General features: G+C 66.9%; 40 protein-coding genes and 1 pseudogene (1 of these 41 running past the window's edge). 14 read left to right on the forward strand and 27 right to left on the reverse strand.

Features of this window, described 5'->3' with window-relative positions; genetic code table 11:
* The 9 genes from ACFWP0_RS07530 to ACFWP0_RS07570 form a co-directional block, all read right to left on the reverse strand.
* On the reverse strand, window positions 1-99 hold the 5' portion of the coding sequence (locus tag ACFWP0_RS07530; RefSeq protein ID WP_377840888.1) for an ABC transporter ATP-binding protein. 669 nt of this gene lie to the left of the window's left edge; 99 of the gene's 768 nt are visible here — the first part of the coding sequence; it begins with the start codon at window positions 97-99; its stop codon lies off the left edge, out of view.
* Window positions 96-1,079 carry a branched-chain amino acid ABC transporter permease gene (locus ACFWP0_RS07535; protein ID WP_377840890.1) on the reverse strand — a complete coding sequence of 328 codons (984 nt, stop codon included), beginning with the start codon at window positions 1,077-1,079 and terminating at the stop codon, window positions 96-98. The genes ACFWP0_RS07530 and ACFWP0_RS07535 overlap by 4 nt, the downstream gene beginning before the upstream one ends.
* 13 nt (window positions 1,080-1,092) lie before the next feature.
* Window positions 1,093-2,013, reverse strand: a complete 921-nt coding sequence (locus ACFWP0_RS07540) for a branched-chain amino acid ABC transporter permease (protein WP_377840892.1) — start codon at window positions 2,011-2,013, stop codon at window positions 1,093-1,095.
* 39 nt (window positions 2,014-2,052) lie between these two features.
* Window positions 2,053-3,228 (reverse strand): ABC transporter substrate-binding protein, encoded by a 1,176-nt coding sequence (locus ACFWP0_RS07545; RefSeq protein WP_377840893.1) that lies wholly within the window; start codon window positions 3,226-3,228, stop codon window positions 2,053-2,055.
* Between the two features lie 59 nt (window positions 3,229-3,287).
* Window positions 3,288-4,289 carry an amidohydrolase family protein gene (locus tag ACFWP0_RS07550; RefSeq protein ID WP_377840895.1) on the reverse strand — a complete coding sequence of 334 codons (1,002 nt, stop codon included), beginning with the start codon at window positions 4,287-4,289 and terminating at the stop codon, window positions 3,288-3,290.
* A 13-nt stretch (window positions 4,290-4,302) separates the two neighbouring features.
* The gene (locus ACFWP0_RS07555) at window positions 4,303-4,854 is read right to left on the reverse strand and encodes a 3-hydroxyanthranilate 3,4-dioxygenase (RefSeq protein ID WP_377840897.1); all 552 of its coding nucleotides are present in this window, start codon (window positions 4,852-4,854) and stop codon (window positions 4,303-4,305) included.
* Between the two features lie 708 nt (window positions 4,855-5,562).
* Entirely contained in the window at window positions 5,563-6,612 is a 1,050-nt protein-coding gene (locus ACFWP0_RS07560) for a LysR substrate-binding domain-containing protein (RefSeq protein ID WP_377840898.1), read from the reverse strand.
* Between the two features lie 27 nt (window positions 6,613-6,639).
* A complete protein-coding gene (locus tag ACFWP0_RS07565; RefSeq protein ID WP_377840900.1) occupies window positions 6,640-7,071 on the reverse strand; it encodes a RidA family protein in 432 nt (143 codons plus the stop codon).
* A 25-nt stretch (window positions 7,072-7,096) separates the two neighbouring features.
* Entirely contained in the window at window positions 7,097-8,554 is a 1,458-nt protein-coding gene (locus tag ACFWP0_RS07570; protein ID WP_377840902.1) for a 2-hydroxymuconic semialdehyde dehydrogenase, read from the reverse strand.
* Window positions 8,555-8,694: 140 nt separating this feature from the next.
* On the opposite strand from ACFWP0_RS07570, the gene ACFWP0_RS07575 reads away from it, so the two are divergent.
* Window positions 8,695-9,180 (forward strand): MarR family winged helix-turn-helix transcriptional regulator, encoded by a 486-nt coding sequence (locus ACFWP0_RS07575; protein ID WP_377840903.1) that lies wholly within the window; start codon window positions 8,695-8,697, stop codon window positions 9,178-9,180.
* 31 nt (window positions 9,181-9,211) lie between these two features.
* On the opposite strand, the gene ACFWP0_RS07580 is transcribed toward ACFWP0_RS07575, so the two are convergent.
* The 3 genes from ACFWP0_RS07580 to groES all read right to left on the reverse strand — a co-directional run bounded on the left by ACFWP0_RS07580 (window position 9,212) and on the right by groES (window position 12,322).
* Window positions 9,212-10,141, reverse strand: a complete 930-nt coding sequence (locus tag ACFWP0_RS07580; protein ID WP_377840904.1) for a YihY/virulence factor BrkB family protein — start codon at window positions 10,139-10,141, stop codon at window positions 9,212-9,214.
* Between the two features lie 215 nt (window positions 10,142-10,356).
* Entirely contained in the window at window positions 10,357-11,997 is a 1,641-nt protein-coding gene (groL, locus tag ACFWP0_RS07585; RefSeq protein WP_171664914.1) for a chaperonin GroEL, read from the reverse strand.
* 37 nt (window positions 11,998-12,034) lie between these two features.
* Window positions 12,035-12,322 carry a co-chaperone GroES gene (gene groES, locus ACFWP0_RS07590; protein WP_057283173.1) on the reverse strand — a complete coding sequence of 96 codons (288 nt, stop codon included), beginning with the start codon at window positions 12,320-12,322 and terminating at the stop codon, window positions 12,035-12,037.
* Between the two features lie 290 nt (window positions 12,323-12,612).
* Between groES and hisD the strand changes: the two genes are divergently transcribed.
* The 9 genes from hisD to ACFWP0_RS07635 all read left to right on the forward strand — a co-directional run bounded on the left by hisD (window position 12,613) and on the right by ACFWP0_RS07635 (window position 21,954).
* Window positions 12,613-13,932 (forward strand): histidinol dehydrogenase, encoded by a 1,320-nt coding sequence (gene hisD / locus ACFWP0_RS07595; RefSeq protein WP_377840905.1) that lies wholly within the window; start codon window positions 12,613-12,615, stop codon window positions 13,930-13,932.
* Window positions 13,929-14,696 (forward strand): SDR family NAD(P)-dependent oxidoreductase, encoded by a 768-nt coding sequence (locus ACFWP0_RS07600; RefSeq protein WP_377840906.1) that lies wholly within the window; start codon window positions 13,929-13,931, stop codon window positions 14,694-14,696. Before hisD ends, ACFWP0_RS07600 begins: the two co-directional genes overlap by 4 nt.
* A complete protein-coding gene (locus ACFWP0_RS07605) occupies window positions 14,693-15,706 on the forward strand; it encodes a LacI family DNA-binding transcriptional regulator (RefSeq protein WP_377840908.1) in 1,014 nt (337 codons plus the stop codon). The genes ACFWP0_RS07600 and ACFWP0_RS07605 overlap by 4 nt, the downstream gene beginning before the upstream one ends.
* Window positions 15,707-15,780: 74 nt before the next feature.
* Window positions 15,781-16,767 carry a Bug family tripartite tricarboxylate transporter substrate binding protein gene (locus ACFWP0_RS07610; protein WP_377840910.1) on the forward strand — a complete coding sequence of 329 codons (987 nt, stop codon included), beginning with the start codon at window positions 15,781-15,783 and terminating at the stop codon, window positions 16,765-16,767.
* Window positions 16,768-16,796: 29 nt separating this feature from the next.
* Window positions 16,797-17,582 carry an HpcH/HpaI aldolase/citrate lyase family protein gene (locus ACFWP0_RS07615; RefSeq protein WP_377840912.1) on the forward strand — a complete coding sequence of 262 codons (786 nt, stop codon included), beginning with the start codon at window positions 16,797-16,799 and terminating at the stop codon, window positions 17,580-17,582.
* Window positions 17,583-17,823: 241 nt separating this feature from the next.
* The gene (locus tag ACFWP0_RS07620; protein WP_377840913.1) at window positions 17,824-19,158 is read left to right on the forward strand and encodes an ABC transporter substrate-binding protein; all 1,335 of its coding nucleotides are present in this window, start codon (window positions 17,824-17,826) and stop codon (window positions 19,156-19,158) included.
* A gap of 9 nt (window positions 19,159-19,167) precedes the next feature.
* The gene (locus ACFWP0_RS07625; protein WP_377840915.1) at window positions 19,168-20,043 is read left to right on the forward strand and encodes a carbohydrate ABC transporter permease; all 876 of its coding nucleotides are present in this window, start codon (window positions 19,168-19,170) and stop codon (window positions 20,041-20,043) included.
* Window positions 20,040-20,891 carry a carbohydrate ABC transporter permease gene (locus ACFWP0_RS07630; protein WP_377840917.1) on the forward strand — a complete coding sequence of 284 codons (852 nt, stop codon included), beginning with the start codon at window positions 20,040-20,042 and terminating at the stop codon, window positions 20,889-20,891. Before ACFWP0_RS07625 ends, ACFWP0_RS07630 begins: the two co-directional genes overlap by 4 nt.
* A 7-nt stretch (window positions 20,892-20,898) precedes the next feature.
* The gene (locus ACFWP0_RS07635) at window positions 20,899-21,954 is read left to right on the forward strand and encodes an ABC transporter ATP-binding protein (protein ID WP_377840918.1); all 1,056 of its coding nucleotides are present in this window, start codon (window positions 20,899-20,901) and stop codon (window positions 21,952-21,954) included.
* 12 nt (window positions 21,955-21,966) lie between these two features.
* Here the strand turns inward: ACFWP0_RS07635 and ACFWP0_RS07640 are convergent, their stop codons facing one another.
* A complete protein-coding gene (locus ACFWP0_RS07640) occupies window positions 21,967-22,980 on the reverse strand; it encodes a LacI family DNA-binding transcriptional regulator (protein ID WP_377840920.1) in 1,014 nt (337 codons plus the stop codon).
* A gap of 140 nt (window positions 22,981-23,120) precedes the next feature.
* Here ACFWP0_RS07640 and ACFWP0_RS07645 point away from each other — a divergent pair, with 140 nt between their 5' ends.
* From ACFWP0_RS07645 to ACFWP0_RS07655, 3 genes are read left to right on the forward strand one after another with little or no spacing between them, the layout of a single operon-like run.
* Window positions 23,121-24,260, forward strand: coding sequence for a hypothetical protein (locus ACFWP0_RS07645; RefSeq protein WP_377840921.1), 1,140 nt, complete (start codon window positions 23,121-23,123; stop codon window positions 24,258-24,260).
* Between the two features lie 22 nt (window positions 24,261-24,282).
* Window positions 24,283-25,011 (forward strand): alpha/beta fold hydrolase, encoded by a 729-nt coding sequence (locus ACFWP0_RS07650; protein WP_377841185.1) that lies wholly within the window; start codon window positions 24,283-24,285, stop codon window positions 25,009-25,011.
* On the forward strand, window positions 25,008-25,715 hold the full coding sequence (locus ACFWP0_RS07655; RefSeq protein WP_377840923.1) for an RraA family protein: 708 nt from the start codon (window positions 25,008-25,010) through the stop codon (window positions 25,713-25,715). Before ACFWP0_RS07650 ends, ACFWP0_RS07655 begins: the two co-directional genes overlap by 4 nt.
* A 170-nt stretch (window positions 25,716-25,885) precedes the next feature.
* On the opposite strand, the gene ACFWP0_RS07660 is transcribed toward ACFWP0_RS07655, so the two are convergent.
* The 9 genes from ACFWP0_RS07660 to ACFWP0_RS07700 form a co-directional block, all read right to left on the reverse strand.
* Window positions 25,886-28,279, reverse strand: coding sequence for a TonB-dependent siderophore receptor (locus tag ACFWP0_RS07660; protein WP_377840924.1), 2,394 nt, complete (start codon window positions 28,277-28,279; stop codon window positions 25,886-25,888).
* A 103-nt stretch (window positions 28,280-28,382) separates the two neighbouring features.
* Entirely contained in the window at window positions 28,383-29,318 is a 936-nt protein-coding gene (locus ACFWP0_RS07665; RefSeq protein WP_377840926.1) for a FecR domain-containing protein, read from the reverse strand.
* The gene (locus tag ACFWP0_RS07670) at window positions 29,315-29,824 is read right to left on the reverse strand and encodes a sigma-70 family RNA polymerase sigma factor (RefSeq protein ID WP_377840927.1); all 510 of its coding nucleotides are present in this window, start codon (window positions 29,822-29,824) and stop codon (window positions 29,315-29,317) included. Before ACFWP0_RS07670 ends, ACFWP0_RS07665 begins: the two co-directional genes overlap by 4 nt.
* 39 nt (window positions 29,825-29,863) lie before the next feature.
* A complete protein-coding gene (locus tag ACFWP0_RS07675) occupies window positions 29,864-30,415 on the reverse strand; it encodes a hypothetical protein (protein ID WP_377840929.1) in 552 nt (183 codons plus the stop codon).
* A 389-nt stretch (window positions 30,416-30,804) separates the two neighbouring features.
* Window positions 30,805-33,060, reverse strand: coding sequence for a phosphocholine-specific phospholipase C (locus tag ACFWP0_RS07680; protein ID WP_377840930.1), 2,256 nt, complete (start codon window positions 33,058-33,060; stop codon window positions 30,805-30,807).
* A 37-nt stretch (window positions 33,061-33,097) separates the two neighbouring features.
* The gene (locus tag ACFWP0_RS07685; protein ID WP_377840931.1) at window positions 33,098-33,268 is read right to left on the reverse strand and encodes a hypothetical protein; all 171 of its coding nucleotides are present in this window, start codon (window positions 33,266-33,268) and stop codon (window positions 33,098-33,100) included.
* A gap of 89 nt (window positions 33,269-33,357) precedes the next feature.
* Window positions 33,358-34,359, reverse strand: coding sequence for a phosphonate ABC transporter, permease protein PhnE (phnE, locus tag ACFWP0_RS07690; protein ID WP_377840933.1), 1,002 nt, complete (start codon window positions 34,357-34,359; stop codon window positions 33,358-33,360).
* Window positions 34,356-35,207, reverse strand: a complete 852-nt coding sequence (locus ACFWP0_RS07695; protein WP_377840934.1) for a phosphonate ABC transporter ATP-binding protein — start codon at window positions 35,205-35,207, stop codon at window positions 34,356-34,358. The genes phnE and ACFWP0_RS07695 overlap by 4 nt, the downstream gene beginning before the upstream one ends.
* Window positions 35,208-35,230: 23 nt before the next feature.
* Window positions 35,231-36,169: a phosphate/phosphite/phosphonate ABC transporter substrate-binding protein gene (locus ACFWP0_RS07700; RefSeq protein ID WP_377840935.1), complete on the reverse strand. Its 939-nt coding sequence runs from the start codon at window positions 36,167-36,169 to the stop codon at window positions 35,231-35,233.
* A gap of 230 nt (window positions 36,170-36,399) precedes the next feature.
* Between ACFWP0_RS07700 and ACFWP0_RS07705 the strand changes: the two genes are divergently transcribed.
* Window positions 36,400-37,248: an HAD-IIA family hydrolase gene (locus ACFWP0_RS07705; RefSeq protein WP_377840937.1), complete on the forward strand. Its 849-nt coding sequence runs from the start codon at window positions 36,400-36,402 to the stop codon at window positions 37,246-37,248.
* Here ACFWP0_RS07705 and ACFWP0_RS07710 read toward each other — a convergent pair.
* The 5 genes and pseudogenes from ACFWP0_RS07710 to ACFWP0_RS07730 all read right to left on the reverse strand — a co-directional run.
* Window positions 37,242-38,147 (reverse strand): MurR/RpiR family transcriptional regulator, encoded by a 906-nt coding sequence (locus ACFWP0_RS07710; protein WP_377840938.1) that lies wholly within the window; start codon window positions 38,145-38,147, stop codon window positions 37,242-37,244. The genes ACFWP0_RS07705 and ACFWP0_RS07710 overlap by 7 nt on opposite strands.
* A gap of 129 nt (window positions 38,148-38,276) precedes the next feature.
* A pseudogene (locus ACFWP0_RS07715) lies at window positions 38,277-38,388 on the reverse strand (aminotransferase class III-fold pyridoxal phosphate-dependent enzyme); the annotation flags it as partial.
* Between the two features lie 31 nt (window positions 38,389-38,419).
* Window positions 38,420-39,091 (reverse strand): lysozyme inhibitor LprI family protein, encoded by a 672-nt coding sequence (locus tag ACFWP0_RS07720; protein ID WP_377840939.1) that lies wholly within the window; start codon window positions 39,089-39,091, stop codon window positions 38,420-38,422.
* Entirely contained in the window at window positions 39,088-39,264 is a 177-nt protein-coding gene (locus ACFWP0_RS07725) for a hypothetical protein (RefSeq protein ID WP_377840940.1), read from the reverse strand. Before ACFWP0_RS07725 ends, ACFWP0_RS07720 begins: the two co-directional genes overlap by 4 nt.
* Window positions 39,265-39,390: 126 nt before the next feature.
* Window positions 39,391-41,268: autotransporter outer membrane beta-barrel domain-containing protein (locus tag ACFWP0_RS07730; RefSeq protein ID WP_377840942.1), on the reverse strand; the 1,878-nt coding region annotated here is incomplete at its 5' end.

A 41,268-nucleotide genomic window follows, 5' to 3' on the forward strand; every position in this document is an offset into this window, starting at 1 on the left:
GGCATGCAGCTCGCCGTCCCGCACATCCAGCGACAGCTTGTCGGTGACCGTCAGGCCGCCGTAGCGCTTTTCCAGGTTCTCGATGCGTAGCGCGCTCATTGCGGCTCTCCCGAGGGGCGGTGCGCGCGGCGGCCGCCCATGCGCCAGGGCTCGGGCGACAGGCTGCCGTATACGCCGCGCCGCGACGCCAGCACCACGCCGACGATCAGGAGGCCCATGATCAGCATCCAGTGCTCCGTCAGCAGCTTGAGCCCCTCTTCCAGCAGCAGGAACGCCAGGGCGCCCACCACCGGTCCGAACAGCGTGCCGATGCCGCCCAGCGCCACCATCACGATCAGCTCGCCGGAGGTGGTCCAGGCCAGGTACGAGGGCGACACGTACATCGTCAGGTTGGCCAGCAGCACGCCGGCCACGCCGCAGATGACCGCCGAGATCACATAGGCCGCCAGACGGTAGCGCAAGGTCGCAAACCCCAGCGCCCGCATGCGCCGCTCGTTGGCCTGGCAGCCGCGCAGCGCCATGCCGAAGGGGGCGTGGACCAGCCGGTGCATCAGCCACAGCACCAGCAGCAGGACACCGAACGCCGTGTAGTAGAGGGCCAGCGGCGTATCCAGCCTGAACGCCCCGAAATCGCTGCCGGCGAACAGCGACATGCCGTCGTCGCCGCCAAAGCCGTCCAGGCCCGTGGCCAGGAAATAGAACATTTGCGCGAACGCCAGCGTGATCATGATGAATGCGATGCCCGAGGTGCGCATGACCACGTAGCCGCTGACCAGGCCGACCACCGCGCAGGCGCCGATGGCGCCGGCCAGGTGCAGCCAGCCGTTCTCGATGCCGTAGTGCGACAGCACGCCGACCGAGTAGGCGCCCAGGCCCAGGTACAGGGCATGGCCAAAGCTCACCATGCCGCCGTAGCCCAGCAGCAGGTTCAGCGCCAGCGCGGCGATCCCATACACCAGCACGCGCCCGAAGAGCGCCAGCAGGAACGGTTCGCCCTGCCAGTGGGCGTACACGGGAAGCAGCGCCAGGAGCAGCAGCAGGGCGGCGGCGACCAGCGCGCGGGGAGATAGCTTATGCATGAGGTCCGCGTCCTTATCCGTGCCTGACGGGAAACAGGCCCTGCGGCCGCAACGCCAGGACCAGCGCCATGACGATGTAGATCAGCATCGACGCGATCGCCGGGCCCGCCGCGTTGGCCGCGGCGGGCGGCAGGGCGGCGCGCAGCAGCGTGGGCAGCAGGGCGCGGCCCAGCGTGTCGATCAGCCCCACCATCAGCGCGGCCAGGAACGCGCCGCGCACCGACCCGATGCCGCCGATCACGATGACCACCAAAGTTAGGATCAGGATGGGTTCGCCCATGCCGGTCTGGGCCGACAGGATGGGGCCGGCCATCAAGCCGGCCAGGCCGGCCAGCACCGCGCCCAGCACGAACAGCAGCGTGTTCAGCCGGGCGATGTTCACGCCCAGCGCGCCGACCATCATGCGGTCGGTGGAGCCCGCGCGTATCAGCATGCCCAGCCGGGTGCGGTGGATCAGCACATAGCAGCCCGCCGCCACCAGCAGGCCCACCACGATGATGAGAAAGCGGTACAGCGGGTAGGTCACGCCCAGGATGTCGATGGTGCCGGAAAGCCAGGACGGCAGCCCCATGCTGATCGGCGCGGGGCCCCAGATGATGCGCGTGAGCTCGTTGAAGAACAGGATGAAGCCGAACGTGGCCAGCACCTGGTCCAGGTGTTCGCGCGGATACAGCCGGGCCAGCGCGATGCGGTCCAGCAGCAGCCCCAGCGCCGCCATGCCGGCGATGACCGCGGCCGCGGCCAGCAGGAACGAGCCGGTATGCCGGAACACGGTGGCGGCGATGAAGGCGCCCATCATGTAGAGCGATCCGTGCGCCAGATTGATGAAGTTCATGATGCCGAACACCAGCGTCAGGCCGGCGGCCAGCAGGAACAGCAGGATTCCGAGTTGCAGGCCGTTCAGGGCCTGCACCAGCAGCAGCGTCGTGGACATAAAGTTCACCTCTTGCAGGCGGCCGTCAGGCCGCCCGCGTTACTTCATGGCGCACTGGGCGGCGTACTGGTCCGATACCTTGGACAGGTCCGGGAAGATGGGCCCCTTGTTCACGAAGCCCACCTTGCCGTCGGCGCCGTCCGCCACGTCCGCCCGGAAGAAGCCGGCAACGGGGAAGTGGTTGGGCTGATAGCGGAATTCGCCGCGCACGGACTGGAAGTCGGCGGATTCCAGGGCTTTGCGCAAGGCGTCCTTGTCGTCGACCTTGCCGCCCGTCTTCTTCAGCGCGGACCCGATCAGCTGGGCGGCGTCCCACGACTGCGCGGCATAGCTGGACGGCTCGCGCCCGTACTTCTGGCGGTACGCCGCGGCAAACGCCTTGTTGGCGGCATTGTCCAGGTCGGGCGAGTATGGAACGTTGGTGACGGCGCCCAGCGCGTCCTTCTGCAGGGCGGGCAGGGTGGCGCCGTCGATGGTGTCCACCGACAGCAGCGGGATCTTGCCGAACAGGCCGGCCTGGCGGTACTGCTTGATGAAGTTCACGCCCATGCCGCCGGGAAAGAACACATAGGCGGCATCCGGCTTGGCGTCGGCCAGCGCGGCCAGCTCCACCGAGTAGTCGGGCTGGTTCACCTGGGTGAACACCTCGTTCATCACGTCGCCCTTGTAGAAGCGCTTGAACCCGGCCATGGCGTCCTTGCCGGCCTGGTAATTGGGCGCCAGCAGGTAGACCTTCTTGAACCCCATCTGGTTGGCCATCTCGCCGCTGCCTTCGTGGCGCTGGGTGTTGTTCCACGACGTGGAGAAGAAGTAGGGCGAACAGTCCTTGCCCGCCAGATTGGTGGGGCCGGCGTTGGATCCCACCAGGAACACGCCGGCGCTGGTCACGGGGCGGACCACGGCGAGCATGACGTTGGAGTACACCACGCCCGTGATGATCGGCACCTTGTCGCTTTGCACCAGCTTGCGCGCGGCCTGCACGCCCACTTCGGGCTTGAACTGGTCGTCTTCCTTGATGACCTGCACAGGCACGCCGCCGAGCTTGCCGCCGCCCTGTTCCACGGCCAGCATGAAGCCGTCGAGCTGATCCTGGCCCAGCACCGAGCCCGGGCCGGTCAAGGTGGTAAGCAGGCCGATCTTCACGTCGGCCATGGCGGCGGTCGATAGCGCCAGGCCCATGACCGCGGCGGCGGTTAGCGTGGTGGTGCGTTTCATGGTGTTTTCCCTTGAGTTGCCGTGTGTCACGGTCGTGGTGTGGTCGAGCGCGTCGGGTGCTACGAATTCAAGCCAAAGAACGTCGTCGTGTTGCGGAACAGGATCTTGTGCTGCACCTCGGGCAGCAGGCCGGCGTGCGCGACCAGCTTGCCGACCTCCTGCTCGCCCAGCGGATACGGATAGTCGGAGCCCAGCAGCACGCGGTCTTCGCCCATCACGTCGATCAGCAGGCGCAGGGAGCGCGGGTCGAACACGGCGCTGTCGGTGTAGAAGCGGTCGGTGTAGGAAGAGGGCAGCTGCGGGCAGTCTTCCCGCACGATGTCGCGATGGCGCCAGGCGTTGTCCACGCGGCCCAAGAGGAACGCGAAGCTGCCGCCGCCATGCGCGAAGCACAGCTTGAGGCTGCGCGGAATGCGTTCGAAGGCGCCCGACAGGATCAGCGACAGGATGCCCAGCTGCGTTTCGGCGGGCATGGCGACCAGCCACGGCAGCATCCATTTCTTCATGCGGCCGTCGGTCATCATGTCCCACGGATGCACCAGCACGGGGATGCCGTCATGGGCGCAGTGGGTGAGGAACTGCACCACGGTGTCGTCGTCCAGGTCGCGCGGGCCCACGTGGTTGCCGATCTGCACGCCCAGGTGGCCGGCGGCGCGAGCCCGGGACGCTTCCTTGCAGGCCAGATCCAGGTCCTGCAGCGGCACCTGCGCCAGCGCCTTCAGGCGCGAGGGCGCGTAGGCGCAGTGTTCCAGCGCCAGGTCGTTCATGCGGGCGGCCCAGTCCGCCGCGGCGCGGGCGGGATAGGTGTAGCCGAACATGATCGGGGTGGCGCACAGGATCTGCACGTCCACGCCGTGGCGGTCCATCTGCCGCACGCGCAGCGCGGGGTCCCACAGGGTCGCGTCCACGGGCCGAAACGGGCGGTCGCCCGCCATGATCTGCCCGGTGGAACCGTCGCCGTCCGGGCGCAGCCAGGGAGCGTTGACGGGATCAAGCGCGGCCGCTTCCCGCCGCGTGATCGGCGGGAAGAAATGGGCGTGCATATCGATTTTCTGGATCATGTCTGAACTGGGCCTAGGCGGGCGTGGCTTGCGCGGACGGAGCGTGTCCCTTGCCGGGATGGAGCTGTCCGCAACTGGGGCAGGTGCGCTTTTCGGTGCTGGCGTAGAAGGCCTGGAACAGCGGGGGCAGGTCGGTCACGATGCTTTTGAGCTGGACCTCCACGCGGTGCACCAGGTGGCTGCATTGCGGGCAATACCATTCGAAGCCGTCGAGCAGGCCGGGAGGGCGCTGGCGCTCGATGACCAGACAGGCGCTGTCGGCTTCGGGGCGCTGCGGCGAATGCCGCACATGGGGCGGCAGCAGGAAGATGTCTCCTTCCTTGAGGTCGACGCGTTCCGGCTTGCCGTCCACCCAGAGCGACAGCCAGGCGTTGCCGCGGATCTGGTGGAAGAACTCTTCCAGCGGGTCGTCGTGGTAGTCGGTGCGATGGTTCGGGCCGCCCACCACGGTGACGATGAAGTCGCTGTCCTGCCAGATCTGCTGGTTGCCGACGGGGGGCTTGAGCAGGTGGGCGTGGTCTTGTATCCAGCGCTGGAAATTCAACGGCGGGCCGTAGGCGGGCATGGGGGTCTCCGGGGGTGTCGCGGGGCGGGCGGGGAGCGGATGATGATGCAGTCTAGGCGGGGGGCGGGGAGGCTGCACAATAGAAATTGTGGGGTTGGATATGCGGGTTATCTATCGCGGGGTTTCCCGGAGGGCTGCTGCGGTGGTTCTTGAGACGCACGGCCTGGCGGTGGCCCGAGGGGCGCCGCCATGCCGTGCTTGGCCGTATGCAGTTTCACGTCAGCGGGGGCAAGCGGTGTGCTTGGCGTTCTTGCTGCGCAGGTGTCTGACACCCCGGAAACGCCATTACAGTCTGAAGTGCACTTCCACGGGTGTCAGACACCGGGGCATCGGCGCAGGTGTCTGACACCCCGGAAACGCCATTACAGTCTGAAGTGCACTTCCACGGGTGTCAGACACCGGGGCATCGGCGCAGGTGTCTGACACCCCGGAAACGTCATTGCAGCCTGAGGTGCGCTTCCATCGGTGTCAGACACCGGGGCATCGGCGCAGGTGTCTGACACCCTGGAAACGCCATTACAGCCTGAAGTGCACTTCCACGGGTGTCAGACACCGGGGCATCGGCGCAGGTGTCTGACACCCCGGAAACGCCATTACAGTCTGAAGTGCACTTCCATGGGTGTCAGACACCGGGGCAGCATGCACGGTGCTCAACGGCGTCGGGGTGATGGCGCTGGCGTGTGGCGATTGGGGCCGCGCGGGGAACGGCTACGGCATTACTGGCGCGGTCTCGCGCTGCGCCGTGATCTGCTTCAGGTAGTCCACCAGGCGCTGGCACGCAGGCGTCAGCGGGCGGTCGGCGCGGATCGAGTAGCCGACGTCGCCGAAGGCGCCGAAGACGTTGGTGGGCAGGCGGGCCAGGATGCCCATGGACAGGAATTGCGCCGCCGCGTCGTAGGGGATGAGCGCGAGCGCGTCGCTGTGCATCAGCACGCCGATATTGGTCAGCAGCGACAGCGACTCGATGTGGCGGGCGGGCAGGCGCAGGCCGGCGTCGAAGAAGGTGCGTTCGATCGAGGCGCGCAGCGGCGAGGTGGGGGCGGGCAGGATCCAGATGTGGTCCATCAGGTCCGCCAGCGCGATCTGCCCGGCGTCGGCCAGCGGGTGGCGCGCGCCGACGACCAGGCACAGTTCCTCGTGGTACAGCTTGTGGTGGTCCACCGCGACGCCGGAGATGGATGCCATGTCGGCGCCGGGCAGGCGGCCGACGACGATGTCGACGTCGCCCGTGGCAAGCGCGGGCAGCAGCTGGGCGGAGGGGCCTTCGCGCACCGTTACCTGGATGCCGGGATGCTCGGTCATGAGGCGCGCAATGGCTTCGGGCAGCAGCTTGGCGGACGCGGCGATCAGCGTGCCCACCACCACGTGGCCGCTGGCGCCGCCCAGCACCGCGTCGATGTCGTCGGCCATGTAGCGGATCTCGGCCATCATGGCGTGTACGCGCCGGCCCAGCACCATGGCCAGTTCCGTGGGGGTGACGCCGCGGTTGGACCGTTCGAACAGCGTCGCGCCGAAGAAGGCCTCCAGGTCGTGGATGGCCTTGGTGACGGTGGGCTGGGTCAGGTGCAGTTCGCTGGCGGCGCGGGACAGCGAACGGCGCGCCAGCACGCGCTCGAAGATCTGCAGTTGGTGCAGCTTCAGCTTGTGGCTGAGCGCGTTGGGCGTAATGCGGAAGTTCGACATCCGTGCAGCCGCCCTGGCGGCTGGCGCCGGGCGATCGTCCTGTTCCCTAAGTGAACCCGAAATGCCGTCGCCCATGATGCGCCGTCCGGTTCGCTTGGAAGGCTAGCGGGCGGGCGGCTTGTAGGCGACGGCCTTGATCTCAATCAGCAACTGCGGGTGCGGCAACTGATGCACCGCGACCGTGGTGCGTGCCGGACCGTCGGCGTCGAAGTACTCGCCATAGACCTGATTGTATCCACCGAAGTCGTTCATGTTGACCAGGAACGTACTGATTTCCACCACGTCGGCGAGCGTGGCGCCGGCGGTCGCCAGGATGTCGCGGATGTTCTCGATGACGGCGCGCGTCTGGATGCGGATGTCGAGCGTGGCGGTGCCCATCGCGTCGACCTCGGCGCCCGCGATGCGGTTGTCGGGCAGGCGCGAGCTGGTGCCCGAGACGAACAGGAAGTCGCCGGCGCGCTTGATGTGGGGATACTTGCCGCGGGGCGTGGCCTTGCCGGCGACGACGGTGGCGCTGACGGTGGGCTGGTTCATCGTGCTTTCCTTTGCGTGGATGGGGTCAGAGCTTGATGCAGACGTTGGTGGGCTCGGTGTAGAAGTGCAGGGAGTGGCGCCCGCCTTCGCGGCCGATGCCGGACAGGCCGCTGCCGCCGAACGGCGTGCGCAGGTCGCGCAGGAACCAGCAGTTCACCCAGGCCAGCCCGACTTGCATGGCCTGCGCCACGCGGTGCCCGCGCGTGAGGTTCTGGGTCCAGACGGCGGCCGCCAGGCCATAGCGGGTGTCGTTGGCCAGGCGGATCGCTTCTTCCTCGGTGTCGAAAGGCGCCACATGGCACACCGGGCCGAAGACTTCTTCCTTGATGCAGCGGGCGTGTTCGGGCAGGCCGGTCCAGATCGTGGGCTGCACGTAGGCGCCGTCGTCTCGCGCATCGCCGAATACCGGCACGCCGCCGCCTGCGACGACGGTTGCGCCTTCCTCGCGCGCCAGCGCAAAGTAGGACAAGACCTTCTCGCGATGCTCGCGCGACACCAGGGGGCCCATCTCGGTGTCGGGGTCCGTCGGCCAGCCGATGCGCATGTCCCGCGCCCGCGCCGCCAGCGCGGCGACGAAGCGTTCGTAGATCGGGCGCTCGACGTACACGCGTTCGGTGCACAGGCAGACCTGGCCGCAGTTGGCGAAGACCGACCGCGTGACACCGTCCACCGCCGCGTCGAAGTCGGCGTCGGCGAACACCAGCGCGGCGTTCTTGCCGCCCAGTTCGAACGACACCGGCTTCACGCCCGGGGCGACCGCGCGCATGATGGCCGAGCCCGTGGCGGATTCGCCGGTGAAGGTGATGCCGTCGATGTCCGGATGCGTGGTCATGAATTCGCCCGCCGAGTTCGGCCCGAATCCGTGCGTCAGGTTCAGCACGCCGGGCGGCAGGCCCGTCTCATGGGCCACCTCGGCCAGCAGCGTGGCGGTGGAGGGCGTGACCTCGGACGGCTTCATGATCACCGTGTTGCCAAAGGCCAGCGCCGGCGCCACTTTCCATGTCAGCAGCAGCAGCGGCAGGTTCCACGGCGAAATCACGCCCACCACCCCCAGCGGCTTGCGGTAGGCGTAGTTCAGCGCCTGCCGGCCGTCCGGCGTGTCGGTCATGTAGCTTTCCATGTCCAGCGTGCGCGCCAGTTCGGCGAAGGCCCGGAAGTTGGCCCCGCCGCGCGGGATGTCGATCTTGCCGGCCCATCCCACCGGCTTGCCCGTGTCGCCGATCTCGGCCTGCAGGAAGTCGTCAAAGCGCCGGACGATGCCGTCGGCCAGGGCCAGCAGGTGATCCGTACGCGCCGCCACCGACAGCCCCGCCCAGGCGGGCAGCGCCCGGCGGGCCGCCGCGACGGCCCGGTCGACCTGGTCGCGGCTGGCCTCATGGACCTGGGCGATCAGTTGCCCGTCCACCGGACTGTGTTTGTCGAAGGTGGACGCGCCGTCTTCGAAACGGCCGTCCAGGTAGTTGCGCAGTTGGCGGATCGTCATGGCCAGGCCCCGTGGTTGATGCAAATAAATACGTATACGTACTATATTGGCGGATCATAGGCAGCCGGCCGTCCCAAGTCAATGCGCATTTTCGCGAACGCCAGCGCCTACAATCGCCAGGCCCCTTTCTTGGACGTCCGATGACCGCCCCTTCCCGATCCGCCCGCCCGGCCAGCGCCCGGGCCCTGAAGGAATTCGACCTGACCCAGGTGGCCTCCCACCTGCTGCGGCGCGCCCATTTCCGGGCCGAGGCGTTGTTCGCCCAGGCCTTTGCGGACGAAGACCTGACGCCGCGCCAGAAGGCCTTGCTGGTCACCGTCTACCAGAACCCCGGCGCCACGCAGAACCGCATCGCCGACCTGATCGCGCTGGACCGCAATTCCTTTGCCGAGATGATCGCGCGCATGACGAAGAAGGGGTACGTGCGCCGCACGCGCGCCGCGGGCGACGCGCGCGCCTATGCGCTGGAGATCACGGACGAGGGGGTGGCGCTGCTGGCGCGCATCCTGCCGCATGACGCGGACGTGGAAGCCCAGGTGCTGGCGCCCATTCCGCCGGAGCTGCGGCCGGTGTTCCTGAAGTGCCTGCGCCTGATGGCGGGCCTGGAACCGCCGGACCAGCCTTGACGAGAGGCCCGCGCGCCGTTGCGCCGGCCGTTCAGGCGCCGGGCGTGGGCGCGGAATCGTTTGCCGGGGGCGCCGGCGCTCTTTCCACCTTGCCGAAGCGCAGCGCGAACTGCCGCGTGAAGACGGCGCCAAAGAAGAAGATCTGCGCGGAATAGTAGATCCACAGCAGCAGCGCAATCAGCGAGCCGGCCGCGCCATAGGCGGACACGGCCGCGCCGCGGCTCAGGTAGACGCCGATTCCCCACTTGCCCACGAGGAACAGCGCCGCCGTCACGATCGCGCCGGGTATGACGTCGGGCCATGAGATCTTCGCGCTGGGCAGCAGCTTGAAGATGACGGCGAACAGCGCCGCCACCACCGAAAAAGAGAACAGGTTGGACGCCCATTCCGCCACCAGGGCGAACGACGAGGCGGTCCACAGCTCTCCGTAATACCCGCGGGCCGCCGCCAGCGCCGCGTTCACGGTCAGCGATACCAGCAGGAACAGCGCCAGCACCAGCACCAGGCCAAACGACAGCACGCGGCTGCGCACCATGCCGTGCAGGCCGCCCTTCTGGTTGGCCGACACCTCCCACAGCTCATCCAGGCTGGCCTTCAGTTCGGCGAACGCCGTCGTGGCGCTGAAGATCAGCACAAAAATCGAGATCAGGGCCGCGATCCAGCCGCCGCCCGATTCGTGGGCGCTGGCCAGCACGGTCTGGATCACCTCGGCGCCGCGTTCCCCGATCAGGTCGCGCAGCTGCGTGAACAGCTCGGAGCGCACCGCCTCTTCGCCGAAGAATGCCCCCGCCACGGCGATCACCAGCAGCAGCATGGGGGCGAGCGAAAACACCATGTAGAGGGCCAGCGCCGCTCCCTTGCTGGAGGCGCGATGGCTGGACCACTGCTTGGCGGAGTCCATCAGCAGCCCGCCGATCTCGGAAGGTCGCAGGATACGCAGCAGGGTCTTGGGTAGGCGCATGGGGGCGGGCCTCGGTCTGGGAAGCCTTTATTGTAGGGACGCATGCGTAACGGCGAAACCGCCAGATTGTTCGCAAACGTGTGCCCGTCCAAGGGCGATGGCCCGCGCCAGAAACACCAGGCAAAGAAAAACCCCCGGGGCGAAGGTCCGGGGGTTTCTCGGGATACTGCGTTCCCCCGGCCGAAGCCGGGGAGGCCTTGCAAGGGAAGCGGGACTTAGAAGTCCATGCCGCCCATGCCGCCCATGCCGCCGGGCATGGCCGGAGCAGCGGGCTTGTCTTCGGCCAGTTCCACAACGGCGGCTTCAGCCGTCAGCAGCAGGCTGGCGACGGAGGCAGCGTTTTGCAGGGCGGTGCGGGTCACCTTGGTGGGATCCAGCACGCCTTGCTCGACCAGGTCGGTGTACTCGCCGGTCGCGGCGTTGTAGCCGTAGTTGCCCTTGCCTTGCAGCACGTTGCTGACCACGACGCTGGCTTCTTCGCCGGCGTTCGTGACGATGGTGCGCAGGGGCTCTTCCACAGCGCGCAGGATCAGCTTGATGCCGGCGTTCTGGTCAGGCGTGTCGCCCTTCAGGTCAGCGATGGCTTGCTTGGCGCGCAGCAGTGCAACGCCGCCTCCAGCCACAACGCCTTCTTCCACTGCGGCGCGGGTAGCGTGCAGGGCGTCTTCGACGCGGGCCTTCTTTTCCTTCATTTCGACTTCGGTGGCAGCGCCAACGCGAATCACGGCAACGCCGCCGGCCAGCTTGGCCACGCGTTCTTGCAGCTTTTCACGGTCGTAGTCGGACGTGGCTTCTTCGATCTGGACGCGGACTTGCTTGACGCGAGCTTCGATCGACTTGCTGTCGCCAGCGCCGTCGATGATGGTCGTGTTTTCCTTGCCCACTTCGATGCGCTTGGCTTGGCCCAGTTCAGCCAGGCCGGCCTTTTCCAGCGACATGCCGGTTTCTTCGGAGATCACCGTGCCGCCCGTCAGGATGGCGATGTCTTCCAGCATGGCCTTGCGGCGGTCGCCGAAGCCCGGAGCCTTGACGGCGGTGGTCTTCAGGATGCCACGGATGTTGTTCACAACCAGGGTGGCCAGCGCTTCGCCTTCGACGTCTTCCGCGATGATCAGCAGGGGACGGCTCGACTTGGCAACTTGCTCCAGCACGGGCAGCAGGTCGCGGATGTTGCTGATCTTCTTGTCGAAAATCAGGACATACGGATCTTCCAGCACGGCAACTTGCTTTTCCGGGCTGTTGATGAAGTAGGGCGACAGGTAGCCGCGGTCGAATTGCATGCCTTCGACGACGTCCAGCTCGTTTTCCAGCGACTTGCCGTCTTCGACGGTGATGACGCCTTCCTTGCCGACCTTGTCCATCGCGTCAGCGATGATCTGGCCGATGGAAGCATCGCTGTTGGCCGAGATCGAACCGACTTGAGCGATTTCCTTGCTGGTCGTGACCGGCTTGGATTGCTTCTTCAGTTCAGCCACGGCGGCGGCGACAGCCTTGTCGATGCCGCGCTTCAGGTCGATGGGGTTGAAACCGGCGGCAACGTACTTCAGGCCTTCCATGACGATGGCTTGAGCCAGCACGGTGGCGGTCGTGGTGCCGTCGCCGGCGTTGTCGGAGGTCTTGGACGCGACGTCCTTGACGAGTTGAGCGCCGATGTTCTCGAACTTGTCCTTCAGTTCGATTTCCTTGGCGACGGACACGCCGTCCTTGGTCACCGTCGGGGCGCCGAACGAGCGCTCCAGCACGACGTTGCGACCCTTGGGGCCCAGGGTGGTCTTGACAGCGTTGGCGAGAACATTCACGCCACGGACGATGCGCACGCGGGCGTCATCACCGAACAATACTTGCTTGGCAGCCATTTCTTAGCTTCCTTCGAAAATTCGTTTGAGGCGGGGTTTACAGAACCACGGCGAGGATTTCGTCCTCGCGGATGACGAGCAGTTCTTCGCCATCAACCTTCACGGACTGGCCGGCGTACTTGCCGAACAGAACCTTGTCGCCAGCCTTCAGGTCGACCGGCAGGATCTTGCCGTCTTCGGTCTTCTTGCCGGGGCCGACGGCCACGACTTCACCTTGATCGGGCTTTTCAGCAGCGCTGTCGGGGATGACGATACCCGAGGCAGTCTTGCGCTCGTTTTCGAGGCGTTTGACGATCACGCGATCGCCCAGGGGACGCAAGGCCATGAGGAACTCCTGTTACTAAAGAAGAAAGTGAATGATCGGTTTGGCCCGGGAAGGCTGTTAGCACTCACCGGTGTCGAGTGCTAATTATAGGGATGATGTCCGGAGGTTCAAGGGGGTGGGGTGGGCTGTTACATATTTCATTGAAGTTGGGAAACTGAGGGGAATGGTTCACTTGACTTGGGAATTGGAGCCGGCTGTTTCCTAGGGTTTCTCCCTATTTGCATACGTATGCAAGGCTTCGAAAGTGAACTCACTTTGTTGAACCACTAACGTTTGCAGGGCCAGGAAACATGATCCGTTATCTGAAGCGCGGCCGGACCGCCGCTGTCAAGACCGACGACGACGCCAAGGTGCGCGTCACCGTGGAAGACATCATCCGCGACATCGAAACCCGCGGCGACGAAGCCGTGCGGGACTACAGCCGCAAGTTCGACAACTGGGACCCGGCGGACTTCCGCCTGTCGCGCGCCGAAATCGAGGCGGCCCGTGCGCAGTTGTCGGCGCGCGAGATCGAAGACGTCGCGTTCGCCCAGAGCCAGGTCCGCAACTTCGCGCAGATCCAGCGCGATTCGATGCGCGACGTGGAAGTGGAAACCTATCCCGGTGTGGTGCTGGGCCACAAGCACGTGCCGATGAATGCGGTGGGCTGCTACATCCCCGGCGGCAAGTATCCCTTGCTGGCCTCGGCGCACATGAGCGTGCTGACCGCCAAGGTGGCGGGCGTGAAGCGCATCGTGTCGACGGCGCCGCCTTACCAGGGCAAGCCGCATCCGGCCATCGTGACCGCCATGGACATGGCCGGCGCGGACGAGATCCTGGTGCTGGGCGGCGTGCAGGCCGTGGTGGCGATGGCGGTGGGCACGCCCAGCGTGGCGCCCGTGGACATGCTGGTGGGCCCGGGCAACATGTTCGTTGCCGAGGCCAAGCGGCAGTTGTACGGCCGGGTGGGCATCGACCTGTTCGCCGGTCCGACCGAGACGCTGGTGATCGCCGACGACAGTGTGGACGGAGAGCTTTGCGCGGTCGACCTGCTGGGCCAGGCCGAACACGGCCCGACGTCCCCCGCCGTGCTGCTGACCAACAGCGAACAGTTGGCGCGCGACACGCTGGCCGAAGTCGAACGCCAACTGGCCATCCTGCCTACGGCGGGCATCGCCGCCAAGGCCTGGGCAGATTGCGGCGAGGTCATCGTTTGCGACAGCTACGAGGAAATGCTGCAGGTGGCCGACGAGCTGGCGTTCGAGCACGTACAGGTCATGACCCGCGACCCGGACTACTTCCTGGAAAAGATGACCAACTACGGCGCCCTGTTCCTGGGTCCGCGCACCAACGTCAGCTTCGGCGACAAGGTGATCGGCACCAACCACACGCTGCCGACCAACCGGAACGCCCGCTACACGGGCGGCCTGTGGGTGGGCAAGTTCCTCAAGACCTGCACCTACCAGCGCGTGCTGACGGACGCCGCCAGCGCGACGATGGGCGAATACTGCTCGCGCCTGTGCCACATGGAGAATTTCTCCGGCCACGGTGAGCAGGCCAACATCCGCGTGCGCCGCTATGGCAACCGGCCCGACCTGCCTTGGTATCAGCCGGTAGAGGCGCAAGCATGATTGCCTTGCCCAAGGGACCGGACTTCCGTCTGGACGGGCGCCGCGCCCTGGTGACGGGCGGCAGCGGCGGCATCGGGCTGGCGGCGGCGGCCGCGCTGGGCCGCGCCGGCGCGCACGTCACGGTGGCGGCCCGGCGCGAGCCGGAGCTGGCGCAAGTGTGCGAAGCCTTGCGGGCCGAGGGCATCGGCTGCGCGCCGCTGGTGCTGGACGTGACGGATTCCGCCGCGGTCGATCAGGCCGTTGCACGCGGCGAGCCATTCGACATCCTGGTCAACAATGCCGGCATGAACCGTCCCAAGCCGCTGGTGGAGCAGGCAGACGAGGACATCGACGTCGTGCTGGACCTGAATGTGAAGGCGGCCTTCTACACCAGCCGGGCTGTGGCGCGCCGTCTGTTGAAGGAAGGCCTTGCCGGATCGATCATCAACGTATCGTCGCAGATGGGGCACGTGGGCAGCCCGCGGCGCGTGCTGTACTGCGCCAGCAAGCACGCGCTCGAAGGCATGACCCGCGCCCTGGCATGGGAGCTAGGCGCAGCGGGCATCCGCGTGAACACGGTCTGCCCCACGTTCATCGAAACGCCGATGACGGCCGGCATGCTGGAGCAGCCCGGTTTTCGCGATTGGGTCTGCGCGCGCAATGCGCTGGGCCGCGTCGGCCGCCTGGACGAGGTCATGGGTGCCATCGTGTTCCTGGCCAGCGGCGCCTCCAGCCTGATGACCGGCAGCGCGCTGATGCTGGACGCCGGATGGACCGCGGCATGAAGTCTGCGCCGCGCGCCCAGGACGTGGCTGATCTGGCGCAGGTGTCGCAGTCGGCCGTCAGCCGCACCTTCACGCCGGGCGCCAGCGTGTCCGAGGAGACGCGGCGCAAGGTGCTGGCGGCCGCGCAGAAGCTGGGCTATCGGCCCAATGCGCTGGCCCGCAGCCTGATCACACGCCGTAGCCGCATCGTGGCGCTGGTGATGAGCTATCTGGAGAACCAGTTCTACCCGCTGGTCATCGAGCGGCTGTCGCAGAAGCTGCAGAAGGAGGGCTACCACGTGCTGATGTTCATCGCGGAGGTGGACGAGGCGGCGGACGGGGTGTTGGCGGAGATCCTGCAATACCAGGTGGACGGCATCGTCATGGCGTCCGCCATGCTGTCGTCCAACGTGGCGCGCAGTTGCGCCGAGGTCGGCGTGCCGGTGGTGCAGTTCAACCGGGTCTCCATCCTGGGCGGACTGGCCCGCCACGCCAGCAGTTCGGTCACGTCCGACAACTATGCGGGCGGCCAACTGGTGGCGCGGCTGCTGGTGGAGCGCGGTTACCGGCGCTTTGGCTATCTGGCGGGATTGGAGGATTCCTCCACCAGTATCGAGCGCGAGCGCGGCTACCGCGACGCTTTGCGCGAACTCGGCTACGACGTGCAGTGCCGCGACGTGGGGCATTACAACTTCGACCTAGCTCAATCGGCTGTGCGGCGCATGTTCTCCGGTAATCCGCCGGACGCGCTGTTCGCCGGCAACGACCACATGGCGATCGCGGCGCTGGACGTGCTGCGCCAGGAGCTGGGCCTGCAGGTGCCGCAGGACGTGGCCGTGGTGGGCTTTGACGACGTGCCGCAGGCCGCCTGGGGCGCGTATCGCCTGACGACGGTGCGCCAGCAGGTCGAGCCCATGGTGGATGCCACCGTGAGCCTGCTGCGCGAACAGATGCAGGCCGAACTGCGGCCGCGCGACATCGTCGTGCCCTGCAGCCTGATCGAGCGCGCGACCGTCCGGGGGGGGCCTTGATCATTTATTTTCTTATCGGCAATACCGAAAAGCGCGCACAGACCGCGCTCATCATCAAACCAGGAGACCAACGCATGCGCAGCATTTTTGTACGAACCCTGACCGCCGTCGCGGCGATCGGGCTGACCGCCAGCATGGCCCACGCGCAAGGCGGCGCGCCGGCCTGGCCGGCCAAGACCATCCGGTACGTCGTGCCGTTCTCGCCGGGCGGCGTGTCTGACGGCGTGGCGCGCCTGATGGCAGAGCAACTGAGCGCACGGCTGGGGCAATCGGTCATTGTGGAGAACAAGCCGGGCGTCTCCGGCATCGTGGGAACCCAACTGGTGGCCCGCGCCGAGCCGGACGGCTACACCCTCGTCGGCGGCACGATCACCACGCATGCCGTTAACCCGTTCTTCATCAAGTCGCTGGGCTATGACCCGGTCAAGGACTTCACGCCGATCGGGCTGGTGGGCATGGTCAGCAACGCGCTGGTCGTGCGGGCCGACAGTCCCTTTAATACGGTGCAGCAGGTGATCGATGCCGCGCGCGCCCAGCCGGACAGCCTGACCTACGGCACGGCGGGCGCTGGCACGTCGCAGCATTTGTCGGGCCAGCTCTTCCAGTCCATCTCGGGCACGCGCCTGCGCCAGATCGTCTACAAGGGCGGTTCGCAAGCCATGGTGGACCTGATCGGCGGACAGATCGACATGGTGTTCGAAACCGTGGCCGCGGCGCGCCCGATGATCGATTCCAAGCGCGTCAAGGTGCTGGGCGTGACGGCCGCGGCGCCGCTGGCGGACCTGCCCGGCGTCAAGCCGCTGGCCGAGCTGGGCCTGCCGGGATTCGAGATGCAGTCCTGGCAGGGGATCTTTGCGCCGGCCGGCACGCCTGCGCCGGTGGTGGATCGCCTGGGCCAGGAGATCGCGGCCATCGTCAATAGCCCGGACGTGCGCGCCAAGTTGCTGATGCTGGGAGTCGCCCCGGACGGCCGCGGCTCGGCGGAGTTCTCGAAATTCCAACGCAGTGAAACCGAAAGATGGGGCAAAGTGATCAAAGACGCCGGCATCCAGGCCGATTGATCCTGCCCTTCCCCAGCCAGGAGATTTGTATGAGCGATCCCCGTTTTCCACTGGACGGCCGCCTGCCGGAAATGCTGCGCAGCGAAAAACGGCTGCGTGGCGTCTTCAATGGCCTGCCCAGCCCGGCCATCGTCGAGATGTGCGCGTATGCCGGCTTTGATTTCATCATTCTGGACAACGAACACGGCAGCGCCGACCTGAGCACCACCGAGCACATGCTGCGCGCGGCGCGGGCGGCGCGCATCGTGCCGGTGGTGCGCTGCTTTGAGCACGACCTGCCGCGCATCCTGGACATGGGCGCCAGCGCGGTGCAGGTTCCCATGGTCGAAAGCGCCGAGCAGGCGCGGCGGCTGGCCAGCATGATCCACTACCCGCCGCTGGGCCGGCGCGGCAGCGCCTTCAGCACGCGCGCGGCGGGCTACGGCGCGTTCGGCGGAGCGGGGCACACGCAGCGCAGCAACGACGGCATCGGCTTCATCGCCATGATCGAAACCCCCGAGGCCATCGCCGCGGCGGGCCAGATCGCGGCCGTGGACGGCGTGGACGCGGTGTTCATCGGTCCCAATGACCTGGCGCACGCGATGGGCCACGGCAGCGACTGGAACGCCGCGCCCGTGCAGCGCGCCATCGAAGAGGGGCTCCGGGCGATCGCCGGGGCGGGCAAGTGCTCCGGCATCATCGCGCTGACGCCGGAAGACGAAGAGAAGTACGCCGCGCTGGGCGCCCGCTATTTCGCCAACGTGTCGACCAGCATCATTACGCGCGCGCTGGCGCAGGCGGCTTCGGCCGGGCGCGATACCCAGTTGCGGTACTGATCCGGCAGCGTGCGGGACGCATGGGAGGCGCCATCCGGTGCCTCCTTGTTCCCGCACGCCTGGGGGAAACAAAGGCGTTTGAATGACCTAGGGTTATCTCCAATTTGCGTAGGGCTGCAAGCGGCAGACAGTTCAAATGCATGCATCGGCTTCCCTCCGCCCAGTCGGCGGTTTTTTTGGAGAAGCAATGCATTCGAATGCATAAAGCCAGCCCGCGAAGGGCGGCGCGGAGGAGACGAGGATGAAAAGAAGGCAATTCTTGCAGACTGCTGGCCTCTACGCGGGATTGGGTGGTTTGTCCCTGCCGTCGTGGACAAGCGCCCAGGCCGACGGCCTGAAATCCGGCAAGCCCTACGCCGGCACGCGCTTGTCGCTGATGCTGCCGCCCGCCTCGCAGTTCCGGGCGCAGGAAAAATACCTGCCCCAATTCGAGGAGGCCACGGGCATCAAGGTGGCCTACCAGTACGTGCCGTACGGCCAGTTGCTGGAGAAGATCACGACCGAGGCGGTGGGCGGCGGCACCGTCTACGATATGTTCGTCTATCAGGACAGTTGGCTGGCCGCGCTGGCCAACTATCTGCGTCCCCTGGACACCGAGCTGCGCGCCGATGGCGTGGACATGAACCGCTATCCGGGCGTCTACCGCAATGCCTGCAGCTTCGACGGCGCGACCTACGGCCTGCCGGTGCGGGCGCATCCGCAATTGCTGTTCTACCGCAAGGACCTGTACGAGCAGGCCGGCGTGGCGCCTCCGGCGACGTGGGACTCGCTGCTGTCGGCCGGCGCGGCCGTGCAAGAGCGCAGCGGCGTCCCGGGCGTGGTGGTGGACTACGTCAAGGGCAGCGGCTTCCAAAACCTCTGGCTGTGGTTCAACTGCCTGTGGGGGCATGGCTCGGACGTGCTGGACGCGGACCAGCGCCCGCTTTTCAACAACGCGGCCGGCGTCGCGGCCACGCAGGCCTACGTGGACCTGCTGCTCAAGCACCGCATCGCCAATCCGGGTTCCAGCCAGTTCAACGAATACGACATGGTCAACGCCATGGCTCAGGGCAACGGAGCCACCATGATGGTGTGGTGGTGGACGTATTCCGTGTTGACGGGCGATCGCTCCCGCCTGAAGCCCGAGCAGGTCGGATTCGCGCCGATGCTGCGCGTGGGCGGCCCCGCATCGCCCACCGTCGCCACGGTGATGCCTTTCGGCATCGCCCGCCAGTCGAAGAATGCGGAAGCGGCCTGGGAATTCATGAAATGGGTATCGAGCCCCGCGCTGGAAAAGGCCATCGTCTGCGACAAGAGCAACCCCCAGACCGCCGACATCGTCGCCACCCACATCGCCACGTACCAGGACGCTGAGGTCAACCGGATCAACAACGGTCTGCACAGCGTTGCGCTGAAAAGCCTGGAGGGCGCGCGCACGGTGCCGCAGATGGCGATGTGGCCGCAAGTGGCGACCGTGCTGGAGAGCACGGTCTCGGAGATCGTATCCACCGGCAAGCCGGTGAAAACGGCCCTGAACGACGCGGCGGCGCAGGTCGAGCGCAGCGTGCGCCGGTCGGGCGGCCGGCGTCGCGGTTGAGAGGCCCACATGAAAGACCGCCATCTGAAGTACATGTTGCTTGCGCCGGCCGTGCTGGTCTGCGCGGCCACGCTGTTCTATCCCCTGGTCCAATCGCTGATCTATTCGACGCACGACTGGAATCTGGCGCGCGCGCCGGCGCCGGAGGGCTTTGTCGGCCTGGCCAACTACGCGGACCTGCTGTGGCATGACCCGGAGTTCCTGGGCAGCGCCTGGGTGACGCTCGTCTTCACGGTGCCCTCCGTCGTGCTCACCATCGGCATCGCCATGGGCATGGCGCTGCTGCTGGTCGGGGATGGCAAGCTCCAGATCAATGCCCGCACCCTGCTCGTGATTCCCTTCGCCATGTCGCCCGCGCTGGTCGGCATTTCCTGGCGCTTCATGCTGAATCCGGAGTTTGGCGCCGTCGACGCCCTGCTCAAGGCGCTGGTGCCGGGATGGTCGGGCGCGCCCGTCCTGGCGGACCCGACCCTGGCGATGGCTGCGCTGATCGCGGTGGACGTCTGGCATTGGGCGCCTTACTTCATGTTGACCTTCGTCGGCGCGCTGGCGGCATTGCCGCAGGACACGCTGGATGCCGCGCAGGTCGATGGCGCCGGCGGCGCACGCATCTTCTTCGAGATCATGCTGCCGCAGCTCAAGCCGGTCTTGACCATCGCCGTGCTGCTCAAGACGATCTTCTCGCTCAAGATGCTCGACCAGGTCGTCACCATGACGGCGGGCGGTCCGGGCACCGCAACCGACACGCTGCCGCACATGGTCTACAGCACCGCGTTCCGCTTCTACGACATCGGCTATGCGTCCGCCATGGCGTGGCTGCTGGCCGTGGTCATGATGGCGCTGGCGTTTCTCTACTCACGTTTTGTCATGGGGCGAGCAGCATGATGAGCAAAACCCTGGCCGTCGGCGTGCAGGCGCCTAGCCGCAGCGCCCGCATGCCTTGGCGCAAGATAGCCATCTGGGTGGTGACCGCGCTCTGGATCGCGCCCGTGGTGTGGATCGTCGCGACGGCGTTCAAGCCCCGCGCCGACGTGTACACACTGGCAATCCTGTTCAAGCCCACGCTCGACAGCGTGATGTCGGCCTTCGGTTCGCCGTATCTCCTGGGCGAGCGGCTGCTCAATAGCATCCTGGTGACGGCGGGCACGCTGGCCATGGCGATTCCCGTGGCGACATTGGCGGCCTATGCGTTTTCGCGCTTCCGCTTTCCGGGCGGACAGGCCGGCCCGCTGCTGTTGCTGGCCACGCAGTTCCTGCCGCCGGTCATTATCGTGATTCCGCTCTTCGTGGTGTTCCGCCACCTGGACATGCTGGACACGCGATGGGCGCTGATGATTGCGAACCTGTCCTTCGTGGTGCCCTACGCCACCTGGATGATCAAGGGCTTCTTCGACGGCTTGCCGCCGGATATGGAGGAGGCCGCGCAGATAGACGGCGCCTCCAGGCTGCGCGCCATGTGGGACGTGGTGGTGCCCGTGGCGCTGCCCGGCATCGCGACCGCCGCGATCTTCTGCTTCGTCGTCTCGTGGAACGAATTCTTCTACGCCCTCGTGCTGACGCGCGAGCAGGCCGTGACGCTGCCCGTGGCGCTGATGAGCGCGCGCACGGAGCAGGGCGACGCCTGGGACGTCATGGCCAGCATGGGGCTGTTCATCATCGCGCCGATGCTGCTGATCTCGCGCTTCGTGCAACGCTACTTTGTTCGCGGCCTGACGGCAGGCGCGATACGGTGAGGAAAACATGGCATCGGTAAAACTGATAGATGTGGAAAAGCGGTGGGGCGATGTCGTTGGCGTGGCGCGCCAATGCCTGGACATCGCCGACGGCGAGTTCGTCGTCTTCCTGGGGCCGTCGGGCTGCGGCAAGACCACCACCATGCGCATGGTCGCGGGACTGGAGGCGCCCAGCGCCGGCGAGATCTGGATCGGCGGGCGCGACGTGACCGACGCGCTGCCCAAGGACCGGGACGTGGCCATGGTGTTTCAGAACTATGGCCTCTACCCCCACATGACGGTGGCCGAGAACATCGCCTATCCGCTGAAGGTCCGTGGCCTGGCGCGCGCCGAGCGCGCGGCCCGGGCCCGCGAGGTGGCCGACAAGGTCGAGCTGTCCCACCTGCTCGACCGGCGCCCGCGCGACCTTTCCGGCGGCCAGCGCCAGCGCGTGGCGCTGGCGCGCGCCATCGTGCGCAAGCCTCAGGTGTTCCTGATGGACGAGCCCCTGTCGAACCTGGATGCCAAGCTGCGCGTTTCCATGCGGGCGGAGATCCGGCGCCTGCAAAGCGAGTTGCGCATCACCACCATCTACGTCACGCACGATCAGGTCGAGGCCATGACGCTTGGCGACCGCGTGGTGGTCATGCGGGGCGGCGTGATACAGCAGGTCGGAACGCCGACCGAGGTCTACAACCGCCCCGCTAACCTGTTCGTGGCCAGCTTCGTGGGGTCTCCGCCGATGAATCTGCTGCCGGCCCGCGGGCGCGGCGACGCGCTGGAGGTCTGCGGGCATCGGGTGCAGGGCCTGGTCGCGGCCGACGGGCGCGACCTCGTGTTGGGCGTCCGCCCCGAGGACATCGTGCTGACGGCTCCGGGAGAGGGCGACGTGGATGCCGTCGTCTATCTTTCGGAATTGACCGGCGATGCGGTGCTGGTCACGCTGGAGCTGGGGCAGGTGCGCCTGTGCGTGCGCGGCGACCGGCATCTGCGGCTTGAGATCGGGCAGAAGGTGGGCCTGAAGCTGCCGCGCGCGCACTGCCATCTGTTCGACGCGCAGACCGAAGCCCGCATCGAGCCCTGAGCCATGCGCACCTCAAAGCGCGGAGCCGCGCACCACCAGTTCGCCCGGATACCGTTCGGCCTGCGCCGTCCGGCCGGGCTGCTGGCGCCTGGCCCGCAGAAGCTCGACGGCGCGGCGCGCCATGGTTTCGATGGGTTGGCGGATGGTGGTGAGCTGGTAAGGCGGCCGGGCGCTTTCCGGCACGTCGTCAAAGCCCGCCACCATCAGCTGGGAAGGTACGGGCCAGTCCAGTTGGTGCCGGCAGACGTCGATGACGCCCATGGCCATCTGGTCGTTGGCGCAGAAAACCGCGTCGGGCGGCGCGCCATCCCTCATGGCTTCGAAGAAAACGGCGCGCGCCTGGTCGTAGGAGAAGCCGCCGTCCAGGACTCGCGGAGCGCCCAGTCCCGCATCGCGCAGCCCTGCCGTGAAGCCCTTGATGCGCTCGCGGCCCACCGGCGAGGACGCGGGCCCGGCGAGGCAGACGAAATCCCGCCTGCCAGCGGCCGCCATGTCGCGCGCCAGTTGGCGCGCGGCCACGCCATGGTCCGTGGAGACGCTGTCGGCGTGCGGGGAGCTGGATTGCCGGTTGAAGAACAGCACCGGTACCCCGCGAGCGGCCAGGCGTTCGATATCGGCGCGGCGCATCACCGCGCAGGCGATCAACCCGTCCAGCGGATAGCCGCTAAGGCCGCGCAGCGCCTGCTCCACGCCGGAATCGTCGTCCACGGGCAGCAGGATCATGTGCTGTCCCGCAAGGGCCAGCTCGTCGCCCAGCGTATAGAGCAGATTGGGCGTGCCGTGCAAGGTATAGCGGGTCACCAGGACGGCGATCACGTTCGAACGCCGCGTAATGAGCGAGCGAGCCAGCGAATTGGGCGTATAGCCGAGCCGGTCGGCCACCGTCAGCACGTGGGCGCGCGTTTCTTCCGAGATATTGCTGTCCGGCTGGAAGCAGCGCGAAACCGTGGACTGAGCCACGCCGGCGGCGGTGGCGACGTCATAGGAAGTGGCGCGGGGGCGAGGAGATTTAGGTATGGGCGGCATGGCGTTGTCTGTAGCGTCCGTTCGCGAAGCCGATATCGATTTGCCGTTATTGCATTCGAATGCATGGTGACTATACCCCACCAGGCCGCACCGGTCAGTCACCGCACGGCGCCGGTTGCGCCGAATGGAGGAAATATCCAATGAAAGAAGTCGTACTGCAACAAGCGGAGGCGCAACGCCGCGCCGTCCCGCGCAACGCCATGGTGGCCTGCAAGCTGGCCTTCATCGATTGCAAGCTGCCTGGTTCCGACCAGAAGGAAAACTATTCGATCATCGGGGCGGGCGTCACGCAATCGAAGGATCAGGTCGTCAACCTCACCGAGCCGCACGGGTTCAGCCTGGGCGCGGCGGCCATGCCGCCCGGCGTCACGAACAACCTGCACCTGCACTTCACGGCCGAAGTCTTCATGATCTACAGCGGGCGATGGCTGTTCCGCTGGGGAGTTGGCGGCCAGGGGGGCGAGATAGAAGGCGGCCCCGGCGACGTGCTGAGCATCCCAACCTGGATATTCCGCGGCTTCTCCAACGTGGGCGAGGACAAGGGCTGGATCTTCACCGCGCTGGGCGGGGACGATACCGGCGGCATCATCTGGCATCCCGAGGTGCTCAAGGCCGCGGCGGGCCATGGGCTCTTTCTGGGGCACGACAACAGCCTGATCGAAAGCGCGCCCGGCCAGACGCCGGCGGGCCCCCTGGTCGAACCGTTGTCGCCGCCGGATCTCGCGGCATTGCCGCGCTACGACGCCCAGGCCATGCGCGCGCGGCTGCACCGCGGCGCGGACCTCGACTGGTCTTCCGAGGCTTTGCTGGGCGCCTCGCAGGGGTGCGCGTTGGCACCGGCGATCGGTTATGGCCTCTCCGAAGACCGGCGGCAACGGGCTCCCATGCTGGATCCGCACGGATTCTCGATCGATTGGCTGCGCCTGGAAAAGGGGGCGTCGACCGGCCGTCATCTCATGCATGGAAAGCTCGTCCTGCTGGTGTTCGAAGGCGCGGTGGAGATCGTCCTGAACAAACCGGGCCAAGCGTTCACGATCCGGCTGGAAGAGCAGGGCGCCTATTCGATAGCGGCCGACGCGTGGCGCGAGATCCGGCAGGCCGGCGACCGCCGCGCGCTGGTGGCGCTGGTCGCCAGCGGCGACGCCCGCAAGCGGCTGGTATGGGACGCCGACGCGATGCGGGACGCGGAGAGCCTCGGCATCACCCTGGATCCCGGCGGCTACCTGAGCGAGCGGCGCTTGCTGCCGCAAACTGCCTTCGGGGTGGGATTTGCGGACTGATCGCGCCGGCGGCCTGCCGCTGGTGCTTCTGCCAGGGACGCTTTGCGACGAGACGCTCTGGGCCCCCATGTTGGCGCGCGACGCCGCGCTGGCGGCGCGCGCGCGGCCAGCGCCGCTGGAAGGCCGCAGCGTTGCCGAGGCCATCGGGATATTGTCGCCGCAGTTGCCGCGCCGTTTCGCGGTTGCGGGTTTCTCCCTTGGCGCCATCGTCGCGCTGGAACTGGCGCGCCTGTTGCCGGAACGCGTGGCGGGGCTGTGCCTCATCGCGGGCAATGGACGCGCCGTTCCACCCGGGCAGGCGCCGGCGCGCCGCGACGCGCTGCGAGCGGCCCGCGTTGAAGGGCTGGCCAACTACGTCCGCGAACAGCTTTGGCCGCGCTATGTGGCGGCCGCCGCCCGCGACGATGCGCTTATGCGGGAGCACGTCGTCGCCATGGCCGAGCGGGCGGGCATGGAGCGGTACGGGGACCAGATCGAGATCGCGATCAATCGCCGCGACAACCTGTCGGCATTGGCGGGCCTGCCGCAGCCGGCGCTGATCGTGGGGGGCGCGCACGACGCCATCAATCCGCCGGAGCTGCAAAGGGAGATGGCTGACGGGATTCCAGGCGCGGAGCTGCATATGGTCGGGCGCGCCGGGCACTTCGTGCCGCTGGAGGCGCCAGACGAGCTGGCCACGGCCGTGGCCAACTGGCTGCGGTGTTGTTCCGGGACCGGACGAGAAACTTCTAACCACCAGGACACGAAATGAAGAACGAACTTTCGAAGGATTGGTTCCTGCGGCTGGCCAGCGTGGACACGCCGACGGTGTGCAATGCGCTGGAGCTGGCGCTGGGCCGCCGCCAGGCGACGGGCTTTACTTATGGAACGCCTATCGCCGCGCCCCGGCCGCTTCCGTCCATGGTCGGATACGCGCGCACCTCGCAGATCCGCGCGGCGGAGCCTTCGTCGCTCAGCCCGGAAGAGACCGCGGCGCTGCGCCTGGAGTATTACCGCTACGTCGCGCCGCGCGAGGGCGAGCCGGTGATCGTCGTCCAACAGGACGTGGACCCGATGCCGGGGCTGGGCTCGTTCTGGGGCGAAGTCAATTCCACGGTTCACCACGCCCTGGGCGTCAAAGGAGTGGTCACCAACGGCTCGGTGCGCGACCTGGACATGCTGGCTCCGGATTTTCCCATCGTGGCGGGGAGCATCGGTCCCTCGCACGCGCACGTGCACGTGCTGGATTTCGACGTGCCGGTGCGGGTATTGGGCATGCAGGTGCAGCCGGGCGACCTGATACACGCGGATCGCCATGGCGCGGTGGTGATCCCCGGCGAGGTCGCGCTGGAGATGCCGCGCTGCATCGAACTGATGATGGCCAAGGAAGCGCCGATTCTTGCCGCCGCGCGCAAGCCCGGCTTCAGCGTGGAAGATATCGCGGCGGCGCTGCGCGAGGCCGCGGATATCCACTAGAAGGTGGGCGCCGGCGGGAACGGCCCGGCATTCAGGCGGGTGCGGCCTCGCACCCATAGACGCGCCTGGCCGTCCGCCCCAGTATCCACGCCTTGTCGCTCTGCGACAGGGCGGGGTTGCCGGGCACGAATCCCAGCAATTGCGCCCACGTGGCGTTGCGGCCTTTTTCTTCAGTATTGGTAGCGCATAGTCAGCATGACGCTGCGCGGCTGGCCATAGTAGTTCTGGCGCGACCCGCCGCCGAGTTTTTCGTAATAGACGCGGTCGAAGAGGTTGTCGACAGTGAAGGTGCCGTCGAAGTGCTTGTTGTAGCGGTAGCCGATCTGGGCGGAGACGGTGGTGTAGCTGCCCTGGTCCCAGCGGACGTTGCCGCTTTGCTGGTAGAAGCCGCTGTTGTAGCGCACGCCGGCGCCGACCGAGAAGCCCTGCAACGCCGGTTCGCTGAAGTGGTAGCGGGTCCAGAGGTTGATGGCGTGGCGCGGGGTGATCTGGCTGTAGGCCTGGCCCTTGGTGGCTTCGGGGGCCTCGAGGTATTTGGTGTTGGTGTAGGCGTAGCCGGCGATGATTTCCCAGCCGGGCAGCGGGGAGCCGCTAATTTCGGTTTCGAAGCCCTGGCTGCGCACTTTGCCCGCGGCGATGGAGTAGAGCGGGTTGTCCGGGTCGGTCATGGCGCGGTTGCGGTCGACGATCTGGAACAGGGCGGCGTGCGTGTTCAGGCGGCCGTCGAGCAATTCGCCCCTGAGGCCGGTTTCGACCTGGCGGCCGGTGCGCGGCTGGAGCGTGGCGCCTTGGGCGGTGGTGGCCGTCTGGGGCTGGAAGATGTCGGTGTAGCTGACATAGGCCGACCATTGGGGATTCAGATCGAAGATGAGGCCGGCATAGGGGGAGGTGCGGGCGTCGATGCGGTCGACGTTCTGGCTGAAGTCGCCGAAGTACACGTTGTTGCTGCGGGCATCGTTTTTCCACCAGGCCAGGCGCGCGCCGACGACGAGCTTGAGCGGGTCGGCCAGTTGCAGGTTGGCGCGCGTGTAGAGGCCGAATTCGCTGACGCGTCCGTCGCTGCCGTTGACCTGCTCCATGTCCGGCTTGGGCATGTTGGTGACGGGTTGGTAGATGTTGGTCGGGAAGATCGTGCCACCCCCATAGGTGAAGGCCTTGTGGGTGTAGCTGTAATCGGCGCCGAACAGCAGCGTGTGTTCGCGGCCGAAGGCCTGGACGGGCAGGTTGAGGTTGAGGTCGGCGCCGTCCGTTTTCCAGTGGTTGCGGTATGACCAGGCGATCAGGTTGGTGTCGCCGGTGGCGCGGTTGACGGCGCGGTTCGGCCAGGTGAAGTCGCGCACGGGAGTGTCGGTGTCGCGATGAAAGACGCTGGCCTTCACGCGGCCGCCGCCATCCAGGCGATGCTCGAGGTCGGCGAAGAGTTCGGTGGTTTCTTCCTCGATGCGGTTCCAGTCGGCGCTCAGGTTGGTGGAACGCCGCACGTCGAGCAGGCCGCCGTCGGCGTAGGCCGGCAGGCCGAAGGCGGGGGTGGCGCGCATGCGCTGGTAGGTGATGCCTGCCGCGACCGTGGTGCGGGCCGTCAGGTCGGCTTCGACGATGCCGTAGAGGGTCGGGCGCTGCGACTCGACGCGGTCGACGAAGGAGCCGCGGTCTTCGTAGGCGGCGATGAAGCGGCCGCGCACCTTGCCTTCGCTGTCGAAGGGGGTGCTCAGATCGGTCACGGCGCGGTAGTAGTCCCAGGACCCGACGCTGGCCTGGGCGCTGAAGGCGAAATCTTGCAGGGGCCGCTTGCGCACCAGGTTGATCGAGCCGCCGGGTTCCCCGGTGCCCTGGTAGAGGCCGGCGGGGCCGCGCAGCACTTCGATGCGGTCGTAGATGGCGAGGTCGAAGCCTGGCGAGAGGTTGCCGGCACCGGCTGGGGTGGACAGGCCATCGACCTGCAGCTTGTCCAGCGAGTAGCCGCGCGAGATGAAGCCGGACATGCCGCCGCCGGAGCTGAGCGTCTCGACGGTCACGCCGGTGACGTTGCGCATGGCGTCGCCCAGGCTGTTGAGGTTCTGGTCGTCGAGCTGCTGGCGCGTGACCACGGACACCGACTGCGGGATGTCTTTCAGGCGCTGCAGACCCTTGCCGATCGTGACCGCCTCGGTGGTGTAGGAACCGGTTCCTTCGCTGGTGGCGCGCACCGCCTCGCCGGAGACGGTCACGGGGGCGAGTTCGCTGATGTTGGACTCACGGCGCAGGGCATAGCCGCCGGCGCCATCGGACACCACGCGAAAACCACTGCCGGCCAGCAGACGATCGAAGCCTTCCTGTACGCCGTAGTCGCCGGTCAGGCCGGGGCTTAGGCGGCCGGCGAGCTGGGCCTGGTCGAATACCAGCTGCACGCCAGCGGCCGCCGCGTAGCTGGCCAGCACCGAGCTCAAGGGGCCGGCGGCGATGGCGACCGGGCGGGCCTGTGCGATGGCCGGGAGGGCCATGGCCCCGGCCACCAGGGCGCCGCACAGCGCCGACAACATCCCAAGCTTGCGCGGGCCCAACCCGGCGTGATTGCGTGCAGTCACTCTTTCGTCCTTTCTGTCATCTGGGAAAATTCGCCCGCCGTAGCGGTGTCATTTCCCTAGCCGCACGACAAGGAAAAAGTGCTCATGCCCGACAAACTTTTTTTCACTGGGGGCCGACCGTCACCCAATAGGCGCTGACGCGCCGCACCTTGACCGGCAGGCGGGCGGCAAGCGCGCGCAGGGCCGCGTCGGTGTCGCTGACCGACAGCGCGCCCGACAGGCGCAGGTTGGCGACCTCTGCGTCGCAACGCAGCGCCCCGGGACGGTAGCGGGCGAGTTCGGCCAACACATCAGCCAGACGCTCGTCGCGCACCACCAGCATGCCCTGCTCCCAGGCGGTGTCGTCGGCATTGGAGGGCAGGGGCATGTCGACGCCCGCCTCGGTAAAGCGGGTGGCTTGGCCGGCGTCCAGCCGCAGCGGCTGGCCGTGGCGCGGTCGGATTTGGACGGCATGCTCGAACACGGCTGCTTTGCAGGCGCGCTCGTTCAGGCGCACGCTGAAGCGCGTGCCCAGGGCCTGGACTTCGCCTTGCGGCGTCTGCACGAGCAGTGGCCGGGCCGCGTCCTTGCCGGTGGTCAGCAGCAGTTCGCCGGCCAAGAGGACGAACCGGCGCTCGGTGGCGGTGTAACGCAGGTCCACGGCGCTGCCGGTATTGAGCACGACGCGCGTGCCGTCGTCCAGGATCCAATCGCGCTGTTCGCCCGTGGCCGTGCGCAGGTCGGCGGTCCAGACCGGCGCCTGGCGCGAGACCAGCCAACCGGCGGGCAAGAGCAACCCGCCGGTGATCAGGGCGCGCACGACCGAGCGGCGTCCGCGCGAACGCAGGACATCGCGGCTGATGCTGGCGGGAACGCTGTCGAAATGGCCCAGCACCCGTTGGGCGCGCGCCCAGGCCTGGGCATGAGCGTCGCTCTGGGCCAGCCAGCGCGCGAAGGCCTCTCGGGTATCGGCATCCGGGGTCTCGTAGCGCAGGCGGATGACCCAGTCGGCCGCCGCGTCCAGCAGGGCGCGGTCCACCGCGCCATCCGCGGCGCTCATGCCGCGACAGCCATGCAGGCCGTCAGCGCCTTGTGCAGATGACGGCGAACGGTGATTAGCGGCTTGCCGGTGCGCGCGACGATCTCGGCCAGCGTCAGGCCCTCTAGCTGAGCCAGCAGGAAGATATCGCGCGTGACGGCCGGCAGCCGGCTCAGCATGGCGTCGATCTCGATCAAGGTCTGGATGATGATGAGGCCGGTCTCGGGCGACGGCGCCTGCGGCTCCGGCAGGTGGGCGACCGCTGCCAGGTAGGCCTCGCGCACCGCGCGGCGGCGCCAGTGGTCCACCAGCAGGCCCTTGGCGATATGGGTGATGAGGGCGCGCGGCTCCTCGCGCAGCACCGTGCCCTGGCGGCCGGCCATCAGGCGCACGAAGGTGTCCTGTGCCAGGTCGGCCGCATCGCTGGCGTCGCCGACCTTGCGGCACAGCCATCCCCGCAGCCAGCCGTGATGGTGGCGGTACAGGGTTTCGATCGCGGGGAGGGTGAGCGGGTCTGGCGTGGACAAGATGCCCGCAAGTCTAACCAATAAGAATGAGAAAGACTATCAATGTGATTTGGGTGCGGCGTCTATGCAACATAGGCGCTTGGGATCGAAGTCCCATCGGTGGGTCGAGTCCCCGGTGCACTGAATGACGGTTTTGACCTCGCGCTTGGGGCCGATGTCCTTGAGCTTGATCTCCGCGTTACACACCGGGCAGTCTCCGCCTATCGTGGTGAGATAGACCCGCCCCGCCTGGTCGGCCTCGAAGTTGATCAAGTCCGCAAACCGGACGAATCCCTTTCGCATCAGGGCATAGCCGATAAAGAACGCGAATCCGCTCGGAATGATCAGCCAGAACCACCAGATGCCCCATCTGAAGGCCATTTCGCCAATAGTCGCCATCAGGCCGGCCGCGCCTAACCCCGTGAGCCAACCCCGCTTGAGAAAGCGGCCTCCAAGCGCGACGGGAATGACGTTTGTTCGAACGAGCTCCGGCCGATTCCAGCCGCCTTCCTTGGATAGCGGTTTTCGATACCCCGACGCAATGAGATCCTGATCGGCATTGAGGCCGCCGCCGGGCGCCGGGACCTTTCTTGGTTCGGCAAGGCCGGACAAGGTCTTCTTGCATTCGTCGCAAAGCGGGGCGCGGCCGCGATGCGCAACCCCACAAGTTTGGCAATGCACGTGCGTTCCCTCGCGAATGATGACAACGGCCGAAAGAATACAACTGATTGACGGTTCCGATGGCGCGCCATCAGTTCAGCGGCCAGTGGTCGGCGACCTTGAACGCGAATAACGTCTGCGACAAGAAGTACTACGCCAGCACGAACGTCTACAGCAATTACTACGGCGCGCCGTTCAGCGCCATGCTGGGCGTAGGTATTGATCCGGTTGGACGGTCGGGGCGGGGCGGTCCGTGGGACGCCGGGCCGCCACCGCCATTGAAGCTGGACTGCGGCTGGGCCCGCAGCGCGATGCGCGCCCAGCCGTTCATGCCTGGGCCGTCAGAGATGGCGCGCCATGGCGGGGTCGCTGACCCCATGGCGGCCGTTCTCCATCCTTCCGGCAAAGCGGCGCTCGAAGCCCTCGGCGGCAACGGTGAAGTCGTACCAATTGCCGCTGTCTCCAATGGACCAGTGGTGTTCCGCGACCGCGCCCGGCTCGACCGCCAGGGTCCAGGGACCGTCCGAGCGGTAGGCATTGGCCTGCAGCGCGGCCTGCACCGTGGCCGCGCCACGATTGGCCAGCTTCACGTACAGCGTGCTGGCCGCGAGCTCGTAGCAGACCTGCACTTCCAGGGCCACGCCCCGTTGCGTGTTGCCGGAGAAAGTCCGCACGAAGCCGTTGCTGCTGTAGACCCACAGTTCGTAGTCGCCGCCGTTCCAGATGTCTGACAGCGTCTTGCCCGCTTCGACGGTGTAGCGGCGGGGAATCAGATCCAGGTTGCGCTTGTCGTAGACATGGAATACCGCCCCGACGTTGCCCGTATTGCTGAACAGCAGCTCGACGGCGCCGTCCTGGCCGATCCTGGCGCTGGTGTGCAGTTCGTAGGGCAGCGCCCGCGAGAGGCGCGTGCCGACCTCCTGGAACAGCGGCTGCGGCGTGGCGGGCGCCTGCGTGATCGGACTCGTGGGCAGCAGCCTCTGAGCCGCATTGATCGCGGGATAGTTGCTCGTGTCCGGCAGCTTGGGGACGGTCGGGTCATTCGGGCTGACGAAGTCGAAGCAGGAGGTGAGGTCGCCGCAGACCGCGCGATGCCAGGGGCTGATGGCGTCCACCGCAATGCCGAAACGCTGCTCCAGGAACCGGCCCACGGAGGTGTGGTCGAACACCTGCGAATTGACCCAGCCGCCCTTGCTCCACGGCGACACCACATACATCGGTACGCGCGAGCTCAGGCCCCATGGGCGAATCTTGCCGCTCGTGGTGTCCTCGGCCTTCAGGTAGTTGCCCACGGAGGCATCGAAATACTCGCCCTCCAACGGCACCGTGGATTTGCCCATCATGACGCCGCTGGCGTCATACGACGGCACCGCGGGCATGGCCAGATGGTCGAAGAAGCCATCGTTCTCATCGAAGGTCACGAAAAGGGCGGTCTTGCTCCAGACTTCGGGGTTGGACGTCAGCGCGTCCAACACGTCCGAGATGAAGTCGGCCGCGCCGGCCACGCCTTCCTTGCTGCCCGGATGCTCGGCCAGATCCTGCGTGGGCAACACCCAGGACACCTGCGGCAGGATGCCGTTGGCGACGTCCTGCTTGAGCTGGGCGAGGAAATTGACAGCGCCGTCGGTCTTCTCGGGGCCTCCCGTCAGGCCGTGTTCGTAGATTGGCGAACCCGGCTGGGCGTTGCGGAAGCTCTCGAAGGCCAGGCAACCGTGCATGGCGCCCGTCCAGTTGTTATTCATGTTCTGGTAGATGTGCCAGCTCACGCCGGCGCGTTCCAGAAGATCCGGCAAGGTGTCCCACTTGAAGGCGCTGTTCTTGTACTTGTAGTTGTAGGCGCCCGTCACGGGGTCGATCTGGCCGGACCCGTCCAACTGCTGCACCCGGCCCGCCGCCCAATTGGACGGGTTGGGCCAGCAGCGCGAGTTGACGGGCTCGGAATCGGTGTCCGTGCTGTTGATGCCCGCTTTGCGCAGTTCCGGATTGAAGTTGGAGCCCGACCAGAACACGATGCGGTTCGGGTCGGTGCCGGTGAGGATGGAACAATGGTAGCCGTCGCAGATCGTGAAGGCATCGGCCAGCGCGAACTGGAACGGAATGTCTTCGCGCATGTAGAAGCCCATCGTCGCCTGGTTCTTGAACTGGATCCAGCGGTCCATCTTTCCCTGGTTCCACGCGGCTTGCTGGTCGGGGAAATTGTGCGGCGTGCCGGATCCGATCAGCGCGTTGCCGATTCTGGAGTCGCGGCGGAAGGGCAGGATGTCCTGGCCGCCGTTGGGGTCGGGCTGGAAATACACCGGCTTGCCGTTGGCCAGCGGAATCGGGAAGCGGTCGCCGAAACCGCGCACGCCGCGCAGGGTGCCGAAGTAATGGTCGAACGAACGGTTCTCCTGCATCAGGATCACGACATGCTTGATGTCTTTGATCGTGCCGCTGTCGACGGCTGCGGGAATCGCGAGCGCGCGCTGGATGGAGGCAGGCAGCAAGGCCATCGCCGACAGCGCGCCGGCAGTCTTGGCCGACGCGCGGAAGAATTGCCGGCGGCCCGGAAGATCGGGGGAGGCGCCGGCGGAATTCGGGGTGGAGATCTTGGTCATGGGGCTACTCTTGCGTGGAGTTGGACGGGGCGGGCGTTCAAGGCGCGCAGCGCAGCTGCGGCGCGGGCGTCGGCGGTTCGGGCTGTTCGGTCTCGGGCGGCGATGTGGCGCCGTCATCCGAATCGTCGTCGCCGCCGCATGCGGCAAGGGTCAGGCTTAGAGCGATGGCCGCAACAAGGGCGCGGCCCAGTGCAAAGTACGGGGTCATGAATACTCCTGGTCAGGGAACGTTGCCGGGTCTGGCCGGCGGCAAGGCAATCGAAGCGCTGCATTCCCGGACGGGAATGCAGCACGGGTTCAGGCCAGGCGCCGCCGCAGGCGGGCGGCGACCTGGTCCAGCAAAAACACGGTGATGAAGATCACGACGAGAATCGTCCCGACATGGGAGTACTGGTACATGTCGTAGCGGCCCTTGAGCTCCTGCCCGATGCCGCCCGCGCCCACCAGGCCCACCACGGTGGCCATGCGCACATTGCGGTCCAGGATGTAAAGCGTGTAGCCCGTGAACTCGGGCATCACCTGGGGCAGCACCGCGTAGGCCAGCACGCGCGGCTTGCTGGCGCCGATCGCGGCCAGCGCCTCCTGCGGCTTGGCGTCGGCCGTCTCGATGTCCTCGGCATAGAACTTGCCCAGAAATCCCATCGAATGGATGGCCAGCGCCAGCACGCCGGCGATGGGGCCGAAGCCATAGGCCAGCACTAGGAACAGCGCGCAGATCAGTTCCGGCATGGCTCGGAAGAGACTGACCACCGCCCGCGCCGCGACATACAGCAGGCGGTGGGGCGCATAGTTCCGCGCGCTGCAATAGGCCAGTGGAGCACTGCCCAGCACCGCCAGGAGCGTGGCCCAGATTGCGATTTCGAAGGTCTCGACCATCTTGACCGCCACGCGCCACAAGTAGCCCAGCGGCTCGACCAGGTAGGTGTGCGTGGACACCTCGTCTTCCATCTTCAGCGTGTGCGGGTTCAGCCGGCTCTCGGTGACCTGTTGTGTCTCCACCCGCGCCAGCCAGGGCAGCTTTTGCGGGTCGAAGCCTTCGATGCGCGAGGTTTCGGTGCGATAGGAAACCTGCAGCGGGAAGAGGCTGTCAGCCAGCGCTCCCAGGCCGGAAGTGACCTGGGACTGCTCCTTGATGCCGACCGCGGCCAGCGCGCCGTCCAGCGTCAGCGCCGCCATGCGGCCCATTTCGACTCGCTGGCCGGTGTACAGGAAAAGCATCAGCGCGGCGATGACAACCAGCAGCGCCCGGGCGCCGTACGGGGGGTCCAGCCGCCAGGCGGTGTTGGCTTGCGTGCTCATCGTGCTCCTCCCAAGGAAAGCAGTGCTGGCTGGGCCTGCGCAGCCAGCCGCCGCCCGTCCTGCCCGCCGCCCGGCAACTCGGCTATGGGCGATCCGGCCTCGCGCGGCGCGGCCGGATCGCCGGCCTGGTAAAGCGCTTGGGCGGTGGCCTCGTCGAACGCGCTGGCCGGCCCGTCGAACACCATCGAGCCCTGGCGCAGCGCGACGATGCGGTCGGCGAACTCCCTCGCCAGGTCGACCTGATGCAGGCTGCACAGCACCGTGGCGTCGCGCTGGCGGGCCTGGTCGCGCAACAGCGCCAGGATGTCGCGGCTGATGCGCGGGTCCAGGCTGGCCACCGGCTCATCGGCCAGCAGCAGCGCGGGCGCCAGCATGAAGGCGCGGGCAATGCCTACGCGCTGCTGCTGGCCGCCCGACAGGTCGCTTACGCGGCGGCGCAGGTGTTCGGGCTGCAGGCCCACCTCGCGCGCCAGCTGGCAGGCGCGCTCGCGCAACTCGGCGGGAAAGCGCAGCAGGTAGGCGCGCCAGGCCGGGAGCGCGGGCAGCGCGCCGGACAGTATGTTGGTGGCCACCGTGGCCCGCGATACCAGGTTGAATTGCTGATGCACCATGCCGATGCGCGGCCGCACCTTCGCCAGCGTCGCAGGCTCGACTTGGGTGCCGTCCACCCAGACCTGGCCCTGCGTCGGCGCCGTCAGACCATTGGCCATGCGCAGCAGCGTCGATTTGCCCGCTCCCGACGCACCCAGAATCACGCAAAACTGGCCGCGCGGCACCTGCAGCGAAACCGAACCCAGGGCCGTGGTGCCATCGGCGTAGCGCATGCCCACGGATTCGTAGCGCAGCATGTCTGTTTCCCGTGCGCCCGCGTTCACCGCTGCGCCGCCTTGTCCAGGATTTCGCCCTTGATCTCGTCGGTCAGCAGGGACAGCTTCGAAGCCGGCCCGGCGAATTGTTCCTCCGAAAATTCGGTATCGAAGCGGTCGAGCTTGGCGCCGCCGTAGCCGCGCACCATGTCTGGCGTCACGCCGGGCGCCTGATGCACGGTGGCGAACGCCTGCTTGAGCGTCGCCTTCAGCGGCTCGGGCAGCTTGGTGTTCATCGCCAGGGGCGGGTAAGGAATCGCCTCGCTCTTGAAGATCACCTTGACGGACTTGGGATCCACCGCCCCCTGGCGCACCGCCTTGTCGAAGGAGTCGAATGACAGCGCGGCCGCGTCGACCTGCCCCTGCACCAACGCCGCCAGACTGCTGGCGTGGCTGCCGGTCAGTTGCATCGCGGCCAGGTCCTTGGCCGGATTCATGCCGTCCTTGAGCATTGAAGCCACTTGAAAGGTGAAGCTTGAGGCCGAATTGACGTCGCCGAACGCGGCGCGCCTGCCCTTCAGGTCGGCCAGGGAATTGATCGGGGAGTCGGCCTTGGCGAACATGGCGGCGTAGTAGCTCGATTCGCCCTTTTGCACCCCCACCGCCAGCAATTGCGCGCATTGCCGCTCATGCGCCTGCACATAGGAGACGGGGCCCAGAAACGCCACCTCGGCCAGCTGATTGCACATGCCTTCCACCACGGCGCCGTAGGACTGGCCGACGGTGAGTTGGAAATGCAGGCCAGTGCTGCGCGTGATCGCATTGAAGATCGGCGCATAGTCGGCCTTGGTGCCCGACTCCGTCCCGCCATCGGCCGGAATCAGCAGTACGCGCAGCGGACGTTGCGCGGACCCGTCGGCCAGGGATTGAGCCTGCGCGAGGGGCGCGGCCGCCATCAGGGCAGCGAGAGCCAATGCGGGGGCGCTAAAGCGCAGCGTTTTCATGTCCATGTTCCTTGTTCTGGTGAAGTTGCCATCGGGGCGCCGTGATGGCTGCCCTGATTCCGGAACGCAGATTAGGCGTCGCACATGACAGGAAAATGAAAAACGCTCAATTGAATAAATTATAATTCTGAATATTATTCAGATAGAATTTCGCCCGGCCGGCTCGATGGATTCAGCCGCGCCGCCGCCTCTCAACTCCAACTCGCGCCTCAAGGCGCCATCGCCCAGCCATGACCCGCATTGCCAGCGCATCCCAGCCTGCCCCTTTGGTTTCCCCGCCGGCCGAGCCTCCCTGGGCGCTGCGCTCGCAGGGCCTGATCCTGGACCTGGACGGCACGCTGATCCGGGGGCACGAAGTGATACCCGGCGCCGGGGAACTGCTGGCGCGCTGGTCCGGCCGCTATGTCATCGTTTCCAACAACTCCACGGACACGGCGGCGGGCCTGGCGCCGCGGCTGCAGGCATTGGGCCTGCCGGTCCAGGCCGGCGCCCTGGTCCTGGCCGGAGAACAGGCCGTGCGTCATATCGCCCGCAGCCATCCGCGCTGCAAGCTGATGCTGTGCGGCTCCGAGAGCCTGCGGGCATGCGCCGCGGGCCTTGGCCTGGCGCTGGTGTCGCGGGATGCGGACATCGTGCTGCTGGCGCGCGACGTCGGCTTCAGCTACGCCACGCTGCAGGTCCTGCTCCGCGAGCTGGCGCGCGGCGCCACCCTGGTGGTCAGCAATGGCGACCTCACCCATCCGGGCCCCCAGGGGTCGGTGGTGCCGGAGACCGGGGCGTTGTTGCAGGCGCTACTGGCCTGCGCGCCGGACGCCCGCCCGCGCATACTCGGCAAGCCGGCAGCCATGCTGTTCCAGGAGGGATTGCGCCGGCTGGACCTGCCGGCGGAGGATGTCACGGTTGTCGGCGACAACGCGCGCACCGATGCGCTGGGCGCGGTGCGCATGGGGATCGGCTATCTGCTGGTCGGCAATGCGCCCCATGCGGACGCGCCGGACGTGGCGCGGCTGCTCGACGCGGAGTGCCGGCGCCGGCATGCCGTGCCTGAAGGCGTCGCGGGCGGCGACGAGTATCAGTAGCGTTTGTTCGACAGCACGTCGAAGGTGCTGCGCAGGGTCGAAACGGCCTTGTCGTAGTCGGACAGGGCCAGGCAGGCGATCAGCGTGTCGACGATGGCCAACTGCGCCAGGCGGCTGGTCATCGCCTCGGTGCGGAAGCGGGTTTCGCGCGACATGGTGTGCAGCACCACATCCGCATACTCCTGGATCGGCGACTTCCCGAAGTTGGTGATGCACACCGTGCGCGCGCCGGCCTCCTTGGCGAGCCGTGTCGCAAGCACCGTTTCATGCGTGCTGCCCGAGTGCGAGATGGTCAGCACCGCCACATCCGGGCCGGTCAGCGACGCGCTGATAGCCTGCACGTGGGAGTCGGTGATCGCCGTCGCCTGCAGCCCGATGCGCAACATGCGGTAGTGCGCGTCATGGGCGATGATCGCCGAGCTGCCGATGCCGTAGATCTCCACGCGGTGCGCGCCGCGGATCAGCTCCACGGCGGCGGACAGCGCCGCCACGTCCAGCACCGATTCGGTCTCCTGCAGGGTCTGGATATTGCTGTGGAAAATCTTGCTGATGACCTGCGCCGGCGTGTCCTGCGCGGCCAGGTCTTCATGGATGTACTGCACCGGCTGCACGATCTGCTGCGCCAGCGCGATCTTCAATTGCTGGAAGCCGGTGGCGCCCAGCAGCTTGCAGAAACCCACCACGCTGCCGTCGCTGGACTGGGTGCGCTCGGCCACCTCGCTGACAGACATGTGGACCACTTCCGCCGGATGGCGTATGACGAATTCGCCGATGCGCTGCGAGGCCGCGCCCATCGACGGCAGCAGGCTCTGGATGCGCGCCAGCATGGCCTGCGGCGAGCCCCGCTGCGCTTCGGCGGCGGCGGACGGCGTCTGGGGGGAGCGTTTGGATGTGGCCATGGCGGGTCGATGGAGCAGGAAGCGGATACGACGGCAACGATACCCTACCTGCTGCCATCGGACGGTGGAACATGCTACCAGCCGCCGATGACGGGATTCCCCGGTTCGCGTTCCAGACGGCGTCCGAAGACAGCGGCAGGCCGCCGCCGATCGCCCTGGACAGCACCAGCACATCCGGCACGATGCCTGCATGCTCGAAGGCGAACATTTTTCCGGTGCGGCCGAAGCCGGTCTGGACCTCCATGAACCCCGGCAGCGGGTTGGTACGGTAATCAGCGCACCGCGAACCAGTCGCCGGACAGGCTGCCGTTCATGCCGCAAAAGGGCGGGCCGAAGCCGTCGTCCTTCACGCCTGAGGGCGACGTTTCGCGGACCACCAGCACAGCGCCGCGGCGCGTCAGCGTGAGGACCCAGGGCGCACCATCCTGATAGGCGACTTTCAGGCTGTCGCCGGACGCGACCGCGTTGCCGCTCAAATCGCAGACCCAGCGGCCGTTATAGGGCTGGGCCGAGTTGGCCGACACGAACAACTGGCCATCGGCGGTTTGAGTGATCTCGATTTCGCCTTCGACGTTTTTCCACTTGCCGATAAAGCCGGCAGGCGGCTGCGGATTGATGGACTTCAGAAAATCCAGGCGGAAACGCATGCTGGCGCCGATCTCTTTGGCCGGAGTGCTTCCTGTGAAGGGCTCGGCATAGATCTTGTCGCGCACGCTCAGGAAATAGCGTTGATCGGCGGTCAGCGATTTGACCGCCTCGGCGTCGAGCTTGCCACGCACCTCTTTGTATTGCTGCGCGATGGCCGCGTCCTGGCCGGCCAGCGCGGGGTGGGCGCAAATGGCCTTTTCGACGGGAGTGGCGGCTTTGGCGCAATTGAAAGAGGGAGCAGCCGCAGCGCTGCCTGCCATGGCCAGCGATGCTGCAAAGGCCAGATGACGGATCATAGTGTGAAGCTCTCCAGATTGTGCGCGCGTTCGGCCAGCCCGTCGGCGCCGGGATAATGGCGCAGTTTACCGGCGCGGATATTTCTTGAGGACGTCGCGAGTGGGACCGCCCTGAGCGGCTTGCCGGGCGCCATCAGGCAAGCGCAGGCGATCTGATTGCCGGTCGTGAACATGGGGTCGTCGCAGCGCCGGTGCACACGCAAGAGAGAGCCCACTCAAGGAGGGCCCGTCTCTCCGTCGGGAACGAACGTCGACAGATCTATCAGCTTGATCCGCGATCAATCGGCCGGCGATGCGGCTCAAAAGGCTATCTTCACGCCCAGCTTCCCGTTGAAATTCTCGCCGTCGCCCCGCAGGCTGATCTCCGACCCAATGCTTCCGTACACGGAAACATTGCGCCTGACACCGACGTCCGCCCCCAGATTCAGCTGCACGGACGTGCCCTTCATATCGGCCTGGAACGGCACGTAGCCATTTTGCGAAGAGAACTCCGTGGTGGGGTTGGTCAGGAACTCATTGACGAGGCTGGCGCGCAGCCAGGTCGTGGCGACGCGCTTGCCGCCCTGGCCGGGTTCCAATTCCACCGTGCGCGCCAGGCGCACGCCCACGCGGCCCTTCAGGCTGTCGACGTCGTTGAAGCGGATGCTGGCGGCCCCGTCGTTGGCGTCATTGAGGTTGATGTTCTGAAAGACGAGCTGCGCCTGGGGCTCGATGACCCATTCGTCGTTCAGGCGGAATGGATAGCCGCTTTCCAGCGAGGCGGCGAAGCCGAAGCCGCGGGTGTCCAGGTTGTAGCCCGCCGGCGAGCCGCCGTTGTCGACGTCGTAGCGGGTGCCTTGGGCGACGGCGTCGACATACCAGCCGTCCTTGCCGATATGCGTCCAGTAGCCGCCCAGGGTGACGCCATTCATGGCCGCCTGGCCGGCCGAGCGGCCGTCCAGGTGGTCGACATCGGCGGTTGCGCGCCCGAACGCGAGGTATGCGCCGGCGTGGTCCATGCTGCCGTTGGCATTCGCCCGGCGGTAGAGGTCGACGCCAGATTGCAGGCCATAGATCTTGTAGTCGTAGTCCGGGCCTCTGGAACCCAGGATGCCTGAGTTGCTGCCGTTGCGATCGCCGGTGACGCCGATGAGGCGGCCCCATGCGAGGGAATCGCTGCCCGTGGCGGTGGATGGCTGGAGGAAGCGTTCCTCGCCGATGCGCTCGTGCAGCGTGTCCAGGAAGGTCGATCCGTAGCGCAAGGCCAGTTCCGGCGTCGCTACGGCCGTGGACACCTCGGGCCGGTAGTTCGGCGGCGCGGGCGGCTGGGGAGGGCCGGGCGGGTCGGGGGGCAAGGGGGGCAAGGGAGGCGTGGGTGGCTCCGGAGTCTGGCAAGCGGGATTGCCCGGGGCCGCCGCGCAGTCCACGGTCGAGCGCAGGTACCAGTTCTGCGGTCCGGCGCCGTCCACGCTTGAACGGTACAGCGTGTAGGCATAGGGCCCCGCGGCGGCATAGCCGCCCGGGTTGCCCAGCGTGAACGCGCTGGCGGAGGTGGCGCCGCCGTTGACGGCATCGACGAGCAGAATGCCGTTGCCGGTGGTCACGGCGCCGGCCCCGCCCGCATTGCTGACTATCAGCGAAGAGGAGCCGGAGGCCGCGCCGCCATTGATCACAAGCCGGTCGGACGGCGAGTCGTCGGCGCCGAGATAGGTGTTCATGGCGATCCTGCCGCCCTGGCCGGCGTAGTTCGGCGTCGTCAGCGTCGTGCCCGGCGCCGTGCCGCTGCCCATGTTGATGAGGCCGGCATTGGCCACGCCGGCTGTGGCCTGGCTGAGGCCGTTGAGATCAAGCGTGCCTGCCGCCGCCACATTCACGGCCGAGTTCGGGCTGAGCGTGGATATGGCTACCGCCCGCAATACCCCGGCATTGATATTGGTGGGCCCGCCGTAGGTGTTCTGGGCGGTCAGGACGGTGGCGCCGGTGCCGTTCTGGTTGACGGCGCCGCTGCCGGAGATCAGGCCCGGGAACGTCACGGTGTCGGACCGGTTAAAGGCCAGGGTCCCGTTGTTTGCGACATTGCCTGCGATGCCGCCTGTCGTGCCGCCGTTGCCCAGCTGCAGCGTGCCTGCCGAGATCGTGGTGCCGCCCGTGTAGGTGTTGTCTGCCGTCAGGATCGTGGCGCCCGCGCCGGCCTGGTT

Source organism: Achromobacter sp. NPDC058515 (genome assembly GCF_042721735.1).
Classification (GTDB): Bacteria; Pseudomonadota; Gammaproteobacteria; order Burkholderiales; family Burkholderiaceae_B; genus Achromobacter.

Bases quoted from the DNA above. Each gene is read 5' to 3' on its own strand.
- ACFWP0_RS07640 (WP_377840920.1), bottom strand. From the start codon at position 22,980: ATGCCGCCCATACCTAAATCTCCTCGCCCCCGCGCCACTTCCTATGAC.
- ACFWP0_RS07655 (WP_377840923.1), top strand. From the start codon at position 25,008: ATGAAGAACGAACTTTCGAAGGATTGGTTCCTGCGGCTGGCCAGCGTG.
- ACFWP0_RS07700 (WP_377840935.1), bottom strand. From the start codon at position 36,169: ATGAAAACGCTGCGCTTTAGCGCCCCCGCATTGGCTCTCGCTGCCCTG.
- ACFWP0_RS07570 (WP_377840902.1), bottom strand. From the start codon at position 8,554: ATGACGATCCGCCAACTGCGCAACTACCTGGACGGCCGTTTCGAAGAC.
- ACFWP0_RS07535 (WP_377840890.1), bottom strand. From the start codon at position 1,079: ATGCATAAGCTATCTCCCCGCGCGCTGGTCGCCGCCGCCCTGCTGCTG.
- ACFWP0_RS07565 (WP_377840900.1), bottom strand. From the start codon at position 7,071: ATGAACCAGCCCACCGTCAGCGCCACCGTCGTCGCCGGCAAGGCCACG.
- ACFWP0_RS07710 (WP_377840938.1), bottom strand. From the start codon at position 38,147: ATGGCCACATCCAAACGCTCCCCCCAGACGCCGTCCGCCGCCGCCGAA.
- ACFWP0_RS07600 (WP_377840906.1), top strand. From the start codon at position 13,929: ATGATTGCCTTGCCCAAGGGACCGGACTTCCGTCTGGACGGGCGCCGC.
- ACFWP0_RS07620 (WP_377840913.1), top strand. From the start codon at position 17,824: ATGAAAAGAAGGCAATTCTTGCAGACTGCTGGCCTCTACGCGGGATTG.
- groES (WP_057283173.1), bottom strand. From the start codon at position 12,322: ATGGCCTTGCGTCCCCTGGGCGATCGCGTGATCGTCAAACGCCTCGAA.
- ACFWP0_RS07580 (WP_377840904.1), bottom strand. From the start codon at position 10,141: ATGCGCCTACCCAAGACCCTGCTGCGTATCCTGCGACCTTCCGAGATC.
- ACFWP0_RS07635 (WP_377840918.1), top strand. From the start codon at position 20,899: ATGGCATCGGTAAAACTGATAGATGTGGAAAAGCGGTGGGGCGATGTC.
- ACFWP0_RS07615 (WP_377840912.1), top strand. From the start codon at position 16,797: ATGAGCGATCCCCGTTTTCCACTGGACGGCCGCCTGCCGGAAATGCTG.
- ACFWP0_RS07560 (WP_377840898.1), bottom strand. From the start codon at position 6,612: ATGGGCGACGGCATTTCGGGTTCACTTAGGGAACAGGACGATCGCCCG.
- ACFWP0_RS07705 (WP_377840937.1), top strand. From the start codon at position 36,400: ATGACCCGCATTGCCAGCGCATCCCAGCCTGCCCCTTTGGTTTCCCCG.
- ACFWP0_RS07725 (WP_377840940.1), bottom strand. From the start codon at position 39,264: ATGTTCACGACCGGCAATCAGATCGCCTGCGCTTGCCTGATGGCGCCC.
- hisD (WP_377840905.1), top strand. From the start codon at position 12,613: ATGATCCGTTATCTGAAGCGCGGCCGGACCGCCGCTGTCAAGACCGAC.
- ACFWP0_RS07610 (WP_377840910.1), top strand. From the start codon at position 15,781: ATGCGCAGCATTTTTGTACGAACCCTGACCGCCGTCGCGGCGATCGGG.
- ACFWP0_RS07720 (WP_377840939.1), bottom strand. From the start codon at position 39,091: ATGATCCGTCATCTGGCCTTTGCAGCATCGCTGGCCATGGCAGGCAGC.
- ACFWP0_RS07575 (WP_377840903.1), top strand. From the start codon at position 8,695: ATGACCGCCCCTTCCCGATCCGCCCGCCCGGCCAGCGCCCGGGCCCTG.
- ACFWP0_RS07645 (WP_377840921.1), top strand. From the start codon at position 23,121: ATGAAAGAAGTCGTACTGCAACAAGCGGAGGCGCAACGCCGCGCCGTC.
- ACFWP0_RS07680 (WP_377840930.1), bottom strand. From the start codon at position 33,060: ATGACCAAGATCTCCACCCCGAATTCCGCCGGCGCCTCCCCCGATCTT.
- ACFWP0_RS07545 (WP_377840893.1), bottom strand. From the start codon at position 3,228: ATGAAACGCACCACCACGCTAACCGCCGCCGCGGTCATGGGCCTGGCG.
- ACFWP0_RS07695 (WP_377840934.1), bottom strand. From the start codon at position 35,207: ATGCTGCGCTACGAATCCGTGGGCATGCGCTACGCCGATGGCACCACG.
- ACFWP0_RS07605 (WP_377840908.1), top strand. From the start codon at position 14,693: ATGAAGTCTGCGCCGCGCGCCCAGGACGTGGCTGATCTGGCGCAGGTG.
- phnE (WP_377840933.1), bottom strand. From the start codon at position 34,359: ATGAGCACGCAAGCCAACACCGCCTGGCGGCTGGACCCCCCGTACGGC.
- ACFWP0_RS07540 (WP_377840892.1), bottom strand. From the start codon at position 2,013: ATGTCCACGACGCTGCTGCTGGTGCAGGCCCTGAACGGCCTGCAACTC.
- ACFWP0_RS07550 (WP_377840895.1), bottom strand. From the start codon at position 4,289: ATGATCCAGAAAATCGATATGCACGCCCATTTCTTCCCGCCGATCACG.
- ACFWP0_RS07625 (WP_377840915.1), top strand. From the start codon at position 19,168: ATGAAAGACCGCCATCTGAAGTACATGTTGCTTGCGCCGGCCGTGCTG.
- groL (WP_171664914.1), bottom strand. From the start codon at position 11,997: ATGGCTGCCAAGCAAGTATTGTTCGGTGATGACGCCCGCGTGCGCATC.
- ACFWP0_RS07685 (WP_377840931.1), bottom strand. From the start codon at position 33,268: ATGACCCCGTACTTTGCACTGGGCCGCGCCCTTGTTGCGGCCATCGCT.
- ACFWP0_RS07665 (WP_377840926.1), bottom strand. From the start codon at position 29,318: ATGAGCGCCGCGGATGGCGCGGTGGACCGCGCCCTGCTGGACGCGGCG.
- ACFWP0_RS07555 (WP_377840897.1), bottom strand. From the start codon at position 4,854: ATGCCCGCCTACGGCCCGCCGTTGAATTTCCAGCGCTGGATACAAGAC.
- ACFWP0_RS07630 (WP_377840917.1), top strand. From the start codon at position 20,040: ATGATGAGCAAAACCCTGGCCGTCGGCGTGCAGGCGCCTAGCCGCAGC.